Origin of the sequence: Paraburkholderia sp. GAS38 (genome assembly GCF_050434965.1) — a bacterium.
GTDB lineage: Bacteria > Pseudomonadota > Gammaproteobacteria > Burkholderiales > Burkholderiaceae > Paraburkholderia > Paraburkholderia phenazinium_A.
The window spans coordinates 113,690-171,360 of record NZ_JBNDJO010000009.1 but is presented as its reverse complement, the minus strand read 5'-3'; the positions used below and the strand labels follow the sequence as shown (position 1 = coordinate 171,360).

At 63.9% G+C, this 57,671-nt stretch carries 42 protein-coding genes (1 of these 42 cut by a window edge); 17 read left to right on the top strand and 25 right to left on the bottom strand.

Annotated features, from left to right (window positions below; all coding sequences use genetic code 11):
* Nucleotides 1-28 precede the first annotated feature (28 nt).
* The 8 genes from P3T42_RS21695 to P3T42_RS21660 form a co-directional block, all read right to left on the bottom strand.
* On the bottom strand, nucleotides 29-1,171 hold the full coding sequence (locus P3T42_RS21695; protein ID WP_074301556.1) for a glycosyltransferase family 4 protein: 1,143 nt from the start codon (nucleotides 1,169-1,171) through the stop codon (nucleotides 29-31).
* Between the two features lie 4 nt (nucleotides 1,172-1,175).
* Nucleotides 1,176-2,132, bottom strand: coding sequence for a GDP-L-fucose synthase family protein (locus tag P3T42_RS21690; protein ID WP_074297872.1), 957 nt, complete (start codon nucleotides 2,130-2,132; stop codon nucleotides 1,176-1,178).
* Nucleotides 2,133-2,137: 5 nt separating this feature from the next.
* Nucleotides 2,138-3,256: a GDP-mannose 4,6-dehydratase gene (gene gmd, locus P3T42_RS21685; protein ID WP_074297870.1), complete on the bottom strand. Its 1,119-nt coding sequence runs from the start codon at nucleotides 3,254-3,256 to the stop codon at nucleotides 2,138-2,140.
* A 120-nt stretch (nucleotides 3,257-3,376) separates the two neighbouring features.
* Nucleotides 3,377-5,605: a polysaccharide biosynthesis tyrosine autokinase gene (locus P3T42_RS21680; RefSeq protein WP_074297868.1), complete on the bottom strand. Its 2,229-nt coding sequence runs from the start codon at nucleotides 5,603-5,605 to the stop codon at nucleotides 3,377-3,379.
* Nucleotides 5,606-5,722: 117 nt separating this feature from the next.
* Nucleotides 5,723-6,835, bottom strand: a complete 1,113-nt coding sequence (locus tag P3T42_RS21675; RefSeq protein WP_429307199.1) for a polysaccharide biosynthesis/export family protein — start codon at nucleotides 6,833-6,835, stop codon at nucleotides 5,723-5,725.
* A gap of 79 nt (nucleotides 6,836-6,914) precedes the next feature.
* Nucleotides 6,915-8,315: an undecaprenyl-phosphate glucose phosphotransferase gene (locus P3T42_RS21670; RefSeq protein ID WP_074297864.1), complete on the bottom strand. Its 1,401-nt coding sequence runs from the start codon at nucleotides 8,313-8,315 to the stop codon at nucleotides 6,915-6,917.
* Between the two features lie 51 nt (nucleotides 8,316-8,366).
* Entirely contained in the window at nucleotides 8,367-9,911 is a 1,545-nt protein-coding gene (locus P3T42_RS21665) for a mannose-1-phosphate guanylyltransferase/mannose-6-phosphate isomerase (protein ID WP_429307198.1), read from the bottom strand.
* Between the two features lie 66 nt (nucleotides 9,912-9,977).
* Nucleotides 9,978-10,976 carry a GlxA family transcriptional regulator gene (locus P3T42_RS21660; protein ID WP_074297862.1) on the bottom strand — a complete coding sequence of 333 codons (999 nt, stop codon included), beginning with the start codon at nucleotides 10,974-10,976 and terminating at the stop codon, nucleotides 9,978-9,980.
* A gap of 1,195 nt (nucleotides 10,977-12,171) precedes the next feature.
* Between P3T42_RS21660 and P3T42_RS21655 the strand changes: the two genes are divergently transcribed.
* The 3 genes from P3T42_RS21655 (at nucleotide 12,172) to P3T42_RS21645 (ending at nucleotide 15,597) form a co-directional block, all read left to right on the top strand.
* Nucleotides 12,172-14,763, top strand: a complete 2,592-nt coding sequence (locus tag P3T42_RS21655) for a hypothetical protein (RefSeq protein ID WP_429307197.1) — start codon at nucleotides 12,172-12,174, stop codon at nucleotides 14,761-14,763.
* Nucleotides 14,764-14,999: 236 nt separating this feature from the next.
* Nucleotides 15,000-15,140 (top strand): hypothetical protein, encoded by a 141-nt coding sequence (locus P3T42_RS21650; RefSeq protein ID WP_171991676.1) that lies wholly within the window; start codon nucleotides 15,000-15,002, stop codon nucleotides 15,138-15,140.
* A gap of 4 nt (nucleotides 15,141-15,144) precedes the next feature.
* Nucleotides 15,145-15,597: a GDP-mannose mannosyl hydrolase gene (locus P3T42_RS21645; protein ID WP_074297856.1), complete on the top strand. Its 453-nt coding sequence runs from the start codon at nucleotides 15,145-15,147 to the stop codon at nucleotides 15,595-15,597.
* Between the two features lie 17 nt (nucleotides 15,598-15,614).
* Here P3T42_RS21645 and galU read toward each other — a convergent pair whose 3' ends face one another.
* Nucleotides 15,615-16,508, bottom strand: coding sequence for a UTP--glucose-1-phosphate uridylyltransferase GalU (gene galU, locus P3T42_RS21640; protein WP_074297854.1), 894 nt, complete (start codon nucleotides 16,506-16,508; stop codon nucleotides 15,615-15,617).
* A gap of 273 nt (nucleotides 16,509-16,781) precedes the next feature.
* Here galU and P3T42_RS21635 point away from each other — a divergent pair, with 273 nt between their 5' ends.
* From P3T42_RS21635 to P3T42_RS21605, 7 genes are all read left to right on the top strand, one after another.
* Entirely contained in the window at nucleotides 16,782-17,150 is a 369-nt protein-coding gene (locus P3T42_RS21635) for a hypothetical protein (protein ID WP_074301554.1), read from the top strand.
* Nucleotides 17,151-17,585: 435 nt separating this feature from the next.
* Nucleotides 17,586-18,509, top strand: a complete 924-nt coding sequence (locus P3T42_RS21630) for a LysR family transcriptional regulator (protein ID WP_429307196.1) — start codon at nucleotides 17,586-17,588, stop codon at nucleotides 18,507-18,509.
* Nucleotides 18,510-18,537: 28 nt separating this feature from the next.
* Nucleotides 18,538-19,212 carry a response regulator transcription factor gene (locus tag P3T42_RS21625; RefSeq protein ID WP_074297851.1) on the top strand — a complete coding sequence of 225 codons (675 nt, stop codon included), beginning with the start codon at nucleotides 18,538-18,540 and terminating at the stop codon, nucleotides 19,210-19,212.
* A gap of 308 nt (nucleotides 19,213-19,520) precedes the next feature.
* Entirely contained in the window at nucleotides 19,521-22,772 is a 3,252-nt protein-coding gene (locus P3T42_RS21620) for an efflux RND transporter permease subunit (RefSeq protein ID WP_429307195.1), read from the top strand.
* A complete protein-coding gene (locus P3T42_RS21615; RefSeq protein ID WP_074297847.1) occupies nucleotides 22,762-23,979 on the top strand; it encodes an efflux RND transporter periplasmic adaptor subunit in 1,218 nt (405 codons plus the stop codon). Before P3T42_RS21620 ends, P3T42_RS21615 begins: the two co-directional genes overlap by 11 nt.
* Nucleotides 23,972-25,477 carry an efflux transporter outer membrane subunit gene (locus P3T42_RS21610; protein WP_429307194.1) on the top strand — a complete coding sequence of 502 codons (1,506 nt, stop codon included), beginning with the start codon at nucleotides 23,972-23,974 and terminating at the stop codon, nucleotides 25,475-25,477. The genes P3T42_RS21615 and P3T42_RS21610 overlap by 8 nt, the downstream gene beginning before the upstream one ends.
* Nucleotides 25,478-25,656: 179 nt before the next feature.
* Complete coding sequence (locus P3T42_RS21605; protein WP_429307193.1) at nucleotides 25,657-25,929, top strand: DUF4148 domain-containing protein; 273 nt, start codon at nucleotides 25,657-25,659, stop codon at nucleotides 25,927-25,929.
* Between the two features lie 156 nt (nucleotides 25,930-26,085).
* On the opposite strand, the gene P3T42_RS21600 is transcribed toward P3T42_RS21605, so the two are convergent.
* The 3 genes from P3T42_RS21600 to P3T42_RS21590 form a co-directional block, all read right to left on the bottom strand.
* Nucleotides 26,086-26,787, bottom strand: a complete 702-nt coding sequence (locus tag P3T42_RS21600; RefSeq protein ID WP_429307192.1) for a response regulator transcription factor — start codon at nucleotides 26,785-26,787, stop codon at nucleotides 26,086-26,088.
* Between the two features lie 62 nt (nucleotides 26,788-26,849).
* On the bottom strand, nucleotides 26,850-28,145 hold the full coding sequence (locus tag P3T42_RS21595) for a sensor histidine kinase (RefSeq protein ID WP_083640707.1): 1,296 nt from the start codon (nucleotides 28,143-28,145) through the stop codon (nucleotides 26,850-26,852).
* A 115-nt stretch (nucleotides 28,146-28,260) separates the two neighbouring features.
* Nucleotides 28,261-28,938: a response regulator transcription factor gene (locus P3T42_RS21590; protein ID WP_074301553.1), complete on the bottom strand. Its 678-nt coding sequence runs from the start codon at nucleotides 28,936-28,938 to the stop codon at nucleotides 28,261-28,263.
* Nucleotides 28,939-29,342: 404 nt separating this feature from the next.
* Between P3T42_RS21590 and P3T42_RS21585 the strand changes: the two genes are divergently transcribed.
* The 6 genes from P3T42_RS21585 (at nucleotide 29,343) to P3T42_RS21560 (ending at nucleotide 34,456) form a co-directional block, all read left to right on the top strand.
* The gene (locus tag P3T42_RS21585) at nucleotides 29,343-29,660 is read left to right on the top strand and encodes a DUF4148 domain-containing protein (protein ID WP_074297837.1); all 318 of its coding nucleotides are present in this window, start codon (nucleotides 29,343-29,345) and stop codon (nucleotides 29,658-29,660) included.
* 958 nt (nucleotides 29,661-30,618) lie between these two features.
* Nucleotides 30,619-31,320 (top strand): energy transducer TonB, encoded by a 702-nt coding sequence (locus P3T42_RS21580; protein ID WP_074297835.1) that lies wholly within the window; start codon nucleotides 30,619-30,621, stop codon nucleotides 31,318-31,320.
* A 75-nt stretch (nucleotides 31,321-31,395) separates the two neighbouring features.
* Nucleotides 31,396-32,319, top strand: a complete 924-nt coding sequence (locus P3T42_RS21575) for a MotA/TolQ/ExbB proton channel family protein (protein ID WP_074297833.1) — start codon at nucleotides 31,396-31,398, stop codon at nucleotides 32,317-32,319.
* Between the two features lie 3 nt (nucleotides 32,320-32,322).
* Nucleotides 32,323-32,748: an ExbD/TolR family protein gene (locus P3T42_RS21570; RefSeq protein ID WP_074297831.1), complete on the top strand. Its 426-nt coding sequence runs from the start codon at nucleotides 32,323-32,325 to the stop codon at nucleotides 32,746-32,748.
* Between the two features lie 63 nt (nucleotides 32,749-32,811).
* Nucleotides 32,812-33,240: an ExbD/TolR family protein gene (locus P3T42_RS21565; protein ID WP_074297830.1), complete on the top strand. Its 429-nt coding sequence runs from the start codon at nucleotides 32,812-32,814 to the stop codon at nucleotides 33,238-33,240.
* 16 nt (nucleotides 33,241-33,256) lie between these two features.
* Nucleotides 33,257-34,456, top strand: a complete 1,200-nt coding sequence (locus tag P3T42_RS21560; protein WP_074297828.1) for a tetratricopeptide repeat protein — start codon at nucleotides 33,257-33,259, stop codon at nucleotides 34,454-34,456.
* Between the two features lie 162 nt (nucleotides 34,457-34,618).
* Here the strand turns inward: P3T42_RS21560 and P3T42_RS21555 are convergent, their stop codons facing one another.
* On the bottom strand, nucleotides 34,619-36,073 hold the full coding sequence (locus P3T42_RS21555) for a lysozyme inhibitor LprI family protein (RefSeq protein WP_429307191.1): 1,455 nt from the start codon (nucleotides 36,071-36,073) through the stop codon (nucleotides 34,619-34,621).
* Nucleotides 36,074-36,232: 159 nt separating this feature from the next.
* Here P3T42_RS21555 and P3T42_RS21550 point away from each other — a divergent pair, with 159 nt between their 5' ends.
* The gene (locus tag P3T42_RS21550; RefSeq protein WP_429307190.1) at nucleotides 36,233-36,481 is read left to right on the top strand and encodes a hypothetical protein; all 249 of its coding nucleotides are present in this window, start codon (nucleotides 36,233-36,235) and stop codon (nucleotides 36,479-36,481) included.
* An 84-nt stretch (nucleotides 36,482-36,565) separates the two neighbouring features.
* Here P3T42_RS21550 and P3T42_RS21545 read toward each other — a convergent pair whose 3' ends face one another.
* From P3T42_RS21545 to uvrA, 12 genes are all read right to left on the bottom strand, one after another.
* Complete coding sequence (locus tag P3T42_RS21545) at nucleotides 36,566-39,790, bottom strand: multidrug efflux RND transporter permease subunit (protein ID WP_429307189.1); 3,225 nt, start codon at nucleotides 39,788-39,790, stop codon at nucleotides 36,566-36,568.
* Between the two features lie 12 nt (nucleotides 39,791-39,802).
* Nucleotides 39,803-40,357, bottom strand: a complete 555-nt coding sequence (locus P3T42_RS21540) for a GNAT family N-acetyltransferase (RefSeq protein ID WP_074297802.1) — start codon at nucleotides 40,355-40,357, stop codon at nucleotides 39,803-39,805.
* Nucleotides 40,332-40,904, bottom strand: a complete 573-nt coding sequence (locus P3T42_RS21535; protein WP_074297801.1) for a GNAT family N-acetyltransferase — start codon at nucleotides 40,902-40,904, stop codon at nucleotides 40,332-40,334. The genes P3T42_RS21540 and P3T42_RS21535 overlap by 26 nt, the downstream gene beginning before the upstream one ends.
* Before the next feature lie 4 nt (nucleotides 40,905-40,908).
* Nucleotides 40,909-42,270, bottom strand: a complete 1,362-nt coding sequence (locus P3T42_RS21530) for a TldD/PmbA family protein (RefSeq protein WP_429307271.1) — start codon at nucleotides 42,268-42,270, stop codon at nucleotides 40,909-40,911.
* A complete protein-coding gene (locus tag P3T42_RS21525; protein WP_429307188.1) occupies nucleotides 42,270-43,706 on the bottom strand; it encodes a TldD/PmbA family protein in 1,437 nt (478 codons plus the stop codon). Before P3T42_RS21525 ends, P3T42_RS21530 begins: the two co-directional genes overlap by 1 nt.
* The gene (locus P3T42_RS21520; protein WP_074297796.1) at nucleotides 43,703-45,346 is read right to left on the bottom strand and encodes an ABC transporter ATP-binding protein; all 1,644 of its coding nucleotides are present in this window, start codon (nucleotides 45,344-45,346) and stop codon (nucleotides 43,703-43,705) included. The genes P3T42_RS21525 and P3T42_RS21520 overlap by 4 nt, the downstream gene beginning before the upstream one ends.
* Nucleotides 45,346-46,458, bottom strand: a complete 1,113-nt coding sequence (locus P3T42_RS21515) for an ABC transporter permease (protein ID WP_074297794.1) — start codon at nucleotides 46,456-46,458, stop codon at nucleotides 45,346-45,348. Before P3T42_RS21515 ends, P3T42_RS21520 begins: the two co-directional genes overlap by 1 nt.
* Nucleotides 46,412-47,464, bottom strand: coding sequence for a microcin C ABC transporter permease YejB (locus tag P3T42_RS21510; RefSeq protein WP_074297791.1), 1,053 nt, complete (start codon nucleotides 47,462-47,464; stop codon nucleotides 46,412-46,414). The genes P3T42_RS21515 and P3T42_RS21510 overlap by 47 nt, the downstream gene beginning before the upstream one ends.
* A gap of 8 nt (nucleotides 47,465-47,472) precedes the next feature.
* Nucleotides 47,473-49,413: an extracellular solute-binding protein gene (locus P3T42_RS21505; RefSeq protein WP_429307270.1), complete on the bottom strand. Its 1,941-nt coding sequence runs from the start codon at nucleotides 49,411-49,413 to the stop codon at nucleotides 47,473-47,475.
* Between the two features lie 329 nt (nucleotides 49,414-49,742).
* Nucleotides 49,743-52,487 (bottom strand): TonB-dependent receptor, encoded by a 2,745-nt coding sequence (locus P3T42_RS21500; protein WP_074297789.1) that lies wholly within the window; start codon nucleotides 52,485-52,487, stop codon nucleotides 49,743-49,745.
* 378 nt (nucleotides 52,488-52,865) lie between these two features.
* On the bottom strand, nucleotides 52,866-53,441 hold the full coding sequence (locus P3T42_RS21495) for a helix-turn-helix domain-containing protein (protein WP_074297787.1): 576 nt from the start codon (nucleotides 53,439-53,441) through the stop codon (nucleotides 52,866-52,868).
* A gap of 508 nt (nucleotides 53,442-53,949) precedes the next feature.
* Nucleotides 53,950-57,671 carry the 3' portion of an excinuclease ABC subunit UvrA gene (gene uvrA / locus P3T42_RS21490; RefSeq protein WP_429307187.1) on the bottom strand. It continues 2,233 nt past the right edge of the window, so only the last 3,722 of its 5,955 coding nucleotides appear in the window; its start codon lies beyond the right edge, outside the window; it ends in the stop codon at nucleotides 53,950-53,952.

The window sequence follows — 57,671 nt, the reverse complement described above, 5'->3', positions numbered from 1 at the left end:
GCTCAACTGCGGTACGACACCTGCCTGTCTAGCGGGTCAGCATGGTGGCGCAGCCCCGTGCAATGTTGGCGGCCGCGCTCGGCGGATCGAAGCGCTGGATGACCTTCATGCATTGCGTCGCGGTCTCGCCTGCATCGGCGAAGGCTTCGAGCGCCCTCAGCATGGAACGGCGCAGCGACGCAACGTCGCCCGACCTGAACGCATAACCGGTGACGCCGTCGATCACGAGTTCCGGCACGCAACCGCAGTTGTCGCTGACGACCGCGGGGCAACCGTGGTTCAGCGCCTCGTTCACGACCAGCCCCCACGGTTCGCTGAGGCTCGGCAACACGAGGCAGGCGGCGGCGAAATACTCGCGCGAGAGGGCTTCGTCCTGCAGGCTGCCGAGGAAGCACACCCCATCCCTCAAGCGGGCTTCGGTCACCTTCTGTTGCAACGGATCGGCGAGCGGCCCGGTGCCGACGATGCGCAGTTTCGCCGCCGGTATCTGTTGCTTCACGTCCGCGAACGCTTCGAGCAACGCGTCGATGCCCTTTTCCTGCGACAGGCGGCCGACGAACAGAAACACCGGACGCTCGCCAGCCCGCGCGGCGACGCGGTCGGCGACCGCACGCTCGGGCACGAACGACCACGGCAGCGCCGCCGCCTGGCAAGGTACGAAGATGCGTTCGCGCTTGGCGCCGAGCGACATCAGGTACTCGCGGCTGCGCTCGCCGAAGCCGAAATAGCCGTCGCACAGCGAGAAAAACACCCGCTTCGGAACCGAGGTCAGCATGCGGCGCGGACGATCGCGCCCGGTCGAATCGCAGAACACGGCGCGCCGCTTGCCTGTGACGATGCAGGCGAGCAGCATGGCCCAATACTCCGGCCGGTGATAGCCGGGCAGCACGACGAGGTCAGCGCGGGTCTTCAGGACTTCGAGCGTGAGGCGCCACATCATGCGCCAGTGCGGCACATCCTCGTAGCAGCCGTCGAACAGCTTGCGCATCGGATAGCGGTGGTAGGAATAATCCACATCGGAGAAACCGATACGAAACGTTTCGGTATCCGAAATCTGTACGATAGAATATTTGATCGAGCTCGCCGCCGAGATCGAGTACAGGGCCGAAAACACCACGCCCTTGTGACGCGACCAGACTACGTTATGGAAAATCGTCACGGAATTCGCCACCATATCAGACCGTCCCTTCGGAGAGCATGCTTGCGCCGAAGCGTTCGACAAAGTCCAGATAGGTGGCTTCGATCCCTTCCATCAGACCGATGCGGGCCCGCCAGCCGAGGCGTGCGAGGCGCGAGACGTCGAGCAGCTTGCGCGGCGTGCCGTCCGGCTTCGAGGTGTCGAACACGATCTCGCCGTGAAAGCCCACCGCTTGCGCCACTCGCTGCGCCAGCTCGCGAATCGACAGGTCTTCGCCCACGCCGACGTTCAGGAGACCATCGGGAACGCCTTGCTCCAGCACGAACGCGGTGGCCGCGGCGAGGTCGTCGACATGCAGGAACTCGCGCCGCGGCGTGCCGGTGCCCCACACCGTCAGCGTCGCGTCGCCGCGCAGCTTGGCCTCATGGGCCTTGCGGATCAGGGCCGGTAGCACATGGCTGTTGTGCAGGTCGTAGTTGTCGTTCGGGCCATAGAGGTTGGTCGGCATCAAGGCGATGTACTTCGTGCCGTACTGGCGGTTATAGGCCTCGCACAGCTTCAGGCCGGCGATCTTGGCAATCGCGTACGGCTCGTTGGTGGACTCGAGCGCCGAACTCAGCAGATACGCTTCTTCGATAGGCTGCGCACACGCCTTGGGGTAAATGCACGACGAGCCGAAGAACACCAGTTGCGTCACGCCCGCCTGATACGCGGCATGGATCACATTGGTTTCGATCGCCAGGTTCTGATAGATGAAGTCGGCCGGCTGCGTCGAATTGGCGAGAATGCCGCCCACTCGCGCGGCCGCCAGCAACACCACGTCCACCGCTTCGGCGGCGAAGAAACGGCGCACCGCCGCCTGATCGAGCAGGTCGAGCTCGGCGTGGGTCCTCGTCAGGATTGCGCTGTAGCCGTCGGTTCGCAGACGGCGTACGAGGGCCGAGCCGACCATGCCGCGATGGCCTGCCACGAAAATGCGCGCGCTCTTGTCCATAGCCGTTACTCGTGATGTTCAAGGGCCTTGAAGCCGGCCAGCGTGACGAGCGCGTCGCGGCGCGCAATCTGGAAGTCCGAGCGCACCATTTCCTTGACGAGCGTCTGGAACGACGTCGACGGTCGCCAGCCCAGTCGTGCATGCGCCTTGGACGGATCGCCCAGCAGCGTTTGCACTTCGGTCGGCCGGAAGTAGCGCGGATCGACCCGCACGATCACGTCGCCCGGCGACAGGCGCGTCTCCTTGCCTTCCACCTTGTCGACCACCCCCACCTCGTCGACGCCTTCGCCCTCGAAGCGCACCGTCACGCCCAGTTCGCCCGCGGCTGCCTGGATGAACTCGCGCACGCTGTACTGCTGCCCGGTGGCGATCACGAAATCTTCCGGCGTGTCCTGTTGCAGCATCATCCATTGCATCTCGACGTAATCGCGCGCGTGACCCCAGTCGCGCAGCGCGGACAGATTGCCGAGGTACATGTCGTCCTGCAGCCCTACCGCAATGCGGGCAATGGCGCGCGTGATCTTGCGCGTCACGAAGGTCTCGCCGCGCACCGGCGATTCGTGGTTGAAGAGAATCCCGTTGCACGCATACATGCCGTACGCTTCGCGATAATTGACGGTGATCCAGTACGCGTACAGCTTTGCCACCGCATACGGGCTGCGCGGATAGAACGGCGTGGTTTCCTTCTGCGGCACTTCCTGCACGAGTCCGTAGAGCTCGGAGGTCGAGGCCTGATAGAAGCGGGTTTTCTTCTCGAGTCCGAGAATACGCATCGCCTCGAGAATCCGCAGCGTGCCGAGGCCGTCCGCATTCGCGGTGTATTCGGGCTCCTCGAACGACACGGCCACGTGGCTCTGCGCGGCGAGGTTGTAGATCTCGTCGGGCTGCACGCGCTGGATGATGCGCACGATACTGGAGGAATCGGTCAGATCCCCGTGATGCAGGAAGAAATGCCGGTCGGCCACGTGCGGATCGCAACACAGATGATCGATCCGATCGGTGTTGAACAGCGAGGTGCGCCGTTTGATGCCGTGCACGTCGTAGCCCTTGGACAGCAGCAAGTCCGCCAGGTATGAGCCGTCCTGCCCTGTTATGCCGGTGATCAAAGCAACCTTCCGATTCATTGTGTTCCCCTCGTCAAGCGTTTGACTGCAGTGCCGTGCGTCCGACGGTCCACCGGACGCACTTGAAAAAGCGGGAAAAAGCGAACCTCGGTTCATGCAGCGCGAGCCGCGCGGGCGGCGTCAGTCCGCGCGGCTCTCGTATCCGTAGTAGCCGGTGTAGCCGCCCAGGTTGAGCTTCGGCGGCGGCACGTCGGTCAGCAGCACGCCGTGCAGCGCCACCCCTGCATTGAGCAGGCGCTTGAGCGCCTCGGAGATTTCCATGGCCGGGTGCCGTCCATGCCGCACCACCATCAGCGTGGTGCCCGCATGCTTGCCGATCAGCGCGGCATCGGTCACCGCCAGCACCGGCGGCGTATCGACGATCACGAGGTCATAGACTTTGGCGAAGTGTTCGAGCAAGGTGCGAAAGCGCTCGCTCATCAGCAGTTCCGACGGATTGCCGGGCAAGCCGCCCTTGGTGAGCACGTCGAGTCCCGGCAAGACGTCGCGCAGCACGCACTCCTGGATCTCCGCGCCGTTCAGCACATCGGCAAGACCCGGGGTATGCGGCAGTCCGAAATGCTTGTGGATGTCGCCGCGCCGCATGTCGCCGTCGATCAGCAGCACGCGCTTATGCGCCGACGCCACCAGCGCCGACAGATTCACCGACATGAACGACTTGCCCGCATCGGGCCGCGACCCCGTCAGCATCACCACGTTGTTGCGGGCCGAGGTGAGCGCGTACTGCAGCGTGGTGCGCAGGCTGCGCACCCCTTCGACCGCGACGTCGTCCGGCGCCTGAGCCGCGAGCACATGCACGCCGGCCCGCCGCAAACCCACATTGCGTTGCACGCGCAGTTGCAGGCTGCTGCGCGGCACCACCGCGCAGACCGGCACGCCGAGCAACGCTTCGATCTCCGTCGTTTTCTGCACGCCGCCGTAGAGCGTGCGGCGCGTGAACGCGGCGCAGATTCCCAGCACCAGACCGAGTCCGCCAGCGATGCCGATGATCAGGGCTCGTTGCGGACGCACATGGTCGTCGGCGGGTTCCGCATAATCGACCACGCGCACGCTGCCCACCTGCCCCGCCTTGATGATGCGCAACTGCTGCGCGCTGTTGAGCAGGTTCGTATACAGCTCGGTATCGACGCGCACGTCGCGCAACAGACGCAGCGCGGTCTGCTCGGTATCGGGCAGGGTCGACACGTTATGCGTCAGTTGACCCTGCACGCTTTGCAGCGCGGCGATCTGCGCATCGAGTGCCGCGACCGCCGGATGGGCCGCGGTAAACCGCGTCGCCATTTCGGCGCGTTGTTGCTGCAGGTCCACCAGCTTGGTCTTGTTCTCGACGATCTGCTGCAGCAGCAGGCGGCTTTCCTCGCTCAGGTCGACCGTGCCCTGGCGGTTACGGAAGGTGTTGTAGCGCTGTTCAGCCTGATCGAGCTCCGAGCGCAACTGCGGCAACTGCTGGTCGAGAAACGCGAGCGTATGCTCGGCCTCGGCGGACTTGCGGTCGATGTCCTGCTGGACGTACTGCCGTGCAATGCTATTGACGATGGCCGCCGTCAACTCGCTATTGGCGCCCTCGAGGGTCACCGCGATGATGCCCGACTGCACACTGGTCTCCACCACATTGAGCGCTTTCTGCAGCTTGTTGACCGTATCCAACGTCGACGCGCGCTTCAGATCGAACTGCGTGCCGGGGCGCGCCGTTAGCTGATCGACCTGCAGACGCACCGGCCCGTGAGTCGTGACGCCCACCGCCATCTGCCCCACGCGCGCCCGCAACACTTCGGCGCCGGCCTCATCGGTCACGACATAGGAGTCGTCCGGCTGCACGGTCAGGACAAACGGCTTGCCATACATCTCCTTGGGCGTATCGAACAGCGTCACGGCGATCTGCTCGCCGCCCCATCCATACTGAGGCATGTCGAACAGCGGCGCGGCAAGACCATCGGCGCCGCGCAAACGGGCCAGCAGCGGACCGATCACCGGCAGCATGCGCGGCGCCGCCGCGATGTCCAGATGCAGCTTGCGCACTGTCTCGTCGATCACGAGGCGCGAACGGATCAGTTCGATCTGCGCCGAGGTCACCGCCTTCGTGTCGAAGATCGATGCCATGGTTGTCAACGGATCCTTGTTGCCGTTGGCATTGCCCTCGGCCCCGGCGGTGTCTTCCACCTGGATCATCGCGTCGGCCTTGTACACCGGCGTCTGCACGAACGCCACCGTGGCGCCGATCAGCAGCGCCACCACCGTGACCGTGAGAATCATGCGCCAATGCTGCGCCACGACGGACAGGTAATCCGACAGATGCAGTTCGTCCGCACTCTGGATATCGACGTAACGATTTTCGAAATTGGTAGCCATGGTGTCTCGAGTCCTGCACAACGATTGCGTTGGGTTGGGTCGGCGCGCCGCGCCGGGTCCCGATCTGTCAAGCGCCTGTCCTGCCGGCACCGCCCGCACTGCTTGCCCCGCTCACACTCACTTCGCCACGACCGCTCCCGTCACGCCTGCATTGACCAGCGGCAACAGCAGATCCAGCACCCGGCTAAAGCGCACGAGGCCACTGGCGTCGACGTACACCACGTCCTTCGGCTTCAGGTCGAACTGGTTCGCGAGCAGCATGGCCACCGGGGAGCGCGCATCGAGGTGATAGATCTGCGGCTTGCCGTTCGGCTCGCCGCGAATCACATAGAGCTCCTTCGGATCGGACGTGCCCGGATTCACGCTGCCGGCCTGCGAGATCGCCTCGCCCAGCGTCAGCTTGCCGTCCTTCATCGGCGTCACCGTGGCCGGCTTGCCCACTTCGCCCATCACATAGACGGCGTATTCGTCGCGGCCCTCAATGCGCAGCAGGTCGCCGTTCTGCAGGATCACCCGCGACGGGTTCTCGCCGTTCTTGAGCATCTGCGCGACATTGATCTCGTACGTCTTGTCGTCGCGCACGATCACGACGTGGCTCTGATCGGCATTCGGGCTGAAGCCGCCGGCGCGGTTGATCGCTTCGGTGAGGGTCATCGGAATGTCGTTGATGGACTGCGCGCCCGGCGAGCGCACTTCGCCGTCGATGTAAATCTGCTCGGCGCGGAACGACGCGACGCGCACGGTCACTTGCGGCTTGACCATCACCTTGCTGAGATCGGCGACCACCTTGCGCTGCACCTGTTCGGCGCTGTCGCCCGCCACGTGCAGCGATCCGACATACGGAAACTGCAGGTTGCCCTCGTGGTCGACGATGAAGCCCGCGGCCGCATCCGACGGCCGGTTCGGCGCATTCGGCTGACCCACCGCGGCAGCCAGTTCCGGGTGATCCCAGACCGTAATCTGCAACACGTCTCCTGGGCCGATCTTGTACGGACCGGGCTGGCCATACAGGGGCGCGGCGCCGCTTGCGCCCGGCTGTGCCTGCATCGTGCGTTGCTGCTGCACCGATGCCAGCGTGATGTCGGTGATCGGGATCTGCTCCTCACCGGTGGCCTTGCCATCGTCAGTATTACTGACGGGTAGCGTAGGCGGCTGGATCATGCGCATGCCCGGCGCGATCGAACAGGCCGACAGCATCGCCACCGTCACCATCATGCCGAGCACCCGCATACGATGCGCCGTTGAGTGCGCGACGCCAACCCTATACGTTGCCGCTTTTATTTGACACATGTTTGTCTCCCTCACCGCGTCAATAAGCATTGTTATTCACCAGGCCCTTGACGATTGTTGCTGCGATGATGCGCATGTCCAATCCGAAGGACCAGTTACCGAGGTAGTACAGGTCATGCTCAACACGCCGCTCCATTTTTTCGATCCGGTCGGTCTCACCGCGGAAGCCGTTGATCTGCGCCCAACCGGTGATGCCCGGTTTGATCCGGTAGCGCTGGATGTAGCCGGCCACCACCTTCTGATACAGATCGTCATGCTCGAGGGCGTGCGGGCGCGGTCCGACGACCGACATATCGCCGCGTAGCACGTTGAAAAACTGCGGCAGCTCGTCGAGACTGGTGCGGCGCAGAAACGCGCCGACTCGCGTGATGCGCGCATCGTGACGGGTTGCCTGGCTGAGCGCGCCCGCCTTCTCGATATGCGGGCGCATCGAACGAAACTTGTAGATGGTGAAGACGCGGCCGTCGGCGCCCTTGCGCTTCTGCTTGAACAGCACCGGCCCGCGCGAGGACAGCTTGATCGCAATTGCGATCGCCACCAGCAGCGGCGCGAGGGACAGCAGCGCCACCGCTGCAAACAGGCGGTCGAACATTTCCTTTTGCAACTGCGAGGTCTGCGAGAGCGGCGAAGCCACCAGGTTGATCGCCGGCACGCCGAGCAGATCGATCATGGTGCTCTCGAACATCGCGACGCTGCGCAGATCGGGCATGAAGCGAATATTGACGAGGTCGTCGCGCAGTTCTTTCACGCACGCGTGGATGGTGTGCTCTTCGGAGAGCGGCAACGCCAGCCACAACTCGTGCACGTCCTGCGCACGGATGTAGTCGGCGAAGGCATGCAGGTCGTCGAAGGCCGGCACGGCAGGCATCACACCGTTGATGACGCCGCTTAGCGGCGGCCCGTCATGCGCCACGTCCAGCACCGCCGCCGTGCGAAAACCCGCCGCCGTGCAGCCGTCGATCTTGCGGACCAGTTGCGCCGCATGGGCGCCGCGCCCCACCACCGCCACCTGGCGCAGATTCATCCCGGCATGCCGCACGCGGGCCAGCACGCGATGCACCAGCACGCGCGAAACGATCATCAGCGCGCCCGTGGTGCCGGTCCAGTAGGCGAACCACAGACGCGACACGAAGTCGCTGCGGTGCAAGGTGAACATCAGAACCAGCGCACAGGTCTGCACGGTCAGCCAGGCGAGCGACACCTGGCCGATCAGGCCCATCTTCGAGCGGCCGCGCCATGACTGATAGACGCCGAAGGCCGGGAACAACGCGAGGGCGAACGCCGCCGAGAACGCGACGAAGGCGTAATAGATATTGCGCTGACCGATGTCGTCAAAGCGGATCTGGGACGCGATAGCCGCGCCCGAAACGACCAGCACGACGTCCACGAGACGCGCGGCCAATGCTTCCGGCTTGATCATTTTTCTCTCCCCACCACCTGCATTGAAACGGTTTTGCCACCTACGCCAAACTCAATTGCAGCGGCCGTACGTATCGTCGAACCGCACGATATCGTCCTCGCCGAGATACGATCCCGATTGGACTTCGATGATCTCGAGGGGCACCTTGCCGGGGTTTTCGAGCCGGTGCCGCACCCCTAAGGGAATGAAGGTCGATTCGTTTTCGCTCAGAAGAAAGCGCTCCTCGCCGCGCGTGACCATCGCGGTGCCGCGCACGACGACCCAGTGCTCGGCGCGATGGTGGTGCAGTTGCAAGGAAAGCCGGCAACCGGGATCGACCACGATGCGCTTCACCTGAAAGCGGTCGCCGTGGTCGATCGAGTCGTAAAAGCCCCACGGGCGGCGCACCTTGCGGTGCTCATCCGCTTCGGGCGAATGCTGTGCCTTGATGCGCGCCACCAGTCCCTTGACGTCCTGCACGTGCGCACGGTCGGCGACCAGCACGGCGTCGGCCGTCTCGACGACCACGATATTGCTGGTGCCCACGCAGGCCACGAGGCGCCCTTCCGAGTGCGCATACGAGGAGGTCGCGCCTTCGAACAGCACCCGGCCGCGGGCGACATTGCCGGCCGCGTCCTTGTCGAGCGCATCCCACACGGCATCCCATGAGCCCAGATCGGACCAGCCCGCTACCAGCGGCACGACGACGCCCTCGAACGGCTCGCCTGCGGGACCGGCGATGCCGAGCCGTTCCATCACCGCGTAGTCGATCGAATCGGACGGTGCGCGGCCGAAGGCCTCAGGCTGCGGCCGGAAGAACGGGCCATCGGCCTTGCCGTCCGCCACCGCTGCGCGGCAGGCCTCGGCCATCGCCGGCTGCAGACGTTCGACGAGCGCGAGCCACACTGACGCGCGCACCACGAAGATGCCGCTATTCCACCAGTACGCACCGGAGGCCACGTACTGCGCCGCCAGCTCGAGCGCGGGCTTTTCGACGAAGCGGTCGATGCGATAAGCGCCCTCGTCGATTTCAGCGCCGAGCCGGATATAGCCGAACGCGGTATCGGGCCGCGTCGGCGGCACGCCCAGCGTCGCCATCGCGCCGCGTTGCGCATGCACTGCGGCACGTGCAACAGCTTGCTGAAAGGCGGTCGTGTCGAGCATCGCGTGATCGGCCGGCATCGCCACCAGGATGGCGTCTTCGCCGTCCAGCACCGCCAGTGCCGCAGCGAGCGTCAATGCAGGTGCCGTGTCGCGACGCGCCGGTTCGACCACGAGGTGGGCCGTCACGCCGCTTTCGCGTAACTGCTCGGCCGTGACGAAACGGTGTTCGTCGCCGCATACGATGATCGGTGCGGGCCGCACCGTCCATTGCACGGGAAAGCCTTCCATGCGCCGGACCGTGTCCTGCAACAGCGAATGCGTGCCGATGACGTCGATCAACTGCTTGGGGTAATGCTCGCGCGACAGCGGCCAAAGCCGGGTTCCCGAGCCGCCGGCGAGAATCACAGGGGCAATGCTCAGACAAGCGGCCGGCGCAACAGCCTGTGCCAGCCTGTCGGCGCCGTCGCCGGTACTGCCGTCCTGCTCGGCTTCATCCCGGTACGCATTTACCATTTTTAGTACTCCTATTACTAATAGGACGTTCTTTTACCTGCAGGGTCGATACACGGTTTGAGAGCGTTATTCGTGAGACGAGGTACGGCTGCGTGCGCGATATTCCGTCGGTGAGAGCGCCATGCGTTTGCGGAAAATCTTGGCCAGCCGGTCGCCGTTACCGGTGCCGCTGCGCCGTGCAATCTTGTCTACGGGCAGTTCGGTTTCCGTGAGGAAATTGCAGGCAATGCGCAGGCGAACCTGCAGCAGGTAATCCGATGGTGTCACGTGCATCTCGTGCTTGAAGCGGCGCAGGAAATTGCGCTCGCTCATGGCCGCCACGTGCGCCGCGTCGGCCACCGACACCGGACGATCGCAATTGGCCTCCATCCAGCGGGCCGCCGCGCGGATCTTCTCGCCGACGCTCATGGTGCCGCCCTCGGCCAGCCGCGGCATCAGCGCCGCGCCCATGCCCGGCATCACCCTGTCGGCGACGCCGCGCGCCACATCGAGACCGAGGTCGCGCTTGATGAGCATCAAGGCGCTCTTGCTCGAGTCGTGACGGTCGTTGACCTCGCCTGGCGAGCTGTCGTGTGCGACGTGGGTCAGATACGGACTGGTGGGGCGAATGTCGTCGTGTTCGGCGAGACCCGCGGCCGCGAGAACCAGACGGCCTTCGGCGATGGGTTCGATGGTTCGGGTTCGCGAGCGCACCGAGCGCAGCCAGCCAAGCAGACGCTCGTCGCGTGCCGCTGCGTTGGCACCGTATCCGCCCGCCACGAACAGCACATCGAAACCGATGCTATAGCGTGCATCGACGCCATCCGTCCACATCCGCGCCGACGACGAACTGGCTACGCTGCCGCCTTCCATCGAGAGAAACTGTACTTCGTAAGGGGGGTCGTCGCCGCCGTGAGCGGTGGCGATTTCGTTGGCCGTGTGGAACATCTCGGCGACGATGCCTGCGCCCAGCAGACCGAATCGATCGAACAGCAGGATGCCGACGCGGCGAGCTGCACAACGCACGTTCACGTTGGGTGTGTGCAGCCAGGTAATCCTCGCAGTATCAACGGACATATGCGGCATGATCTTCCCCTACCATGTCATACGTTGTGGGCCGAGTCTTCTGATTTTCTCGCTTTTTAATATCATTGCACCGCATCATATCCACGCCGAAAAACGCCGTTGATGACAGTGACCGAAATGCGCGCGATGTTGGCGGATTGCGTCGCTATATATAAATTCGCAAATTGGCAATTTGATGCGAATGTACAACAGCTTGGCTTATCGCGACATTGACCCGTTTCATACGTGATAACGCCCCGGAATAGCGGGTGCGGCAAACATATGATGAATCAACGGTCGACTGGACGAGCGCAAACCGGTACGACAGGCGAAATCGCCGGGAGACGGCGATGTTGCGCTGCGCGGGACAGGAGTCCTGTGGAGGAATCCTCGTACGATGGCCTGATCTGAAACTTTTTGATGCATCGCAACAAGCACGTGCCGTACCAGTCTTGATGGCATTGGGATTGCGCGAGGCGGCCCGGTTCGCCACCGGCTCGAACGTTAAAAAACGTTTCAAACATGATATTCGCGAGAGCGACCGGGACGGCTGAAGATGACACCGTGAAGCACAGCGGGATTATTTATTTTCTAGAAATCTTCCAAATGCTGTATTTACAACCCACTAGCGAATTTGTATCAAAACCATACAGAAAAATCAGCTTCAAAAAATGTTTCAGTATTGAAACAGAAGACTGTTTTAAAGCATCCGATCTATTCGTCATGCCGCATTTTCAGCATGCGGCTCATATGCGTCCTCTTATGTCCGCGCAGCATCGTCCGGGGCGGTTTCGGCCAGCATCCGCAATTGCAGGAAGATAGTTCGGACTTCGTATTATCTATGGTGAATCGAATTTACCGCTTCGCGCCGGCAAACCTCGTACGATCGCACCATTGCATGATTTGTCAGCCGGGGGGTCCGGCTTGCACGACGCGCGACCTCGAGTGCTCTCATGACCTGGGCTTTGTCGTGGCGAGCCAGGTAGGCATCGACTATGCTTGGCGTTGACGTCGTGTGCGGCGTCCGCCGGCACGCCGACGATGTGGGGGACACGCTGCACCACATTGACGCAACGGCAAAGCAGGCGCACGGTCCGTGGCGTGGCGTCGCGCACAGGACGGGGCTTCACTGCGCACGCGTGAATGATGTGAATATTGCCTGCGCTATCTTCACAGCGCCGGCCTGATGCTGTCTTCCATGATTATTCCAGGCATCATGAGACACCCACCGGCTTCGGAGCTTGACGCTGCAAAACCGGTGCTCCGTCGCCGGCGCACGGGATTGCCGCTGGCGAAGGCCGTGCTTCGTGTGCTGGTGATGCTCACCCTCGCCGCCTGCAGCCAGCGCGACGGCGCCGCCACTGCGCCCGCAAGCGCGTCCGCGAACGCAGCGGCGAATGCAGCGGCGAACGCAGGCGCAGACCGTGCCCCGCAAGCCGCCGCGGCTGCACCGGCGACATCGAATCAGGTTGCAGGCGCAACGACCACCACCCTCTGCGCAACCGAACGCGACGTCTGTCACTTCACAGGCACGCAGCAGGTTCGCTACGGCACGCCAAGCCGTTACGTGATGCTGACGCTCAACGGCGGCACGCCCTGCGATAACACGGTGTTCGGCGACCCCGCACCCGGCGCGCTCAAGAGCTGCTGGATCGTCCATCCCACTCTGTCGAGCGCGGCGCCGGCGGCCCCGCCTCCCGCGGACCGGCCGAGTGCGCGCGCACCCGAAACGCCGCCCGGGGCCGCCACCGCCATACACCGCCCCGCCATCACGTGGACCGCGTGTGCCGGCGAGCGCGGTATGTGCGCGTTCTCCGGCAAGCACGACGTCAAGTACGGCAGCGATACGCAATACGTGATCCTGACCTTTACCGGCGGCACGCCGTGCAACAACACCGTGTTCGGCGACCCCGCGCCCGGCACGCAGAAGCGCTGCTGGTACGACAGCGGCATGGCACCCGCGCCCAGCGCGCCGTCGATCATCGCCACGCCCGGTATGAGTACGCTGACGTGCAGCGCGCCGTCCGAACCCGCCAATGCGACACCGACCGGCGCCGCGATCGAAGCCGACACGCCCGGCAGCGACGGCACACGGATCTTCCCGAACGGCCAGCCGTTCGCCCTGACGCTCACCACCCGCGCGCGCCAGGCCGATACGCTCGACTGGCAGATCGTCGACGCGTGGGCCAACGTGCGCGCCTCCGGACAGTTCAACGTGGCGAGCGGCCCGCAGGTCGTCTCGCTGAGCTGCGTGTCGACCCTCGCCGGTTACTTCGCGATCTCCGCCAGCTTGAGTTCGGCCGGCACGGGACTGCCCACGCGCGGCACGCGGCCGGCCGGCATGGCGACCTTCGGCGTGCTGCCCGAACTGTCCGGCGTGCTGAGCGCGCCCAGCTATGCGCGCGAGGACCTGCACCGTTTCGGCGGCCAGGGCGCGGCCTATGTCACGCCGGGCCAGAGTTGCTGTTCAGGCGACGGCTACCGCCCGCTCTATCCCGTCCTCGGACTGCGCTGGACCAACGACAACCGCAACTGGTACCAGTTGGAACCGAACGGTCCCAACACCTTCAATGCAAACACGTATCCGCTGGCGCCGTTTTTCAAGGCCGGCGATCTGATGCGGCTGATCCAGCTCGACGGCATTCCGGCATGGGCGAGCCCCACGCACGTCGCCACGCACAGCTATGTGCCGGTTTCGCTGCCTGCGTACCAGAGCTTCATGAACCGGGTCGGCCAGGAATCGAACCAGGTGCGCACGCAACGATTCCCGCGGCAATCGCGCAACTACTATCAGGTGACCTGGGAGCCGGATTACAACAGCGGCCTGCCGTGGCGCGACACGGACGCCAACCTGGTGGCGCTGTATCAGGCCACCTGGGAGGGCATCCACGCGACCGATCCCGACGCGGTGATCATGGGCACCACCAACGCCTCGGTCGGCACCAATACCGCCTGGCTGCAACGGCTCGCGCCGCTCGGCATCGGGCGCTATCTCGACGGCGTCTCGATTCACGGCTACTACGACATCGGCAGCTCGCCCTCGCATCCACCCGAGCGGCTCGTCGGCGCCAGCGATCCGGCACAGGCGGCGCAAGCGCTGCCGGCGATGATGCGCGCGCTACGCCAGCAGATCGCCACTACGCTCAAACCCGGCGCGCGGCTGTTCGTCACCGAAACCGGCATCAGCTACGATCTCGGCGCGCAATACGGCCCCAACTATCCGGCGCCGAACGTGCTGTTCGCGCAGGGCGCGGTGGTTGCGCGCACGCACCTGATCCTGCTCGGCGAAGGCGCCGACGTGACGTTTCTGTTCTACGCGACGGACTTTCCACACCAGATCGGCTTTGGACTGTTCTTCGATCTCGCCGATCCACAAGGCGGCTTCGGGCCGTCGGCGATCAGCCCCAAGCCCGCGGCAATGGCCACCGCCGCCATGACACGCATCGTCGACGGCACCAATACGCTCGGGCCGCTCAACGGCCTGCCGCCCGGCGTCTATGCGTATGCGTTCCAGCAACTGAACGGCGGCGCGGTGATCACGGCGCTGTGGACCCACAACAATGCGGTCTGGGACGCCAGCAAGGGTTTCAGTTCGACCTACCAGGTACCTTATAACCTGCAGGTCGATGCACCGGGCAGCTCCGGCCAGGTGACGGTGCTCGACATGATGGGCAACCCGTCGAGCCTCGCCTACCGCAACGGCATCGCGGCGCTCACGCTCAGCGAAACGCCTATCTATGTGATCTCGACCAACGCCGCGCTCGCGCGGGCCAACGTCACGACGCCCGCCGGCTACGTCGCACAGTAGGTTTGTCCTGATGTGCAGAGAGTTCGGCGCATTTGGCAGGGATGCCGGACCCGGCGCGGTGGAACCAGGCGCTAGACTGAAAGCACCGCGGCATTGTGGACACGAACTGACCGTTGACTCGCCGTCAACGGACCAGCCGTTGGCCCCTGGCCTCCTGGCCGCGCGAATGCCACCCGCCATCGGCGGCCCCACCCTTCCATTTGCAGTACCGTACGACCCCTGCTTGCGGAGACGTCATGCATGACTTGCCATGGTACTGGCTCTTGCTTGGCGGAATGCTCGGCTCGCTCGTCATGCTGCTGTTGATCGCGGCGGGACTGGCGTGGCTGCTATGGGGCGTATCGTCCCGAATTGCACGCGTAGAGCGAGATGAATGAGACCATGCTTGCCCGACCTGAATTTCTCGACGTCGTCCGCCTCACCCCGCTCATCTCGATCGACCTGATTGTGGTCGACGATCGCGGCCGCGTGCTGCTCGGGCGCCGCGTCAATCGTCCGGCGCGCGGCACGTGGTTCGTGCCCGGTGGGCGGATCCGCAAGGACGAGTCGTTGAACGGCGCGTTCAGCCGCGTCGTGCGCGAGGAACTTGGGCTGGAAAATATCTCGCAGAATACGGCGTGCTTTCGCGGCGTGTTCGAACATCACTACGACGACAATTTCGCCGGCGCTGCCGATATCTCGACGCACTACGTCGTGCTCGGCTATATGCTGCTGTTGCGCGACGCGGCGCCGATCGGCCGCTTCGAGCAGCACAGCGACTATGTCTGGATGGCGCCGTCGGAACTGCTGGCGTGCGCCGACGTGCATGAGAACACCAAGGCGTATTTCCGCTGAGACACAGCCGCATCCACTCAGACGGTCATCTCCGGATAATCCGCTGCGAGCTTCGCATGCAGATAAGCCTCGAAGCCCGCCTTCACCTCGGGATGCCTGAGCGCAAACTCCACCGTCGCCTTCAGATAGCCGATCTTGGTGCCGCAATCGAAACGCCGGCCGTGGTACCGGTAGGCGAGCACCTGTTCGTCGGCGAGCAGCGACTGGATCGCATCGGTCAACTGGATCTCGCCGCCGGCACCCGGCCGCGTCTTGCGCAACTGATCGAAGATGCCGGGCGTCAACACGTAACGCCCCACCACACCGAGATTCGACGGCGCCTGCGCCGGTTCCGGCTTCTCGACCACGCCCGAGATGCGGAAGATCCGCTCGTCCCAGGCCTTGCCTTCTATCACGCCATGGGAGCGCGTATCCTGCGCTTCGATCTCTTCCACGCCGAGCACCGAGCAGTGGTAATGGTCGAACACGTCGATCATCTGCGCGAGAACCGGCGGATGGCCGTCGATCAGATCGTCCGCGAGTATCACGGCAAACGCCTCGTCGCCGATCAGCTTCTCCGCGCATAGCACCGCATGACCGAGCCCACGCGGCTCCGCTTGCCGCACGTAGAAGCAATCGACGTGGCTCGGCTTGATGCCGCGCACCAGGTCGAGCAGGTCCTGCTTGCCGCGTGCGATCAGTTCGGCTTCGATCTCGTACGACTTGTCGAAATGATCCTCAATGGCGCGCTTGCCGCGGCCCGTGACGAAGACCAGTTCCGTCATGCCTGCGGCGATCGCCTCCTCGACGGCATATTGAATCAGGGGCTTGTCGACCACCGGCAGCATCTCTTTGGGACTCGCCTTGGTGGCCGGCAGGAAGTGCGTTCCGAGTCCGCCAACGGGAAAGACTGCCTTGTGTACGTTGCGCATATTTTTGCCCCTTGCCAGTTTCACTCGCGTTCCACCTGATTCCTGCCGGGGTGCGAGCCTCGGTCATCCCGCCAGATGACTTCGAGCCTATTCGTCAGACCTCGAAGCCGTCTGCCAACAGTTCGCCCTTTCCCGCCGGATCGCCGCAAGGATCGGGCTGCCGCGCTCATTAAATAAAGTTTCATCAAACGATTGCTCTCTTTCAGCCTGCGCCCCGTACAGTCGCTCCATAATTTCCCCATCGTGATAGGTATGAGGAGTCAGGACATGGCGATGACCATCGAGATGATGAACGAGTACGGCACCCATTCAGTGCGGGTCGCCGTGGACGACGCGTCGGTTTTGCTGGAGGCGCATGAAATCGATGCCGTGATCGAGCGCCTGAGTCTGATCCGCGCGGCGATGCGCCCCGAAGTGCCGAAGGAGCCCTCACGCACGCACCAGTATGTGATCGAGATGGACCCGTGCTGGCACACCGAAAAGCATCCGCTCTATGACGGCGCGGTGCTATTCATGCGGCATACGGGTCTGGGCTGGGCGGGATTCGCACTGCCCACGCCGAGTCTCGCCAAGTTGAACGAAGCATTGTCGCAGCATCTGCAAACGCTGGAACTGGAAGAAGCGCACGCGTTGATGAATTAGTCTGCACGGTGGGCCTGCGCGCCCGAACGATTCACGCGGTATCGCGCAATGGACTCTTTCGCGATTCGCGATTTGCGCATCGTTGGCGTGAATGGTCAATCGTGAGTCGCCACGCCGATGCCGCACGTTGTTCCGTTTTGCGCAGCAATGTCTTTCAGAGTTTGCCCCCACCGCTCGCACGCGACACCCTATACTGGGTTGTCCGCATCACTGCGGTCTTTTTCAAGATCTCCTTAGCAGCGCGGCTCCGGCCGCGCTCTTTTTTTGCCTGTCGCTTTTGCAAGCCGGCTCGCGCACTGCGCCGCCGAGGCGCGCAATGTATCCGCGCAGTTCACGAACATTGCACAAAATTAAAAAAGACTTAATCAAGCTGGCTGTTCCGATTTACCCGCGAACGCCCATGATGCATGCATTGTCCTTTCCTCGTGACAGATCATGAACCAGCTCCAAGCGATGCGTGTCTTCACACGCGTAGTCGATCTCGCCAGTTTCAATCTCGCCGCGCGACAACTGGGCATGTCGGCTGCCGCCGTCACGCGCAGTGTCAGCATGCTCGAAGCACACCTGAACATGCGCCTGCTCAACCGCACGACGCGCAGCCTGTCGCTCACCGAAGTCGGCAAAGAGTATCTGGACGGCTGCCGCACGATCATCGAGAAGCTCGATGAAATGGAATCGAACCTCGTGCAGACCACGCGCGATCCACGCGGCACGCTGCGTATCGCCACGCCGATGACCTTCGCCACTTCCGGACTCGGTACCTTGCTCGCGTCGTATCGGACGCTGCACCCGCGGGTGGATTTCGACGTCACCACTTACGACACGCATATCGACATGGTCGAAGGCGGCTTCGACGTGTGCTTCTCCGACGACCGGCGTCTCGCCAGTTCGACGCTGGTAAGCCGCACGCTCACCAGCATGGAGGAAGTCACGGTGGCTTCGCCCGCCTATCTGGCGCGCCACGGCACGCCACGCGACCCGGCCGGCCTGAATCGCCACGGTCTCCTGACGGTATCGGACGGCACCTCGCGCACCTGGGAATTCGCGGACACCAATGGCGTGTACCGCGTCAACACCGGCAGCGCCTTGACGGCCACCAGCAGCGCCATGGTGCGGGTGGCCGCGCTCAACCATATGGGCATCGCGCTGCTGCCGCTGCCTTCCGTCAGCGAAGATCTCACGCAGGGCCGGCTCGTGCCGGTGCTCGAAGACTACGAGGTCAACGGTGGTCCGCGTCAGGTGTCGATCCTCTATTCCGGCCGCAACTATCTTTCGATGAAGGTGCGCAGCTTCATCGACTATGCAGTGAGCCAGTACCGCGCCCCGGACAAGCCGGTCGCGCTGCGGGTGGTGGCTTGATGGACCAGCATAAAGGCAATCGCGAACCATGCCTAAGATATTGACGATCGAAGACGACGAACTGATCGCCGACGACATCGTGCGCACCCTGACTTCAAGCGGCTTCTCTGTGGACGTGGCGCGCACCGGCCGCGAAGGCATGGCCAAGGTGATGGCGGGCGAATACGACGTCGTCACGCTGGACCGCATGCTGCCCGATCTCGACGGCCTGACCATCGTCGCCACCATGCGCGGTGTCGGCATGGAAACCCCGGTGCTGGTGATGAGCGCGATGTCCGATGTGGATCATCGCATTCAGGGACTGCGCGCCGGCGGCGACGACTATCTGACCAAGCCGTTCTCGCCAGACGAGATGTTTGCGCGCGTCGAAGTGCTGCTGCGCCGCCGTCCACGCAATGCGAAAGCCGAGACCCTGCTGCGCACCGGCGCGCTGGAACTCGACCTCGTGCGGCGCCGGGTAACGCACGGCAAGCGCGAACTCGAACTGCAGCCCACCGAATTCCGCGTGCTCGAATTCATGATGCGTCACGCGGGCCAGGTGCTGACACGCACGATGATTTTCGAAGCGGTCTGGGGCTGCCGGTTCGATCCGGGCACCAACCTCATCGACGTGCATGTGGGACGTCTGCGCAAGAAAGTGGACGTGCCCGGCGAACGACCGCTGATCCGCACCATTCGCGGCTCGGGCTATCTGTTCGGCTGACACGTCGGCGTCACGTCTATCGTTCCCCCTCCGGGCAAGCGCCCGTGCTCCATGCAGCACGGGCGCTTGCGGCGCTGGAGCCGGCGTTCCTGCATGTCCACGTCTCGCGGCAAGGTGCTGCGCCGCCGCCGCGGCGACGGGGTGACCGTTATGCCGGACACCTAAAACTTGTTTCATTTTTTTAGGCACCGCCTGTTAGGGCCTGCTCTCCAGAATACCGTCATCGGGTAATCCACCATTCGTACTTGCCCTAAACGACTGACGCACGCGGAGCATTGCGCGTATGTATCTAAACGGAGCAGCTTTCGATGTTAAAAATTGTCCGGCTAGCCTTAACGCGGCCTTACACGTTCATCGTGCTTGCGTTGCTGATCCTCGTGATCGGCCCGCTGTCCGCACTGCGCACGCCGACCGATATCTTCCCCGATATCCGCATCCCCGTGATCAGCGTCGTGTGGAACTACGCGGGCCTGCAACCGGACGACATGGCCGGACGCATCGTCACCTACTATGAGCGTACGCTCGGCACCACCGTCAACGACGTCCAGCACATCGAATCGCAATCGTTCCGCGGTTACGGCATCGTCAAGATCTTCTTTCAGCCGAGCGTCGACATTCGCACCGCGACCGCCCAGGTCACCTCGGTTTCGCAAACGGTGTTGAAACAGATGCCGCCGGGCACGACGCCGCCGCAGATCCTGAACTACAGCGCGTCGACCGTGCCGGTGCTGCAACTGGCGCTGACGAGCAATACGCTCGACGAACAGAAGCTCGCCGACTACGCGACCAACTTCATTCGCCCGCAACTGCTGAGCGTGCCCGGCGTGGCGATTCCGACCGCGTACGGCGGCAAGACCCGCGAAGTACAGATCGACCTCGACCCGCAGGCGCTGCAGGAGAAGAAGCTCTCGGCCCAGGACGTAGCGAACGCGCTCGCGCAGCAGAACCAGATCATTCCGGCCGGCACGCAGAAAATCGGCCGCTTCGAATACAACATCAAGCTGAATAACAGTCCGCTCGCGCTGCAGGAACTGAACGCGCTGCCGATCAAGACGGTGGACGGCGCAACCATCTACATTCGCGACGTCGCCCACGTACGCGACGGCTATCCGCCGCAGACCAACATCGTGCGCGTCGACGGCCACCGTGCGGTGCTGATGAGCATCCTGAAGAACGGTTCGGCTTCGACGCTCGACATCATCGCGGGCGTCAAGGCCAAACTGCCGCTCATCGAAGAGACGCTGCCGCCCGGCCTCAAGCTCGTCACGATGGGCGACCAGTCGACCTTCGTGAAGGGCGCCGTCAGCGGCGTCGCGCGCGAAGGCGTCATCGCCGCCGCCCTGACCTCGTTGATGATCCTGCTGTTCCTCGGTAGCTGGCGCTCCACGCTGATCATCGCGGCGTCGATTCCGCTCGCCGTGCTGGCCGCCATCGCCGGTCTCTCGGCGATGGGCGAAACGCTCAACGTGATGACGCTCGGCGGTCTCGCGCTCGCGGTGGGGATTCTGGTCGACGACGCCACCGTGACGATCGAAAACATCAACTGGCACCTCGAGCAAGGCAAGGACGTCCGAACGGCGATCATGGACGGCGCGGCGCAGATCGTCGGCCCTGCATTCGTCTCGCTGCTGTGTATCTGTATCGTGTTCGTGCCGATGCTGCTGCTGAACGGCATCGCCCGCTACCTGTTCGTGCCGATGGCCGAAGCGGTGATCTTCGCGATGGTCGCCTCGTTCGTGCTGTCGCGTACGTTCGTGCCGATGCTCGCGCAATACCTGCTGCGCCCGCACGCCTCCGGCGGTCATGCCTCCGGCGAACTGGCAGCCGTGATGGACTCGCACAGCGGCCCGCACCACGCACCCCCTTCACGCAATCCGCTGGTGCGCTTTCAGCGCGGCTTCGAGCATCGCTTCGAACGGGTGCGCGGCGTCTACCGCATCGTGCTCGGCCTCGCGCTCACGAACCGCAAGCGTTTCGTGGTCGGCTTTCTGATCGTGGTGGGCGCCTCGTTCCTGCTCGCGCCGTGGCTCGGCCGCAATTTCTTTCCGAGCATCGATTCGGGCGAAATCACCCTGCACGTGCGCGCGCCGATCGGCACGCGCATCGAAGACACGGCCGACGAGTTCGATCACATCGAAAACGCCGTGCGCCGTCTGATCCCGCCGGATCAACTCGCCAGCATCATCGACAATATCGGCCTGCCCAACAGCGGTATCAACCTGACCTATAACAATAGCGGCACGACCGGTCCGGAAGACGGCGACATCATGATTTCGCTGAACGAAAATCATGCGCCGACCGCGGACTACGTGAAGAAGCTGCGCGAGCTGCTGCCGCAGGAATTTCCCGGCACCACCTTCTCGTTCCTGCCGGCCGATATCGTCAGCCAGATTCTGAATTTCGGTGCGCCCGCACCGATCGACCTGCAGGTGGCCGGCCCGAACCAGGACGGCAACCAGCGCTATGCCACCGAAGTGATGCGCAAGATGCGCCTGATTCCGGGCATTGCCGATACGCGCATCCAGCAGGACTCGACCTACCCGCAGTTCACGGTCTCGGTGGACCGTTCGCGCGCCGATCAACTGGGCATCACCGAGCAGGACGTCACCAACTCCGTGGTGGCGAGCCTCTCCGGCACGAGCCAGGTGTCGCCGACGTACTGGCTGAATCCCAACAACGGGGTGTCGTATCCGATCGTGGCGCAAACGCCGCAATACCGCATGGAGTCGCTTTCGGCGCTGACCAATCTGCCCATCACCGGCAAGGACGGCCAGTCGCAGATCCTGGGCGGCATCGCCAGCATCGAGCGCGGCGTCGGCGATGCGGTCGTCTCGCACTACAACATCGAGCCGCTCTACGACGTCTACGCGACGACGCAAGGCCGCGATCTCGGCGCGGTGGCCTCGGACATCCAGCAGATCCTGCATGCCACCGCCAAGGACGTGCCGAAGGGTTCGGTGGTCACCTTGCGCGGCCAGGTGCAGACCATGAACAGCGCGTTCCTCGGACTCTCGCTCGGTCTCGTCGGCGCGATCGTGCTGATCTACATGCTGATCGTCGTGAACTTCCACTCGTGGGCCGACGCGTTCGTGATCGTCACCGCCTTGCCCGCGGCGCTCGCCGGCATCGTCTGGATGCTGTTCACCAGCCATACGCCGCTCTCGGTGCCGGCGTTGACCGGGGCGATTCTCTGCATGGGCGTCGCGACCGCCAACAGCATTCTGGTGGTGAGCTTCGCCCGCGAGCGTCTCGCGGCGACCGGCAACGCGCTGGTCGCCGCAATGGAAGCCGGCTTCACGCGCTTCCGTCCGGTGTTGATGACCGCGCTCGCCATGATCATCGGCATGGCGCCGATGGCGCTCGGCCTCGGCGACGGCGGCGAACAGAACGCGCCGCTCGGCCGGGCCGTGATCGGCGGCCTGATCTGCGCCACCTTCGCCACGCTGCTGTTCGTCCCGGTTGTGTTTAGCCTCGTGCACCGCCGCGATGCGGCGAAGCATCCTCCTGCCAAAGATAAAGATCACCCTACTTCCGACACCGGAGTCGTCCATGTCCACTGATATCGAAATCAATTCGCCGAAGCGGTTGCGTCATCTGAAGCTGGTCGGCATCGTGGTGCTGCTCGCCGCCGCAGGGGTCGTGACGACCGGCATCTTCACCCGCGTGCACGCCAAACAGGAAATGACCACCTGGTCCGCCGAGCAGGCCATTCCGACCGTGGCCGCTTACACGCCGAGCCGCCAGGGCGCCACCCAATCGCTGATCCTGCCGGGCCATTTATCGGCCTTCGTCGACGCGCCGATCTATGCACGGGTGCCCGGTTATCTACATGCCTGGTATGCGGATATCGGCACGCATGTGAAGGCCGGACAACTGCTCGGCGTGATCGACACGCCCGATCTCGACCAGCAGTTGCTGCAGGCCAAAGCCGATCTGGACAATGCGCAGGCGAACGAAAAGCTGGCGGCGTCCACCGCCAAACGCTGGACCGAGATGCTCAAGCAGGATTCGGTCTCGCAGCAGGACACCGATGAAAAGACCAGCGATCTCACCGCCAAGCTGGCCAGCGTCGCGGCGGCCCAGGCAAACGTGAACCGCCTCGAAGCGCTGGAGTCGTTCAAGCGCATCACCGCGCCGTTCGACGGCATCGTGACCGCGCGCAAGACCGACATCGGCGACCTGATCGACGCGGGCGGCGGCGACGGTCATGAACTCTTCACGGTGTCCGACGCGCGTCAGTTGCGAGTCTATGTGAGCGTGCCGCAAAGCGACGCCGCCGCCATCAAGCCGGGCATGACCGCGACGCTGACCGTGCCCGAACGTCCCGGCATGAAGTTCGACGCGAAGCTGGTCGACACCGACGATTCGATCACGCCGTCCTCGGGCACCCTGCTCGTGCAGCTGGCGGTCGACAATCAGAACGGCCTGCTGATTCCGGGCGAATACACCGAAGTGCACTTCGCCATGCCGACCGATCCGCACTCGCTGCTGATCCCGGCCAGCTCGCTGATTTTCCGGCAAAGCGGTTTGCAGGTGGCGGTGGTCGGCAAGGACAATCACGCGATCCTCAAGCCCGTCACGATCGCCACCGATCTGGGCACCCAGGTCGAGATCGGTTCGGGCCTCGACGCCGGCGACCGCGTGATCGACAACCCGCCCGATTCGATCGCCACGGGCGACGCAGTGCGGGTTGCTGCCACCCACGCGTCCAACGCGCCCGCCACCTCGCTCGCCGACCGTCGCGACGCGGAGCGCGCTCATGGTTGAGTTCACGTTCAAGCGCAGCCTCTGTGTCGCGCTGGCGGTCAGCGCGCTGTTCAGCGGCTGCTCGTTTGCGCCGACCTATCAGGTGCCGCCTACGGCGATCCCGACGGCCTTCAAGGAGGGCGGCGCGTGGCAACTGGCGAAGCCCGCCGATCAGGTGCCGCGCGACGCATGGTGGCAGGTGTATCACGACCCGGTGCTCGACAGGCTCGAGGTGCAGGTGGCCGCGGCCAATCCCGACGTGGCCGCGGCCGTCGCACGGCATGACGAGGCCGTCGACTATCTGGCGCAGGCGCGCTCGGGCCTGTTCCCGACCATCGGCGCGGGCGCCAATGTGTCGACCAACCGGCAATCGGACAACCGGCCGTTGCGCGGCACGGATCAACCGTCGGTGTATGGATCGAACACCGTCGACGTCGGCATCGACTACGACCTCGATCTGTGGGGCAAGGTGCGCAACGAAGTCAGCGCGGGCCGCGCGGCCGCCCAGGCCGCCGACGCCGATCTCGCCTCGGTACGTCTGAGCCTGCAGGCGAGTCTCGCCGACGCCTATTTCAATCTGCGCGGACTCGATGAGCAGCAGCAGCTTCTCGCGGACACGATCAGCACCTACGAGCGTGCCTTGAAGCTGACCATGAGCCGGCACGCCGGCGGCATTGCTTCGGACCTCGATGTATCGCGCGCGCAGACCCAGCTCGCTTCGGCGCGCGCCGCCGCCGAGGACGTCAAGGCCAGCCGCGCGTTGTATGAGCATGCCATCGCGTCGCTCACCGGCGTGCCGGCCTCGTCGTTCTCGCTGGCACCGTCGATCGGACTGGCCTATCTGCCGTCGCTTCCCACCGGCGTGCCGGCCGCGCTGCTGCAGCGGCGGCCCGACATCGCGGCGGCCGAACGGCGCGTGGCGGAAGCGAACGCGAAGATCGGCGTCGCCAAGGCGGCGTTCTTCCCGGATGTCTCGCTCGGACTCGACGGCGGCTTCCAGAGCGATACGCTGTCGCCATGGATCATGGCGCCCAATGAAATCTGGTCGATCGGTCCGAGTCTCGTGATGACGCTGTTCGACGGCGGACGCCGCGAAGCCATCACCCAGGAAGCACGCGCCACGCTGGCGGAGAACGGCGCCAAATACAAGGCCACCGTATTGCTGGCGTTCCAGCAGGTCGAAGACAATCTGGCGCAACTGCATCATCTGGGTGACGAAGCCACGCAGGAAAACGAAGCGCTCACCGACGCGCAGCGCACCCTGAATCTCTCGATGTCGCGCTATCGCGACGGGGTGGTCAGTTATCTGGACGTGGTGACCGCGCAGACCACCGAGCTCAATACGCAGATCCTCGCGTTAAACGTGAATACGCGGCGTCTGCTGGCTTCGGTGGGGTTGATCGAGGCGTTGGGTGGCGGATGGTCGGCCGATCAGTCTGCGGTGGCCGCAGCGCCTGCGAAGCCGGTGCAGGCGCAGGCCCAGCCGGTTGCGGTGAGCAAGCTGGCGGATGCCGGTTGAGCGTGCGCTCGACGCGAGGGCGCGCAGCGCCTTCGCAGTATGAATTTCTTTTCACCTTCACACCGTCAATCCGCTATACCGCGTTGACTATCCTGTTCATCAACCAGACAGCGAATCGCTTGCGGCCTGGGCTGACCAACCCGAAACAAGACAACCTGAATATAGTAAGGAGAACCAACATGAAGACTCTCATGATCGCTATCGCATTCGTCGGCGCCACGGCTACCGCTTCGGCTTTCGCACAGTCCGCTCCGGCGGCGGCCCAGCAACCGGTGGCAGCCACCCAGGTCGCGTCGAACGCGACCCCGTCGGTCGGCCAGGCCGGCCAATGGGTCCCGCCGACGGCCGAAGCCAACGGCGCCAAGACGCGCGCGCAGGTCTACCAGGAACTGGTGCAATCCGAAAAGGACGGCGAGCTCAACTACCTCAACTCGACGATCTACTCGCACTAAAACCGGCACGGCATGGGAATGCCCCGCTTCTGCCAGCCTCGTTGCGCTTCGCCAATGTAAAGAGCGCGCTCCCCGGATGGGTGAGCGCGCCCGTTTCATTATTCTCCGCGCCTCTTCGAGGCGCCATGCCAGACGCTAAGGACCAGGAACCAGGCGCTAGGACGATCCCGTCGCAATCTGATAGCCGTAACGGCTGACCGTCTCAATGTGGACGCCCGGCAGATGCTGCGCGAGTTTGCGCCGCAGGCGCGAGACCACCAGATTGACGCTCGACGGATCGACGTCGTCCTTTTCCGGCCACGCATAGCGAATCAGTTGCTCGCGCGGCACGGGCGCGTTCAACTGGCGCAGCAGGCACTCGAGCAGGAGGTATTCGCGCCGCGTAACCACCAGCCGGTGCTCGCCGTCCACCAGTTCGCGCGTGAGCGGATTGAGCGCCAGCGTGGTGCTCGCGGCGGCCGCGCTCGCCGGTTGATCGTGCGCGGCGCGCGAGACCGCCGTGCGCCGCAGCGCCTGCATCCGTTCATGCATTTCGATGAACGAATACGGTTGCCCGAAACAGGCGTCGGCGCCGGCACGCAGTGCGCGGGTGCGATCCTGCGCACCGGACTGGCCCAGCACGACGATCAGCGCGGCGCCCGCGCCGGCCTCGACAAACTGCGGCAGCGCCGCCAGCAAGCCCGCATACGACGGCGGGTCGAGCGACATCACGACAATCGTATCGAACGCCTCCTGAGTCGCGAGAAACGCGCCGTCGCGCAGGTCCTCCGCGCGCTGCAGGCTGTGGGCACTCTCCTGCAAGGCCTTATACAGCCATGACGATTCGGGATGCGGTGCGGCGACGAACAGGATGCGCATTCAGCCACCTGTCAAAGCGGGATGGGAAAGGAAACCGGACACGCGAGGGCGAGCGGAACCGGTCATGCCAATGTCCTCGACCAACATTCGATACTCACGCGTGCGCCGGGTTCCGCGTTACCGATGCGCATCGTGAAGTCATGCACGCGGATCACCGCCGAGACGATGCTGAGACCGAGGCCCGAACCGGCCAGGTGACGCGTGCGCTCGCCGCGGTAGAAGCGTTGCAGCACGGCGTCGCGCTCATCCAGCGGGATGCCCGGGCCGTTGTCGACGATCTCCACCAGCGGCCCCGCAGGCGTCCGGCTCAGCACCATGCGCACCGCCCCGCCTGCGGGCGTGAACTTGAAGGCATTGTCGAGCAGGTTGCTGAACGCTTCGAACAGGAGCGCCCGGTCGCCGTGAATGGCTTGCACGCTCTCGGCTTCGACCGCAAAGCTGAGCGAGCGAAGCTCGGCGAGCGGCTCGTACAGTTCGGCGACCTCTTCGACCAGCGCCTGCAGTTCCACCTCGGCAAAGCCGCCGCGCCGCTGCAGGGTGCCGATCTCGGAGATGCGCAGCATGGCGCGAAAGCGGTCGAGCAACGCGTCGGTCTCGCCGCGGGCGCGTTCCACCAGCGTCGTCAGGGCTCCGTCTTCGAGCGCGTCCGAGCGCTCGGCGATGTGTCCCAGCAAGGTGCGCACATGCGCGAGCGGCGTGCGCAGATCGTGGGCGATGCCGTCGCAGGCGCCCTTCACTTCGTTCATCAGGCGTTCGACTTCCGCCAGCATGTGATTGACCAGATGCGCCAGCATGTCGATTTCATCGCGGCCGCCAATCGGCAAACGCTGGCCGAGATCGCCCTGGGCGATGCGCAGGGTCACGCGGCGGATCGCCTTCAGGCGGCGCATCTGCCGCACGCTGAGAGCGAGGCCGCCCACCACGCCCGCCACGAGGCAAAGCACGCCGCCGCCGATCAAGGCGTTGATGATGGTCTCGCGAATCCGCAGGATGTGCGTGAGGTCGCGCGCCAGCACGAGCGTTTCGCCGTCGTGGCGGCGCTCGGCCATCGCCCGCACCACCGGGGCCGGCTCGCCGCCCGTGACCTGCAAGGTGTGGTGGAGTGTCATGCCGTGCCGGTCGGCCTGCAGATCGGGGGGCAGCTTGAGCACGTCGCCGGCGATCAGCTGGCCGTCGGCGGAGAACAACCCGTAGTAGTTAGCATGCATCCGCTCGTGCTCGAGCCGGCGATGAATGGCAGCGGCCAGTTCGCCATGCGGCATCGAGTCGAAATAGATGAGCTGCCATTCCATCACGACGTCGGTTTCGCGCTCCATGTCGCCCGTCACCGCGCAGCCGATAAACGCCAGCAGCGACATCACCGAAAGGGAGAAGATGACGGCATAGACCGCAATCAGGCGAAAGGTCGTGGAATGCCAGCGGCGCCCCAGTGCGGATTGCGCGGGGAAAGAGTGGTCCGTCAAGATAGTCTGCTCACGCGAGGATATAACCCGAGCCCCGCACGGTCTGGATCATCTGTTTGACGCCCGGTGGATCGATCTTCTTGCGCAGGCGGCCCATGTGCACGTCGATCAGGTTGGTGCCCGGATCGAAGTGGTAGCCCCACACCGCTTCGAACAGCATGGTGCGGGTAATGGTCTGGCCGGCGTGGCGCATCATGAATTCGAGCACGCGGTATTCGGTGGGCAGCAGCACGATCTCTTCGCCGTCGCGCTGAACCTTGCGCGAAATCAGGTCGAGTTCGAGGGGCCCGACGCGCAGCGTCGTTTCGAACGGCGTGGTCGGAGTTTGACTGCGGCGCAACAGGACTTCGAGGCGCGCGGTCATCTCTTCGGGGTCGAAGGGTTTGGTCAGGTAGTCGTCGCCGCCGGCCCGCAAGCCGCGCACGCGCTCGTCCACGTCGCCCAGCGCGCTCAGCATCAGAACCGGCGTCTGGATGCCGATGCTGCGCATGGTGGTCAGGATGGTCAGCCCGTCGACGCCCGGCAGCATGCGGTCGAGCGTGATCACGTCGTACTCGTCGCTCATGGCGCGCGCCATGCCGTCGCGGCCGTTCGCCACCCAGTCCACGGTAAAGCCGCGGCTCTTCAGCTCACCGACAATTTCGTTGGCGGTGATCTCGTCATCTTCGATGGTCAGCACTCGCGACATGATGATTTCACGCGCAGCGGCAAACTCGGCCAACTTGAGCGGCGTGCGCGACGGGTTATCGGTAGAAGGACATGATGCCATATTCGGCTAGCGGGTTGAATTCGAGTCGGACGGCACGCAAAGCGCCGTGGCGTAGGGGTGGCAGCGATGTGCACAGGCTACGCGCGCGCAAGTAACCGTCACGCATCGGTTTCATTAAAAAACATTTAAGTTCGCGAAGGGCGCCAGCACCGGCGGGGGTGAGCGGGCGACGCCCGGTTTGGCGGCCTGCGCGGCCGCGGCCTGGAGATGAAGGATCTTTCATGGTTGCGAGGGCGAAACGGTATCGCCCATCCACTAGCCTGTTTGCATGCAACGGCCCCTTGCCGCTGCCCTTGACCACCTGATCCATGGAGGATGCAAACATGAAACTCGCCACCCGTACCGTCTTGATGACCCTTCTGCTCGCAGGCAGCGCGTCTGCCATGGCTGCGCCGGGACTCACGCCGAAGCAGTGCAACTCGTATCCGTTCACGCACACGAAGGGCGAGGTCACGCACAAGCAACTGATGCGCGAACTCGGAGAACTGGAAGCCGTGGGTTATGACCCGACCGCCAACGAAAACATCTACCCCGCCGACATCCAGGCGGCCGAACAGAAACTGCAGGCTGAATATCGCGCCGACTGCATGCCGGCCGCATCCGCGACGAATGCGCAGGGCGTCGCCAATCCGGCCAGCTAATTGTCAATCGGGCGCCAATCGAGCGTCGCTCGGACGCCCATCGTGCAACGTGAATCGGGCAAACACCCGCCCTGAAAAATTCTTCATGTTGGCGGCAGAGATTTTCATCTCTGCCGCGCCCCTCTCGAAGCGCATTCATCGCGCTTGCGACGCCACTGCGACTCTCATAGTGCGCAAGCGCCGCCCTCGCCACGCGCGAACCGCGCAACACCAACTACACCCGCTTCATCTGCGCCGCCTGCTCGGGCCGCAGTACGTTTTTTTCCTCGTGCAGTCAACCGCTCGCCTGCTTTAGAATCGACCCGCGCAGCGCCTATTCTTAATGCTGTTTTCCAGCGTGCCGTAAATCAGTATTAACGCGAGCCTTCACAACCTTACAACATCATTCGGCATATCGTTGAGCGCAAACGGATTTTCTGGCCGGATCGTCCGTGATTGTAAGCAAACTGGCGCAACAGCCCGCTCACGATTAGAGCGCACCCTCTAAACACAGTATGCCCCTATCAAAAAAAGTTTGACGCGCGATTTTGAACTGATATCGTTCCGTCGCAGGAATCACAGCCAAGTAGCGCTGGCCTGTGAAAAACGTGTGACGTTCGAGCTTCTTTTCGTTCGTCGCAGCCTGTGCCAAACCGAAGGGGATGTATCAAATACCGTCTATTAGTACTTCTACGCAGATAGATTACTGGCTGTTTCCGCTCATCCCCGCGGACCGCTCAGAATCTGTCCGAAGCGGGCACACGCCTTGCACACAGACGGCGTGATGCCGTCGCACCCGGGATAGGAAGCGAAGGCTGAGGCCTTGGAGCCCGGGGCGAGTGGTACGGCGACACCCCATCTGGAGTCCAAAAGAATGTTGCGCGCCCGCATTGGGGCTGAAGTAAACAATGTTTCGACGTAGCAAGAACGCTGCAGTCACGGAAATGGGCGGTTCACGCCGGGAGGAACGAAGGTGGTTATGAAAGTTGAAGGGCAGTTTCCGGCGGGCACGTCCCCGGTTCAGAGAACTGGGCGCCCGCGCGAGTTCGGGAAAAAGCAGCAGAACCCCGTGCGCCGCTTTGGCGGTATTGCCGCCGTTCTTCTCCTCCACGTGGTGCTGATTTATGCACTGCTCAACGGCCTCGCCACCAAGGTGGTGCAGGTCATTCAACATCCGATTGAAACCAAGATCATCGAGCCGGTGAAGCCGCCTCCTCCGCCGCCGTTGCCTGTCGTGCAACTGCCGCCGCCGAAGTTCGCACCGCCGCCGCCGCCGTTCGTGCCGCCGCCGGAAGTGAACGTGCCGACGCCGCCGCAGCCCACCATTACGCACCAGGCCGCACCGGTCGTGGCCCAGCCCGCGCCGCCGCCTGCCCCGCCCGCACCGGTCGCACCGTCCAAGCCGGTGAGCGCTCAGGTTGACGTGGCATGCCCGAACTCCGATCAGGTCCGCTCATCCGTGGTCTATCCGAAGGAAGCTCAGGAAAACAACGTCACGGGTGACGTACTCATCGAATTCGTAGTCGATCCGCAGGGCCATATTACGGATGAGCATGTCGCGAAGTCGTCGGAAGACTCTTCACTCGATCGCGCGGCGTTCAATGCTGTAAAGAAGTTTAGTTGCGTTTCCCAAGGCCAACCTGTCCGTGTCCAGGTTCCGTTCTCGTTTAACCTGAACTGAACCCACGAACCGAGCGGTACCGGTAGCGATTTATTAGTCACGTTGTACAAGTTCAACGCATGAACTGGAGCAGACATGAAGAAGCGTTCTCTCGCCGCAGTGGCGGCAAGCATGGTGTTCGCCGTAACCACGGCGACGACCTTTGTCGCACCGCAAATTGCCTACGCGCAAGCTAGCGACGCAACCGTAGCAGCAGCATCGGCAACCGACGCCGCACCGACGGCTGCACCCGCAGCAGCGCCCGCGGACCAGGCTGTGCCGCCGCCGGCACCGGCCACCTCCGAAACCGTCAACAACCCGTACGGCCTCGGCGCCCTGTGGAAAAACGGCGACTTCGTTGCCCGCTTCGTGCTGATCCTGCTGGTGATCATGTCGATGGGTAGCTGGTACATCATGATCACGAAGTTCTTCGAGCAATACCGCGCCAACCGTCGCGCCAAGAGCGCCGACGAACAGCTGTGGACCGCTCCGTCGCTCGCCGAAGGCGCGAAGCTGCTCGACGAATCGTCGCCGTTCCGCTTCATCGCCGAAACCGCGATCGAAGCCGGCGAACACCACGACGAAGCGCTGCTCGAAGCCGTCGACCGCAACACCTGGATCGACGTGTCGGTCGAGCGCGCCATCACCAACGTGTCGAACCGCCTGCAGGACGGCCTCGCCTTCCTCGGTACGGTCGGCTCCACGGCGCCGTTCGTCGGCCTGTTCGGTACGGTCTGGGGTATTTATCACGCACTGACGGCCATCGGTATCGCCGGGCAGGCATCGATCGACAAGGTTGCAGGTCCGGTCGGTGAAGCGCTGATCATGACGGCAATCGGTCTGGCCGTCGCGGTTCCGGCTGTGCTCGGCTACAACTTCCTGGTTCGCCGCAACAAGTCGGTGATGGAACGTGTCCGTGCCTTCGGCGCACAACTGCACACCGTCCTGCTGGCCGGCAGCCGTCGCTCGAAGCGCGGCGTCGCAGGTCAGAAGGCTACGCTGGTCGAACAAGCGGGGTAAGTCATGGCTATGAGCGTTGGGCAAGATGGGGATGACGACGAAGTCATCTCCAACATCAACACCACGCCGCTAGTCGATGTGATGCTGGTTTTGCTGATCATCTTCCTGATCACGATTCCTGTTGTTACGCACACGGTGCCGGTGAAGTTGCCGAATGAGGCAGTCCAGCCGCTGCAGACCACGCCCAAAAGTATCGTGATCGCGGTCAACCGCGATGGCGATTTCTTCTGGAACGAGAAGCATGTGGATGCAGCGACGCTGCTCACGCAGTTGAAGACCGTGTCTGTGATGCAACCGCAGCCGGAAGTCAACGTGCGCGGCGACCAGAACACGCGTTACGAGTTTATCGGCCGCGTGATCACCGCCTGCGAGCGTGCTGGCATCGCCAAGGTGTCGTTTATTACTGAGCCGCCGCCGCGCGGAGGTTAAGCGTTGCATGGGATCGGACCCGGCGCTCAAGCGCCCGGTCCGATCGACAGGAAGGAGCTGATTATGGGAATGAACGTATCTTCGGGCGGCGGTAGCGAACCGGATGTGATGGTCGACATCAACACCACGCCGCTGATCGACGTGATGCTGGTGCTGCTGATCATGCTGATCATCACGATTCCGATCCAGACGCACGCCATCAAGATGAACCTGCCGGTCGGCAACCCTCCCCCGCCGCTCGTGCAGCCGGAGGTGGTGCAGATCGATATCGACTTCGACGGCACGATGATGTGGAACGGCACGGTGATCCCGGACCAGGCCACGCTCAACTCCAAGCTGTCTCAGGTTGCTGCTGAGCCGGTGCAGGCTGAGATCCATCTGCTGCCGAACAAGCTGGTGCCGTACAAGGACGTCGCTGCCGTGCTGGCTGCGGCGCAACGTGTCGGCGCCACCAAGATCGGTTTGATCGGCAACGAGCAGTACATGCAATAAGGAAGTGGGAGAGCTAATGATCCATCAACGGTTCAAGCGTGCCGTGATCGCGGCCGCTTTCGGGGGGCTGTCTGCCCTCGTCGTGCTGCCGGGCGCACATGCCGCCGACACGCTGCGCCCCGAAGTGGCCAAGCCGCTCAACGCGGCGCAGGATTCGTACCGGGCTCACAAGTACCAGGACGCGCTGGCGAAGATCGCCCAGGCGGACGCCGTGCCGAACAAGACGCCGTATGAAAGCTATATGGTCGAAGAGATGCGCGGTGCGGCTGCCGCCGCGGCCGGCGATTCCGGCACCGCGGCCAAGGCCTACGAAACGCTGCTGGCATCGGGCAAGCTGACGGGCGCGGACGAACAGCGCACCACGGCGGCGCTCGCCGGCATCTACTTTCAGGAAAAGAGCTATCCGCAGGCTATCAGGACTGCGCAGCGCTACCTGAAGGCAGGCGGCACGGACCCGGACATGCGCGTCCTGCTGATCCAGTCGTACTACCTGTCGGGCGACTGCGCAAACGTGGTGAGCCTGCTCAAGCCTACCGTGGATGCACAGGCGCGCGCCGGTCATGCACCGGACGAGTCGCAACTGCAGTTGCTGGGTACGTGCGCACAGAAGTCCAACGATTCGGCCACCTATCGCGGTGCGCTCGAAAAGCTGGTGGCGTTCCACCCGAAGCAGTCGTACTGGGATGACCTGTTCTCGGCGATTCGCAGCAAGCCGGGTTACTCGTCGGGTCTGGATATCGACACCTATCGTCTGCGCCGTGCTACCGGTTCGCTGACGACGGCTGACGACTACATGCAGATGACGCAGCTGGCGATCGTTGCGGGCACAACGGCTGAAGGCAAGCAGGTGATCGATCAGGGCTTCTCGTCCGGCGTGCTGGGTCACGACGCCGGTGCGGATCGCGAGAAGCGTCTGCAGGCGCTGGCGGCCAAGCGTGCGACCAGCACGGTGGACAGCAACGGTGTGCCGATTCCGCCGTTCGATGCGGCCTTCAATCAGGTGTTCGCGGGTCAGGCGCAGCAGGGTCTGGCGACGATGGAAGCCTTGATTGCCAAGGGCGGCCTCGAACATCCGGACCAGGCGCAACTGCATCTGGGCGAAGCGTATTTCATCGCCGGACAGAAGGCCAAGGCGATTCAGGCGTTCAAGGCGGTCAAGGGCGACGATGGATCGGCTGACCTTGCCCGTTTGTGGATTCTGGTAGCGTCGAAGTAAATTGTTGTGAATGAGGCGGCGCCTGCCGCCTCATTAAGCGTTCTCAATAAGCGTTCTCAACGCCCTCCGTATTTCCGCTCCCCCTGCCCTGCCCTGCCCCTGTCAAAGACGCTGCGCCTGACCGGTAGCGGCATGGATGCATTCGGCGTCACGCAAGCGTGACTAGCCGTTGTCCGCCTCAACCTTCCCAACCGATGTATCGACGCCGCTTGTAGTCCGCACGCCATGCATCGTAAAGGTGCGGGTGTTCTCGACGTCACCCGGCTTGCGCATCCAGAGCTGCGCCTCGACGCCGTCTGCGGAATAGCGGCCGAACCAGTCGACCACGCGCCCCAGATAGCATTGATGCCCCAGCCACACCGGGACGTCGCCGACGATATCGTAGCTGTAGTGACCCGGACCGTAGCTCTCATACTCGAGACGCTCGTCGCCGGTGACGTTGGGCGGAACCGGACAAAGCGGCTTCGTCGCGTCCCCACTGCCCTTGACCGGCTCCGCGTTCAACTGAGCCACTGCGTGCGTCAACGCCGCGTACAGCGGGTCGTCGAGCGTCGTCACCGTGCCTTTGTCCTCGTTCTTCTGGACCTTCGGCAGCAACAGGTTGTAGCGGTAGTGAACCGTCAGCTTTGGCACCGCGCCGACGATCGTCAACGGCCTGAGCAGATAGACATCGTCCTGGCCGTACGAGCCGTTGCGATACGCCGCGTAGACGCGTCCGCGCAAGCTGATCCAGACAGCGTCCTGATTCGCGCCCCGGTCGCTTTGCGAGTACAACGCCGTCTGGCCGTCGGCGAGATCGGCGGCGGCATCGGTGGCGGCCGTGTCGGCATCGCTTGCCTGCGCATTCGCGTCGATACGCTGATTGGCGGGCAAGTACGCGCCTACGAATTTGCCGCCTTTACGGCGCAGGACGCTCGTGAGGGTGAACAGACCGGTCCCGCCGCTGTACGAGTCGATCACCAGATCGCGCTGCGGGTTGCCGTCGATATGGAGCAGCGTATAGGACGCGGTGCCGTTCTCGCCGCCTCCGTCGATCCGCGAGGCGAGCAAGGCGTTCCACTCGTCGGCCGTCACGCCGGCCGGCCGCACAGTGGGAAAATGCGCACCGTCGTCGCTCGCGCTATCCCCGACATTCGAGAACGTCGTCTGCCCCGTCTTGATCGCCAGACCGGCGAGGACCTTCTCGAGCGGAAACTGCGGATCGGTCTTGCGCATCGCCTCGACGGCGGCGCGCAAATCCTGCAGCGCCTGCAGGTCCACGCTATCCGGCTTGTATGCGTCCACCTCGCGCAACTGGTTTTGCAACGCACCGAGGCGCTCCTGATACTTGTCCTTGAGGCAGTCCGTCTGGGCGCCGCATTGATCGCGAAGTTTCAGCCAGGCGAGTTGCGCCTCGCGAATCGACGCGCGCTGCTGCGACTGCGCGCCGATCAGTCTGCCGTACGCCGCCGACAGTCTGAGGTCGAGGCGTTGCAGGTCGGGATGGGCGCAGATTGCGGTCTGCGTGTCGCCTTCGGCGCGGCTGCAGTCCAGGCCCGCCGCCCAGGCATGCGGCGCTGCGGTCAATAGCATGAGCGATGCAAGGCAAGGCAGACCCTTGCGGCTAGTGCGTGTCACGATGGCGTTCCTTTGGCGTGTTGTTCTCCGAGGTAGGCAAGTTTAGCCAACCGCGCCGCGCCATGTGATGCGCACCTGGCCGAACAGCGGGACACCGGGCATCATCCGGTCTCCCAGGCGGATATCGCCGCGGCGCTCGGCGAGTCGCCCTCGACGGGCTTGCCTGACCTGTTTCGCGCGGTACACCGCGACGCCATCAGCGAACTGGTGAGCCGTGTGGTGCGCGACGGCCATCCACTCAAGGAAGCCGTCGCCGAATTCAGCCTGCCGCCGCAAGACGCAGAGCGGCTCACGGAGATCGTCAAAGGCGACATTGCGCGGCTCGGCGAGCACAACTTCGCTCGCTACCGTTTGACGCTCAGAGAACTGACGCGTTGGGTCGAAGCAGGCCGGCCGCTAAGCGAATAGCGCGCGCGCTGCCTGCCGGCCTACTGACACGCGGGCCAACCGCACCGCCGCGCATCGATCGCCCGTTTGCGGCTCGCCTGTGCCTCACTTGCTACTGGTCTCCTGCCGCTCCCGCTCCCGATCCGCGCGCGCAGGCCGCGCCGGATCCGGCTTGCGTTCATCCGTCGCGGCATGCTCGGGCCCGGCCGGACGCCGGCGCCGCCGTTCCGTGAGCGACGCCACCGCGTGAAACGCCACGGGCGCGAACACCAGCCCGAGCAAGGTCGCCGCCAGCACCCCGCCGAACACGCCAGTGCCGATCGACTGGCGGCTCTCGGCCCCCGCCCCGCTCGACATCACCAGCGGCGCCACGCCCAGCAGAAACGCCGCCGAGGTCATCACGATCGGCCTGAAGCGCGCGCCCGCGGCGTCGATTACCGCGCGTGTCAACGGCAAGCCGCGCGCGTGCAGATCGCGGGCAAACTGCACGATCAGAATTGCGTTCTTCGCCGACAGGCCGATCACCGTGATCATCCCCACCTTGAAGTACACGTCGTTCGGCATACCGCGCATCAGCACCGCCGACACCGCGCCGATCACCCCAAGCGGCACCACCATCAGCACAGCGAACGGAATGGTCCAGCTCTCGTACAGCGCGGCCAGCGCCATGAACACCGCCAGCAACGACAAACCGATCAGGAGCGGCGTCTGCTTCTCCGCCACGGTTTCCTCGCGCGCGGCATCCACCCAGTCGTAGGCGACGCCCACCGGCAACGACGCGGCCAGCCGCTCCATCTCGGCCATCGCCGCGCCCGAACTGTAGCCGCGCGCCGCGCGGCCGCTCACGTCCAGCGACGGATAACCGTTGTAACGCGACAGCGCCACCGGCCCAACAGTCCACTTGCGCGTCGCGATGGCCGACAGCGGCACCATGTTGCCCTGCGCGTTCTCCACGGAGAGCGCCATCAGGTCGTCGTCGGTCATGCGCGTCGAGGCGTCGCCTTCCACCACCACGCGCCGCATGCGCCCGACATCCGGAAAATCGTCCACATACGTCGAGCCGAAGGTGCTGCCCAGCAGATCGGACAGCTTGTCGAACGACACGCCCAGCGCATAGGCCTTGGCCCGGTCGATCGTCAGTTCGACACGCGGCGCGTCGGGCAGGTCTTCGGAGTGCACGTCCACCAGCGCCGGATCCGTCTTGGCCTTCGCGAACAACGCTTCGCGCGCGGCCTTCAGGCCATCGAGCCCCACCCCGCCGCGATCTTCGAGCCGGAACACAAAGCCGTCCGAGTGCCCCACGCCCGGCACCGAGGGCGGCAACTGGGCGTCCACGGAGCCGTCGAGAATGCTCGAAAACTCGTCGTTCAACTTGTCCTGCAACTCCATTGCACTGAGCTTGCGGTCGTCCCAGTCCTTCAGTTCGACGAAGGCCATGCCGACGTTCTGACCGGTGCCCTGGAAGCTCCAGCCGATCAGGCTCGTCACGTGCGCAATTTCGGGGTGGCGATGCAGGATCGCTTCGACCCGCTTGATCACCGACAGCGTGCGCGCCTGGGTCGAGCCGGCCGGCAACTGGATCATCACCTGCAATTGGCCCTGATCCTCGGTCGGCAGAAAGCCGCCGGGCATCTGCCAGTAGAGCAAGCCGCAGATGCCGACCAGCACCGCATACACGGCCAGCACCCGGCCGATCCGCTGCACGGTGCGGGTAGTGAGCCAGCGGTAACCGCGCGACGCGCCGTCGAAGCCATCGGCGAATTTCGACGCGGCACGCGCGAAGAAGCCGCGCAAGCCACGGCGCGCCTCGCGCTGATGCGGCGTGGTACCGGTCGGCTTCAGCAGGTTGGCGCACAGCGCCGGCGTAAGCGAGAGCGCCATGAACGACGACACCAGCATCGAGGCGATCATCGCCACCGAGAACTGCCGGTAGATGCCGCCCACGCTGCCCGGGAAAAACGCCATCGGCACGAACACCGCGGTCAGCACGGCGGTGACGCCCACGATCGCGCTGCCGATCTGCGACATCGCCTTGCGGGTCGCCTCGCGCGGCGGCAAGCCCTCTTCTTCCATCACGCGGTGCACGCTCTCGACCACCACGATCGCGTCGTCGACCAGAATGCCGATTGCCAGCACGAGGCCGAACATCGTGAACACGTTGATCGACAGGCCGAACGCCCACATTGCGAGGAAGGCGCCCATCAGCGTGACCGGAATCACCACCGTCGGCACCAGCGTATAACGCAGGTCGCGCAGGAACAGCCACATCACGAAGAACACCAGCACCACGGCTTCGATCAGCGTGTACACGACCTCGCGAATCGCGATCTGCACGAAATGCGCGCTGTCGAAAGGAATCTCGATCTGCACGCCGGGCGGCATGCTCTTCGCCAGCTCGGCGAGGCGCGCGCGAATCGCGTTCGACGTTTCCAGCGCATTGCCGCGCGGCCCTAGCTGAATCCCGACGGTGGCCGACGCGCGGCCGTTCAGGCGCGACCAGAACGAGTAGTCGTCGCGACCGAGTTCGACGCGCGCCACGTCGCGCAGGCGCACGGCCGAACCGTCCGGCTTCGCCTTCAGCACGATCTGGCCGAACTCCTCCGGCGAGATCAGTTGTCCCTTGACGGTGACCGACGCCACCATCTGCTGCCCCGGCACAAAGGGCGCGTCGCCCAGGGTGCCGGCCGTCACCGTGGCGTTCTGCGCGGTGATCGCGGCATTCACATCGCCGGCGGCCAGTCCATACTCGCGCAGCTTCATCGGATCGAGCCAGATCCGCAACGCCTGGTCCGAGTCCCACAGTTCCGCCGAGCCCACGCCGGGCGCGCGTTTCAGCTCGCGCATCACGTAGCGGTTCAGGTAGTTGCTGAGTTCGGTCGAATCGCGCGTGCCGTCGGTCGAGGTCAGCGCCACCAGCATCAGGAAGGTGTTCGACGCCTTGAAGACGCTGATGCCGTTCTGCACGACCTGCTGCGGCAGGCGCGGTTCGACCTGCTTCAGGCGGTTCTGCACGTCGACCATCGCGATGTCGGGATTGGTGGCCGGCGAAAAGGTCGCGTCGATTTCCAGGTTGCCCTGGCCGTCGCTGCTGGTTTCGTAGTACAGCATCCCGTCGGCGCCATCGAGACTCTCCTCGATGATGCTGCCCACGTCGCCGTCGACCACCTCGGTCGCGGCGCCCGGATAACTCGCCACGATCACGATGCGTGGCGGCGACAGGCGCGGGTATTGGGCAACCGGCAGTTGCGGAATGGCTAGCGCGCCCGCCACGATAATGGCGAACGCGACAATCCAGGCGAAGACCGGTCGGTCGATAAAAAATGAGGGCACTCAGGATTCCTGTCAGTGCGGCACGAAAGATGGCGCGTCAGCGAGGCGCGCCATGTGCAAAACATCGGCCAGCACGCCGTCGCGCATCGCATAGCCGCGCGAGCGCCCTTCTTCGACGAAACCGAAGCGGCGATACAGCGCAATGGCCGGCACGTTGTCGGCAAACACGGTCAGTTCGAGGCGGCGCAGGCCGAGCGCGCGGTCGGCGCAGTCGACGAGCGCGGCCAGCAGCGCGGCGCCCACACCACGCCGCAGGTAGGCGTCGTGCACCGACAACCCGAAACCCGCACTATGCGCGCGGCGCGGCCGCGCCACCACCATCTCGGCGTACCCGACCACGCGGCCATCCAGTTCCGCGCACAAGGCCAAGGCGCCCGCGGGCAAATTGGCGAACCATGACGCCATGGCTTCGGGCGTGCGATAGCCGATCGTCAGGGTGCCGTACCGCACACCCGGTTGATTCGTGATGTCGGCAATCGCTTCCACGTCCGATGCTTCGCATGCGCGCACGTTCACGTGCGATGTTGTCCCTGCTGCTCTCTCAAACCTCTCGCTGCTCGTGTTCATTATTCTGGTCCGTTGCGAATGGCATCGGCTCACGCAACCGTGCCATGAAGTAGCTATCGATCAGCACACCGTCGCGCAATGCCGCTGCGCGGTGCGTCGCTTCTACTTCGAAACCGTATTTCCTGTACAGCGCAAGGGCCGGCAGGTTGTCGGTGAACACATTGAGTTCGACGCGACGCAGGCCGAGCCAGTGATCGGCAAGATCGAGCATTTCCGCGATCAGCGCACTGCCGACCCCGCGGCCATGCCAAGCCTCGTGCACGCCGACCGCGATTTTTGCCGTATGGGCACGGCGCAGCGTGCCACGGATCATTTCTCCGAAGCCGATCAGTATATCGCCGGACACGGCCGCAATGGCCACCCCCGGCGAAGGGACTTTCGCAAGCCGCGTGCGGGTTTTTTCGAGGGTCGGATACGGCGCGCTCGGATTGCCATGCAACATCGCGGGCTGCAGCTCCAGGGCGTGGAGCTGCTCCGCGTCCGCTACGCCCAACGCGCGCAGCGTGAAGCGCTCAGATGGGGACGGTGGCGTGATGTTTTGACCCATCCCCTTACAGCGTCAGTTCGAACGAGCGCGCGAGGAGTCCCGGCAGATGCATGCCGCCGGTGGCGCGCTCGCCATAGGTGGAATCGCTCAGCAGCAGTTCGGGCTGGGCGCCGAGGCGCTCCAGTTGATCGCCGAGCAGCCGGTACATGCTGTCGTCGAAACGCATGGCCTCCACGGGCGCCACGATCTGCCCGCGTTCCACCCAGAAGGTCGCGAAGCGCGTCATGCCGGTCAGGCGGCAATTCATCCGGTCCGAGAAATTCACGTACCAGAGGTTGCCGATATAAAGACCCGTATCGAGCTGCGCCAGCACGTCGTCTTCGGCCAGGTCGCCGCCTTCCATCGACAGCGCGAGAGGTGCTTCGGAGTCCAGCGCACCGTTGGGCTGCAGACCGTACTCGCGGGCGCTGCGGGCATTCGTGAGGCGCTCCATGCTGCGGCCGTCCTGAATCAGCGGCACGCTCGCGCGCAGATAGCCGTCGTCGTTGAAACCCGGCGTGATGCCGAGGCTCAGGTCCTCGGTCAGCGTCACGCGCGGATCCAGCGCCACCTCGCCGGTATGCAGCTTGTACAGTTCGCTACGCGAGGTCGCCTGGGCACGCGCCGAGAAACCACCCCATGCGGTCACGCCCAGCAACTCTTCGAGCGCGGCAGGCGCCAGATACGAACGGTAACGTCCAGGCGACAGCGCACGCGGCGTAAGCGCGAGGATCGGCAAGCGCTGCGCGGCCTGCTCGACCTTGCGGGCGAAGGTGGCGTCGCTCCAGTGGTCGCCCGCGTAGCTGGTCTTGATGGCGCGGCCGCTCGGATCGTACAGCGACCAGCTGAAGTTGAAGTTGCTGACCTCGTACCAGCCGCGGCTGCCTTTGGTCGACGCAAAGCCGCGCACAATCGTGCCGCCCGCGTAAAACCCCACGAAATCGAGGCCCTTCGCACATTCGGCGACGGTGCGCACCAGCGCGTGCGGCTCCGGCACCTTGCCGGCGCGGCGCGTCGAGCGCTCCCATTGCGACGTGTCGAACAGCAGATGAGGATCGTCCTGCGCATCGCGCAATCCTTCGCGCAGGGTGACGAGCGCGCGGCTCACGTCCTGCAGGTCGGCGTCGGCATCGCCGCACACCGTCAGCGTCGAATAGGCCTGGCGCGCGCCGTCGATCAGGCGCAGCGTCAGCTTGCCTTGCGCGACGCTGCCGATCTGCCGCACCTTGGCCGCGTTGAAGCGGATGAAATCCGACTGCTCCGCGGAGAACGAGGTCAGCGTGATTTCGCCGCCTTGCTGCGCACGGTCGATCGCATCGGCCAGCAGCAGGAAGTGACGATGCCAGTCCACCGCGGCCGCGTCGTGCGGGATCAGGGAGTCGCTCATCATGCGCCTCCGAAGACGTCGATATTGCTGAACACGCAAGCGGGCGACGCATGGCCGACCCGAATCGCCTGGGCCGGTTCGCCCTTGCCGCACATCGGCGTGCCGAACAGCTGGCGGGTGCTCTCATTGCCGACCGCCGACAGGCTGCGCCAGAAATTCGCGGAAATGCCGCGATAGTTGGGCTGCTTGACGATCTCGGTGAGCTTGCCGTTCTCGATCAGTTGACCGAACTCGCAGCCGAACTGGAACTTGTTGCGATGGTCGTCGATCGACCACGACGTATTGCTGCGCATCAGAATTCCGTGCTCGATATTGGCGATCATCTGCTCGAGCGACTGGTCGCCCGGTTCGATGTTCAGATTGGCCATCCGGTCGATCGGCGGCCGGTTCCAGTTCGAAGCGCGCGAATTCGCCACGCCCGGCAGACCCGTGCGCTGCTGCGACAGCGCACCGCCGAGCGGCCGCTCGAGCACGCCGTCGCGGATCAAATAATGTTTCTGCGCCGCGCTGCCGTCGTCGTCGAAAGCGTAGGCCGCGGCCTCTTCGCGCAGGTCCGGATCGAACGTGACGTTCAGCAGGTTCGATCCGTACTGATAGCTGCCGAACATCTCCGGCTTCACGAAGCTCCAGCCGGCGTAATTGCGCTCGTCGCCGAGAATGCGGTCCAGCTCGAGCGGATGGCCGATCGATTCGTGGATCTGCAGCATCATCTGGTCGGGCATCAGCAGCAGATCGCGCTTGCCCGAGGGGCAATTCGGCGCGGCCAGCAATTGCAGCGCCTCGTGGGCGACACGCGCCCCCGCACCGTCGAAGCCGTAGCGCGCCAATACTTCGACACCACCCTGCGCGAGCGTGCCGTAGTGGCCGCCCAGGGTACGCACCTGGGTGTCGCCGTCGGCATGCGCGGCGACGCTCAACTGCGGCATCACGAAGCGGAAATGCTGGTCGATGCGCACACCGTCGCCGGTGATGTAAAGCTGATCGGTCTGCGTCACCTGCACGCTCGCCGTACGCTCGACGATGCGCGGGTCGATATTGGCGGCCGCGCATTCGTGCGCCAGCCGCTCGAGCCACTCGCGCCGGCTCGGCAACGCATGCTCCGCGTTCGGCGACACATAGCGGCCGCTCGTGGCCGGACGCGCGATCTCGCGATGATCGATCAGCGACAGCGCCCCACTCGCTTTGGCGCGGGCGGTGGCGATATCCAGCGCGGCCTGCAAACCGGCGGCCGACAGGTTGGCGCTCGCCGCATAACCGGCGCCCGCGCCCACGTAGGCGATCAGCATGGCGCCGCGGTCGCGCAGCGTATGCAACGGCTGGGCGACGTCGTCACGGACTTCGTGATCGTCGATGGTTTCGTCGACGATGCGCAGCGACCAGAAATCCGCGTCGCTCCTCAGCGTGCGGGCGGCTTGCGCCCACCGTTCGTCAATCATGCGATTTTCTCTTGGATGTCCGCCTGCGGCACCATCAGCGAAGACGCCAGCAGCGACTGGGTATAAGGATGCGACGGCGCATGCAGCACGTCCATCGTATTGCCCGCTTCGACAATGCGGCCCGATTTCATCACGATCACGCGATGCGCCATCGCCTTCATCACCGCGAGATCGTGGGTGATGAACAGGTAGCTTAGCTGGTACTTTTTCTGCAGATTGGTCAGCAGGTTCAGCACCTGCTTCTGGATCGACACGTCGAGCGCGCTGGTCGGCTCGTCGAGCACCAGCAGTTCGGGTTCGACCGCGAGCGCGCGGGCAATCGCAATCCGCTGACGCTGGCCGCCGGAGAATTCATGCGGATAGCGCAGCATCGATTCGACCGGCATGCCCACTTCTTCGAGCAAGGCCCCCACGCGATCGCGCCGCGTTTTGGCGTCGACATCGGGACGGTGCACGGCGAGGCCTTCGCCGATGATCTGTTCGACCGTCATGCGCGGCGACAGCGAGCCGAACGGGTCCTGAAACACCACCTGCATGCGCGAGTACAGCGCCCGCTTGGCCTTGGCGTTTTTCAGCGACGACAGCGCGAGGCCGTCAATGTCGATCGTCCCCGAAGCCGGATGCTGCAGGCCGAGTACCGTAGCCGCGAGCGTCGATTTGCCCGAGCCCGATTCGCCGACAATGCCGAGCGTCTCGCCGCGGCGCAAGCTCAGGTCCACGTCGTGCACCGCGCGGAAGGTCGACTTGCCGAACATCGAGCGCCAGCCTTTGCCCGACACGTGATAGTCGACGGCGAGCCCCTTGACGTCGAGAATCTGCCGCGCGCCCTCTTCCACCTCGTCGATGCAACGCTGCGGCTCGCTGTCGAGCAGACGCTTCGTATAGGGATGCTGCGGGTTCGAGAACAGCGCATGGGTGGTGTTGGTTTCCACCAGCACGCCCTTTTCCATCACCGCCACGCGCTGCGCAAAGCGCTTGACCAGATTCAGGTCGTGCGTGATCAGCAGCACGGCCATGCCGCGCTCGGCGGCTTCCTGTTCCTGCAATTCGATCAGCAGATCGACGATCTGCTGGCGCACCGTGACGTCGAGTGCGGTGGTCGGCTCATCGGCCAGCAGCAGACGCGGGCGGCAGGCGAGCGCCATGGCGATCATCGCGCGCTGGCGCTGGCCGCCGGACAACTGGTGCGGGAAGCTGTCGATGCGGCGCTCCGGCTCGGGAATGCCGGTGCGGCGCAGCAGTTCGATGCCGCGTTCGCGCGCCGCATTCGGGCGCATGCCTTCGTGCAGCCGCAGGCTTTCGGCGATCTGCTTGCCGACCGTGTACAGCGGGTTCAACGCCGTCATCGGCTCCTGGAAGACCATCGCGACATCCGCGCCGCGAATCCCGCGCATCTGCTGCTCGGTCTTCTGCAGCAGGTCTTCGCCGTCGAGCAGCATGCGGCCGCTCAGTTCCGCCTGCTCCACGAGACGCAGGATGGACAGCGCGGTGACGCTCTTGCCCGAGCCCGATTCGCCGACCAGCGCGACGCGTTCGCCGCGCCCGATCGACAGGCTCAGTTCCTGCACCGCGACTTTCTCGCCGAAGCGCACCGAGAAGCGGTCGATTTCCAGCAAAGGCTTGTTCACAGGCTTGTTCATTACTTGCCACCCCCAAATGCCGAGCCGCGCATGCGTGTGTCGAGCGCGTTGCGCAATGCGTCGCCCATGAAGGTCAGCAACAGCAGGGTGATCACCAGCGCCGAGAACGCCGAGATCGAAATCCACCATGCATCCAGGTTGTTCTTGCCTTCGGCCAGCAGCTCGCCGAGGCTCGGCGTCGGCGGCGGGACACCAAGGCCGAGGAAGTCGAGGCTGGTGAGCGACAGGATGGCCGCGCTCATGCGGAACGGCAGGAACGTGATCACCGGAGTCAGGCTGTTAGGCAACACGTGACGCCACATGATCTGCCAGTTCGACAGACCCATGGTGCGGGCGGCCTTCACGTAGTCGAGCGAACGGTTGCGCAGGAATTCGGCGCGCACGTAGTCCGACAGCACCAGCCAGCCGAACATCGACAGCAGGATGAAGAGCAGCCACAGCGTCGGCTCGAAGATCGACGCGAAGATGATCAGCAGATACAGGTCCGGCATCGAGCTCCAGATTTCGATCAGGCGCTGCCCGATCAGGTCGGTGCGCCCGCCGTAGAAGCCCTGCACGGCGCCGGTCAGCACGCCGATCGCCACCCCCGAGACGGTCAACGCAAACGCCATCAGCACCGACAGGCGGAAGCCGTACAGCAGGCGCGACAACACATCGCGGCCGAACTGGTCGGTGCCCAGCCAGTTGCTCGACGACGGCGGCGCCGGATACGGATGCGCCGCGAAATAGTCGATCGTGTCGTAGTGATAGTGATTCGGCGGATAGACCGCGAAGTTGCCGTTACCCTGGAAACGCGAACGGATATACGGGTCCAGGTAGTTGGTGCCGGCCGGGAAATCGCCGCCGAACACCGTCTCCGGATAGTCCTTCACGATCGGAAAGTAGTAATGGCCGTCGTAGCGCACGATCAGCGGCCGGTCGTTGGCAAGCACTTCGCCGAACAGGCTGATCACGAACAGCGTTGCGAAAATCACCAGGCTCCAGTAACCGAGGCGCTGGCTCTTGAAACGCAGCCACGTGCGACGCCACGGCGACACCGACGCGACGAGCGTGACCGCCGCCGGATCAGCGGCCCAGGCGGTTGAATTGGATGCGGGGGTCGACGAGGACATAGCAGACGTCAGCAATAAGTTTGGTTACAAGACCGATCAGCGTGAACAGGAAGAGCGAACCGAGGACGACCGGGTAATCGCGGCGGATCACGGAGTCGTACGACAGTTGGCCCATACCGTCGAGCGAGAACAGGGTTTCGATCAGCAGGTTGCCGTTCAGGAAGGCGCCCACGAAAGCGGCGGGCAGACCTGTCAGCAGCGGAATCGCAGCGTTGCGCAGCACGTGCTTCCACAGCACGTCGCGCTCCGGCGCCCCTTTGGCTCTAGCGGTCAGCACGTATTGCCGGCCAATCTCCTCGAGGAAGGTGTTTTTGGTCAGGATCGTGACCACGGCGAAGTTCCCCACCACCGACGCCGTGACCGGCAGCACGATGTGCCACAGGTAATCGAGCGCCTTGCCGACGAGGCTCAGGTCCTGGAAGTTATCCGAAGTCAGGCCGCGCATCGGGAACACCTGCCAGAAGGTGCCGCCGCCGAACAGCATCAGCAGCAGCACGCCCAGCACGAAGCCCGGAATGGCGTAGCCGGCCAGCACCAGCACGCTGGTCACGGTGTCGAAGCGGGAGCCGTTGCGCACTGCTTTCGCAATGCCCAACGGCACCGATATCACATAGGTCAGCAGCACCGTCCATAAGCCGAGTGTGATGGAGACCGGCAGCTTGGACTTGATCACCTCCCACACGCTGTCGTGCTGATAGTAGGACTGCCCGAGATTGAAGGTCGCGTAGTTCTTCATCATCAGGAAGTAGCGCGTGAGCGGCGGCTTGTCGAAGCCGAACTGCTTCTTGATCTGTTCGAGCTGCTGAGGATCGACACCCTGGCTGCCGTGATAGCCGCCACCGCCCGCCCCCGCCTCTCCGCCACGGCTTTTGCCGTGGCGGAGTTGCGTCATCACCTGTTCGACCGGCCCACCCGGCACGAACTGCGTGACGACAAAGGTCAGGGTCACGACGCCGATCAGGGTCGGCACCATCAACAACAGACGTCTAAGAATGTAAGCAAGCATGGTGAACCTCAGTTTGCTGCGGACGGCGCGGAAACCGGCGTGGCTGCACTGAGTGCGGCCTGCGGTTTCTTGTACCAGTAGTCAATGATCCAGTCCTCGGCCTGATACGTGGTCGGGATAACCTTCGGATAGGCAAGTGTCGTCTTGTAACCGATGCGCGTGTTCGGCGCGTAGTACTCGGGCACGAGGTAGTACTCGTTGATGAGAATGCGGTCGAGCGCGCGCGTGGCCGCTTCCAGATCGTCAAGCGTATTGGCTGCCAGCGCCGCGCGGACCATCGCATCAACCGCCTTCGACTTGATCCCCGGATAGTTCTCCGAACCGATCTGCGAGGCTGCCGCGCTGCCGAACCGGCGCTCCAGCTCCGCACCCGGAATCGTCACCGGGTTGTAGATATAGGTGGTCATGTCGTACTCGAAGTTGTCGAGCCGCTTCTGGTACAACGCGCTGTCGATCTCGCGCATGTGCGCCTGGATGCCGAGCATGCCGAGCGCCTGCATGTAGGGCAGCAGCAGCCGGTCCATGCCGGGCTGGTCGTCGATGATCTCGATGTTCATCGGCGTGCCGTTGGCGTCGCGCAGCGCGCCGTCGCGATAGTGCCAGCCGGCTTGCGCCAGCAGGTCGCGAGCCTGACGCAGGTTGCTGCGCAGCGAGTTCGGCGGCAGCGTGTTGGGCTGCATCGTCATCGGTCCGAACACTTCAGCCGGCAAGCTCGCCTTGAACGGATCGAGCAAGGCCAGTTCCTTCGGTCCCGGCATGCCCTTCGCGCCGAACGGGCTGGCGTCGAAATAGCTGTTGGTGCGCACGTACTGGCCGTAGAACATCATCCGGTTCATCCAGTCGTAGTCGAACGCCAGCGTGAGCGCGTGACGGACTCGCACGTCCTGGAACATCGGCTTGCGCAGGTTGATCAGGAGGCCCTGCATCTGGGCCGGGCCGTCCGGCACGTTGACCTGCTTGAGCAGGCCGTTGTCGAAGTTCTTGCCGACGTATTTGCGGGCCCATTGCGTCGCGCTGTACTCGACCTTGACGTCCGCGTCACCGGCCTTGAAGGCCTCGAGCTGCGTGTACTGGTCCACGTAGAGCTTGAAACGGATGCGCTCGAAGCGGTACATGCCGCGCCGCGTCGGCAGGTTCGCCGCCCAATAGTCGGGATTGCGAACGTATTCGATGTCCTTGTCGTTCTTGCGCTGGGCGATCAGGTAAGGACCGCTCGCAATCGGCGCCGCGGTCGAAATCTGATCGAACGGCGGACGCTTGCCGTCGGCCGTCATGCCCCACTTCGGCGAGAACACCGGAAGATCGCCGGCGATCAGGGGCGCGTCGCGCTCCGGATGCAAGAAGTCGAAGCGAATGGTCGACTTGTTGAGCACGGTCGCGCTCTTGATGATCGCGAACTGCGAGTTCAGGAGCGGCGAGGCCTGCGGGCTTTTCAGCGTATCGAGCGAGTACTTGACGTCGTCAGCCGTAATCGGGTCGCCGTTCGAAAAGCGTGCGGCCGGATTGATGTGGAAGGTCGCCGAAGTCTGATCCGGCGCCACTTCGACATCGTCCGCGATCAACGCGTACTCGGAGGCGAGTTCGTCCCAGCTGCGCTGCATCAGCGTATCGAACATCAGGTTGGCGATGTCCGGGGCGGGCGCGCCGCGTACCAGGAACGGATTGAGCGAGTCGTAGCTCTGCAGTTCGTCGTGGTTCTCGAAGCTCAGATAGCCGTTGGCCGGCGCGTCCGGATCCGCGTAGTCGAAATGCGTGAAATTGGCGGGATATTTGGGCTGATCGTATTGGGCGATCGCAGAGGCGGCATGGGCCGGCGTGACAGCCAGACTCAATGCGCCAAGCAGTGCGGCAGCGAAAGCCGGCGCGGCGCGCGTGGCGGCTTGCCGTGTCGCCGATGCGCAAGAGATCGTCCATGCAGCGCGCGGCAACCGAAACTTCACAAGTCTCATCATCAGTATGCGTAGGTCGCGCGCCGGCTTATGGCCAACGCACGGTTCGTCGGATCGACCAGGGCGACGCAACCGCCATCGTCAAGGTCACTTAAGGCGTCGCATGGCGCCTTGGGTTATGGGTTAGCGTCGTACGCGGGGCCTGCACGAAACGACCCCGGCGCCGACAACAATCCCTGCGTTCTTCTCGCGCTGGCCGGGTCGGCGATACGGCAATGCTGGCCGCGGCGACGTACGGAGAAGTTCACAGTGTGCTACTTAAAAAAAAGAGTCGCTCCGGCGGCACAAAGAATGCCGGAGCGACCAATCGTCAACAGGCTTACAACTTGTTAGAACTTATACGTTGCACCGATCTGAGCGTAACGGCCGATGTACGAATACAGCGAGACGTCATAGCCCGTGTTGTCGATGGTGTTGAACCAGTACGGGTCATACGGCGGCGCACGGTTGAAAATGTTGTCGATGCCGGCATACAGCGTCCAGTGCTTGAAGCCCGTGTACTGAGCATACAGGTTGAACTGGCTATACGACGGAACCGACGACTCGATGCCGGGGCCCGACACCAGATCCTGTTCGTACGGACCCGTGTATTGCCACGTCAGCGTGGCATTCCACTGGTGGTAGTTCCAGTTCAGGCTCGTATTGCCCTTCCAGCGCGGGAACGAAGCACCGAAGGTTTCGGCCATCGCGCTGTTGTTACCGGCAGCGTTGGTCTGACCGTCAGCCAGGCCCGGCGTCTTGAAGCTCAGCACATACGCCCAGTCAGCCGAAACCGTGAAGGTACCGAGCGGCGTCGGCAGCGACTGGCGCAGCGTGGCTTCGAAACCATCCGTGTTCAGGTACGACTCGTTGACGTACTGCGTGTTCACGAAGTTGATCAGGTTCGTGCTCGGGTCACGCACCACCACGTTCGGGTTGTTCTGATCGATCAAGCCCTGCAGCGGTTCGACACCGATCACGTTCGTGATGTCGATCTTGTACCAGTCGAAGCCGATGTCGGTCGTACGGGTCGGCGACAGTTCGAAGCCGATGTTGTAGTTCTTCGTACGTTCCGGCTGGAGGTTCGGATTGCCTGCCGTCGATTCCAGGAAGTAGTTGCCTGCCTGGCCGTACTGCGGCGATGCCGGATCCTGGTCGACCGCGTTCTGCACGCCGAAGCTCGTTGCCTTACCGTCTTCGATCAGCGTCGGTGCGCGGAAGCCGCGGTTGAACGACGCGTACGTCGTAAAGGCCTGAACCGGCTGATAGCGCAACGCAAAGCGCGGCGAGAACGCACCGCCGAAGTCGCTATAGTGGTCATAGCGGCTCGACTGGCTGAACGTCAGGTTCTTGATGATAGGAATGTCGATCTGGTAATAGACCGCGGCGACATTACGCTGACCTTCCACCGTCTGGTACGGCGGCGTAATGAAGTCGCCGGTCGCATAGCCGGCTGCCGTGTCGATCGATTCGCTCTGGTGCTGGAACTGCGCACCGAAGCCGATACCGACATCGCCGCCCGGCAGCGTGAACAGGTTCGGCGTGGAGATCGTCGCATCGATCGTGTCGAGCTTCGAAATAGCCTGGTTGTTCAGCGTGCCGAACACGCCATTCAGACCGTTCGGCGTAGCCGACGGGTTAGCGAAATCGTAGCCGCCTGCGAGCAACTGGTTATAGCCCGCTGCCGACACTTCGTTCGAATACGAGTTCGACACTTCGCTCTGCGAATGGCCGTACGACGCCGCCCAGTTCCAGTCACCCAGATGCGGTGTGCTGAAGTCGCCCTTCAAGCCGGTCGACAGACGGTAGAAGTTCGCCGTGGTCGTAACGTTTTGCGGGTTGTTGACGAACGGATAGTTGATCGGCGTCGCGACCCCGGGGTTCGGGTTGTACGGATTGTTCGCCGCGATCACGTTGGTCGTATTCAGCGACTGCGGTGCGCCGAGAGCCGGGTTGTACACCTGCGGCACGCCAGCCCAGCCAATTGCGCCTACGCCCGTCGTACCGTACAGCGTCGTCTGGTTGTAGCTTTCCCACACGTCGGCGAAGGCCTGGATGTGGTCGTTGATCTTGAAGTCGCCGTGAATCTTGATGTTGGAGCGATCCGACTCAGGGGCGAGCGACTCTTCATCCGTGATGTTGTGCTGGCAGACCGTGCCGCCCAGCGAGCCGAACGTGCTGGCCGACGCACTTGCCGGGACCACGCGGCTGTTGGAAGCGCCGCAGCCAATCGCCGTAGCGGTATTGGTAGCCGGGTTCACCCAGTAAGACGCAGGCGAGTACGCGTTGTATTGCGACGTCGTATCGCGCTGGCCGAGCATGATGCCGCTCTGGTGGAACGTGCTGGCCGCTGCCGTGATGTTGTAGCCGTCTTCGGTCAGGTTACCGAAGCCGCCGAGGATGCTGAAGTTGCCCGTGCCATTGCCGCCATGCTGCGCGCCGCCGATGTTGCCGTCGAGCTGCAGGCCCTGGAAATCGTGCTTGGTAATGATGTTCACGACGCCGGCGATAGCGTCCGAACCGTACTGCGACACAGCGCCGGTCTTGACGATTTCGATCCGGTCGATCATGTTCGTCGGCAGCGTGTTCAGGTCGAAGAACGTGTCGGTGCCGTTCACTGCGAATGCAAAGGGCGCAGCGCGCTGACCGTCGATCAGCACCAGCGTGTACTTCTCGCTCAGGCCGCGCAATGCGATGCCTGCGCCGCCAGGTGCGAAGCTGTCCGGATTGGCGTCGCTCCAGCTACTCGCGGAGTTGGCCGAAGTCTGGCGCAGATAGTCCGATACGGAAGTTGCACCGCTCTGCTGGATGTCTTTCTGCGAGATCACCTGAACCGAATTGAAGCCCGTCTTGTCCGCCTGACGGATCAGCGAACCCGTCACTTCGAAGGTCTTCAACTGCTTGACGTTCTTGTTGCTGGCCGCCGCGCCCGAAGCAGGAGCCGGAGCGGCCGCCGCTGCAGTACCCGAGGCCGCGGCTGCAGGAGCTGCCGCCGGCTGGCTTTGCGCAAACGCCGGAACGGCGAATGCAGTCGTCAATGCGAGTTCGGCCCAGATTATTCTTCTGATGGCCAACGCCAATGCCCGTTGTTTCATTTTTCCCCTTCTCACTCGTCAGTAAGGCCACACCTGTTGTGCGAAGAGAGGTCTTGTGAACCCCTCTACTCGAATTGCGGCGACGTTGCGCCGCTTTCGCCAAAGTTGCCCCGCGGTCATATCACTCCACCAACCGATTAGCGTCTAAACCACTGCAGCGAGAAGACGGGGCACTCCGACTTATTTGATTTCGGACTACTAAAATCTTACTAATTTATTGTTTAATCTTTCAACTTCATTTCAGCAGCTTGATGAACACGAGTCATGACCGGACCGTTCACTACTCGACTCGTATTGCATATTCAAGCTACGGGTTAACCTGTAGGACTACTGATGGATATGTTTCGACCGATCCATCTCGAACACAAGGCACTGCGACTAAAACAATCTTGGTGTTCCGACCCAGACCAGCACCGTCTCTTCCCCTGCGGTGTTAGCCCATGCATGCGGGACAGTCGACTCGTAATGCGCGGTGTCACCAGCCTGCAATATGAAGGTCGTACCTTCAAGTGTGAGAGCGATCTGGCCGCTCATCACGTACAAAAATTCTTCCCCTGCATGCGTCGTCACTTCCGACGGTTGCTGACCGGCCGGCATCCGCACCAGAATCGCTTCCAGCTTGCGATCCACCGACAGATTCGTCAGCCTGCCAAACAGGTTTGCCGAATCGGCAAAACCGAAAAACTTCAGGTCGTCGCCTCGACACACGGACTTGGCTTCAGTCGGCGTCTCAACGAAGTACTGCACCGTTACCCCTAGCGCTTGCGCGATACCTACGAGCGACGTGATCGACGGCGTGGCCTGCCCGCGCTCCACTTGCGACAGGAACGGCTTGGAGATGCCTGCCGCCTTCGCCGTTTCATCGAGCGTGCGCTTGAGCCGTTGTCGCAACGCGCGAATCTTGCTGCCTATTGCGAGTGCGGCTGATGCCTTCTTATCGAGTGGCGGAACCATAGCAAGACAGAATCCAGTAGTCAAAATTTGTTTGATCTAAGCAAATTTAGTTTCGTTGAAAGCGCGACGTCAGCCGCGAAGTCGGTTGAAAAATTGGGTGAGCGCTCGCCCGCGGTGAAAACCGGATGAAGCCGGTTACCCAGGCGACGGACAAATTCATCCAGTGTCCCCGGAAGGTTGAATGCACAACTAAAGTGCGAGCGCATTCCCTTCCAGTCTGGAATCATTGAATTGACAATAGAAATCGGTGTGCACGGAGCCGGCAAACATCTCGCCGGCCCGGCGCGCGCGCTTTGATGCGCTTGATGAATCGGACGATATCAAGACAAAATCGTCCGTCAAACTTTTTTTGATAGGAACAGACAGTGTTTAGAGCATTTCCTCCAATTACGAGGTGAACTCCAGGCACCCAAGCGGCTGCAAACCGTATTTGAGAATGAACGGCACCCCCAGCCGCAAGCCGGGAAAACCCTCGTCGCAAATTTGCGACAGAGGACTCCCTCTCGCGTCAGCCGTGGGTGCCTTCGCCGGCCTCGACCGATAGCGCCGGCTGATGGGTCGGCTGACGGGCCGCACGCTCCAGCACCGGACGAAGCGCGGCGCCGGTATGGCTTTCGCGGACCCGCACCAGCCCTTCCGGATCCGTGGCCGCCACGATCGAGCCGCCGCCCACACCGCCCTCCGGACCGAGGTCGATAATCCAGTCGGCTTCGGCGATCACGTCGAGGTCATGCTCGATGACCACCACGCTGTGACCGCCGTCCGCGAGACGATGCAGCACGCGAATCAGCCGCGCCACGTCCGCCATATGCAGGCCGACCGTGGGCTCGTCGAGCACGTACAGCGTATGCGGCGCTTTCTGGCCGCGCCGCGTGACGTCGTCGCGTACCTTGCTCAACTCCGTGACGAGTTTGATGCGCTGTGCTTCGCCGCCCGAGAGCGTGGGCGACGGCTGCCCCAGGGTGAGATAGCCGAGGCCCACGTCCTTCATCAGTTGCAACGGATGCGCGATGCTGGTGATCGGCGCGAAGAACTCGACGGCCTCGTCGATCTCCATGGTCAGCACATCGCCGATATTCTTGCCGCGCCACGTGACCGCCAGCGTCTCCGGGTTGAAACGCTGGCCGTGACAGACGTCGCACCCGACCTTCACATCCGGCAGGAAGCTCATGCCGATCGTCCGCACGCCCTGGCCTTCGCAAGCCGGGCAGCGGCCCTCTCCGGTATTGAACGAGAAGCGCGAGGCCGTGTAACCCCGTGCGCGCGCCTCGAGGGTGCCGGCGAACAGCTTGCGGATGGCATCCCACACGCCTATATAAGTAGCCGGACACGAACGCGGGGTTTTGCCGATCGGCGTCTGGTCGACTTCGAGCACGCGGTCGATGCTTTCCCAGCCCGTGATCGCGTCGCAGCCCTGCCACGCGTGCGTCACGTTCAGTTGCGCGCGCGGCGCGCTGCGGGCCAGCACGCTCGAGCGGCGGTTAGCAGCCGGTTCGTCTTGTGCGGCCGCCTTGCGGGCACGGCGCGTGGCCGGCGACGACAGTACCGAGCGCCCCACCGCATCCAGCAGGTTCGCCATCAACACGTCGCGCGCGAGCGTGGACTTGCCCGAGCCGCTCACACCCGTCACCGCCACGAGACGCGACAGCGGCAGCCCGACGGTCACGTTGCGCAGGTTGTGGAGCTTGCCGCCGTGCACGGTCAGCCATTGTTCCGGGACCGCCGCGGCGCTTCGGGTCTTCGGCTTCACCGTGCGGCGCGGCTGCAACGGATGCACGATCGGGTTGGCGAGGAACTGCCCGGTCAACGAATCCGCTTGCGCCGAAAGATCCGCCACACTGCCCTGTGCCACCAGCATGCCGCCGCGCTTGCCCGCGCCCGGCCCGATGTCGATGATGTGATCGGCGCGCCGGATGGTGTCCTCGTCGTGCTCGACCACCACCAGCGTATTGCCCTTCTCGCCGAGCTTGCGCAGCGCGTTCAGCAGAATCTGGTTGTCGCGCGGATGCAGCCCGATAGTGGGTTCGTCGAGCACATAGCACACGCCTTGCAGATTGCTGCCCAGTTGCGCCGCCAGCCGGATGCGTTGCGCCTCGCCGCCCGACAGGCTCGGCGCCGCGCGATCGAGGCTCAGATAGCCGAGACCCACTTCCTCGAGGAACTGCAGGCGGCTGCCGATCTCGCTCACCACGTCGCGAGCGATCTCCGCGTCGCGGCCGGACAGTTCCAGCCCGTCGATCCAGCGGCGCGTGTCGCTTACCGTCCATTGCGCGACATCGACGATCGGCTGCGCATCGAACGTGACCGCGCGTGCGGTCGGATTCAGACGCGTGCCGTGGCAATCCGCGCACGGTTCGTCGACTACGCCTTCCGGCTCCTGCTCTTCCGACGGCAGGCTCTGTTCGCGGCCGCGGCCGTCTTCGGCGATCACGGTGTCGTCGTAGGCGGCGCGCTGTTCGCGCGTGAGCGCGAGGCCCGTGCCGACGCAGGTCGTGCACCAGCCGTGCTTGCTGTTGTACGAGAACATCCGCGGGTCCAGCTCCGGGTAGCTCGTGCCGCACACCGGACAGGCGCGTTTGGTGGACAGCACCTTGACCTCGCCGAGCTTCGCCGTGGCGCGGCCGCTCGTCAGCGCGTTCTGCAAGCCGTCCAGCGGCGCGAGCAGATGCATGACGCCCTTGCCGAGCTCGAGCGTCTCGTCGAGCAGGCGGCGCAACTCCGCCTCGTTATCCGCCGAGACCACGAGGTCCGCCACCGGCAGTTCGATGGTGTGTTCGCGGAAGCGGTCGAGCTTGGGCCACGGGTCGACCGGCAGGAACTCGCCGTCCACCCGCAGATGGGTATTGCCGCGCGCCTTCGCCCACTTGGCGAGATCGGTATAGACGCCCTTGCGGTTGACCACCAGCGGCGCCAGGAAGCCGACGTGCTCGCCCTTGTGGTCGCGCAGCAGTTGCGCCGCGATCGACTCGACGCTTTGCGCGCTCACCGGCGTGCCGTCGTGAATGCAGTGCTGCAGCCCGAGCTTGACGTACAGCAGGCGCAGGAAGTGCCAGACTTCCGAGGTCGTCGCCACGGTGCTCTTGCGACCGCCGCGCGAGAGGCGCTGCTCGATCGCCACGGTCGGCGGGATACCGTACACGGCATCCACTTCGGGACGCCCGGCCGGCTGCACGATCGACCGCGCATAGGCGTTCAGCGATTCGAGGTAGCGGCGCTGGCCTTCGTGGAACAGGATGTCGAACGCCAGCGTCGACTTGCCCGAACCGGACACGCCGGTAATGACGTTGAACTTGCCGTGCGGAATATCGACGTCGAGCGATTTCAGGTTGTGCTCGCGCGCATTGACGATGCGCACCACGTCCTCGCCTTCGACCGCGCGGCGCGCCCGCGCCGCCGTCAACGCCTTTTGCAGCGGCATGCCTTGCGATGCCGGCTCGGCCGCCGCGCTCATGGCCGCGTCGTACTGGAGCAAGGCCTGCCCCGTGTAGGACTCCGCGCAGGCCTTGACCTGCTCCGGCGTGCCCGCGCACAGCACCCGGCCGCCGCCGTCGCCGCCTTCCGGGCCGAGGTCGATCAACCAGTCCGCCGCGCGGATCACGTCGAGGTTGTGCTCGATCACGATCAGCGAATGGCCGCCCGCCAGCAGCTTGCCGAACGCCTGCATCAGCTTGGCGATGTCGTCGAAATGCAGACCCGTGGTGGGTTCGTCGAACATGAAGAGGCGTGCAGCCGGGGCCTGCTTCGCGCTGCGCGCCGTGCCGGCCTGGGCCGTCTCTGCGAGGAAGCCCGCCAGCTTCAGGCGCTGCGCTTCGCCGCCCGACAAGGTGGGCACCGGCTGGCCGAGCTTCACGTATTCGAGGCCCACGTCGACGATCGGCTTCAGCACGCGCAGGACTTCCGCATCCGCGGCGAAGAACTGGGTGGCTTCGCTGACCGTCACTTCGAGCACGTCGGCAATGCTCAGCGCGCGCGCCGGCGTGCCGCGTTCGATCTTCACCTCGAGCAGTTCAGCCCGGTAGCGACGGCCGTCGCAATCCGGGCAGCGCAAATAGACGTCGCTCAGGAACTGCATCTCGATGTGCTCGAAGCCCGAGCCGCCGCAGGTCGGGCAACGGCCATCGCCCGAATTGAAGCTGAACATGCCCGGACCGTAGCCGCGCTGTTGCGCGAGCGGCACCTTGGAAAACAGCTTGCGGATCTCGTCGAACGCGCCGACATAACTGGCCGGAT

Excerpts from the sequence above, each read along its gene's own strand:
- P3T42_RS21690 (WP_074297872.1), bottom strand. The coding sequence starts at position 2,132 with ATGGACAAGAGCGCGCGCATTTTCGTGGCAGGCCATCGCGGCATGGTC.
- gmd (WP_074297870.1), bottom strand. The coding sequence starts at position 3,256 with ATGAATCGGAAGGTTGCTTTGATCACCGGCATAACAGGGCAGGACGGC.
- P3T42_RS21680 (WP_074297868.1), bottom strand. The coding sequence starts at position 5,605 with ATGGCTACCAATTTCGAAAATCGTTACGTCGATATCCAGAGTGCGGAC.
- P3T42_RS21675 (WP_429307199.1), bottom strand. The coding sequence starts at position 6,835 with ATGCGGGTGCTCGGCATGATGGTGACGGTGGCGATGCTGTCGGCCTGT.
- P3T42_RS21670 (WP_074297864.1), bottom strand. The coding sequence starts at position 8,315 with ATGATCAAGCCGGAAGCATTGGCCGCGCGTCTCGTGGACGTCGTGCTG.
- P3T42_RS21665 (WP_429307198.1), bottom strand. The coding sequence starts at position 9,911 with ATGGTAAATGCGTACCGGGATGAAGCCGAGCAGGACGGCAGTACCGGC.
- P3T42_RS21660 (WP_074297862.1), bottom strand. The coding sequence starts at position 10,976 with ATGCCGCATATGTCCGTTGATACTGCGAGGATTACCTGGCTGCACACA.
- P3T42_RS21655 (WP_429307197.1), top strand. The coding sequence starts at position 12,172 with ATGAGACACCCACCGGCTTCGGAGCTTGACGCTGCAAAACCGGTGCTC.
- P3T42_RS21650 (WP_171991676.1), top strand. The coding sequence starts at position 15,000 with ATGCATGACTTGCCATGGTACTGGCTCTTGCTTGGCGGAATGCTCGGC.
- P3T42_RS21645 (WP_074297856.1), top strand. The coding sequence starts at position 15,145 with ATGCTTGCCCGACCTGAATTTCTCGACGTCGTCCGCCTCACCCCGCTC.
- galU (WP_074297854.1), bottom strand. The coding sequence starts at position 16,508 with ATGCGCAACGTACACAAGGCAGTCTTTCCCGTTGGCGGACTCGGAACG.
- P3T42_RS21635 (WP_074301554.1), top strand. The coding sequence starts at position 16,782 with ATGACCATCGAGATGATGAACGAGTACGGCACCCATTCAGTGCGGGTC.
- P3T42_RS21630 (WP_429307196.1), top strand. The coding sequence starts at position 17,586 with ATGAACCAGCTCCAAGCGATGCGTGTCTTCACACGCGTAGTCGATCTC.
- P3T42_RS21625 (WP_074297851.1), top strand. The coding sequence starts at position 18,538 with ATGCCTAAGATATTGACGATCGAAGACGACGAACTGATCGCCGACGAC.
- P3T42_RS21620 (WP_429307195.1), top strand. The coding sequence starts at position 19,521 with ATGTTAAAAATTGTCCGGCTAGCCTTAACGCGGCCTTACACGTTCATC.
- P3T42_RS21615 (WP_074297847.1), top strand. The coding sequence starts at position 22,762 with ATGTCCACTGATATCGAAATCAATTCGCCGAAGCGGTTGCGTCATCTG.
- P3T42_RS21610 (WP_429307194.1), top strand. The coding sequence starts at position 23,972 with ATGGTTGAGTTCACGTTCAAGCGCAGCCTCTGTGTCGCGCTGGCGGTC.
- P3T42_RS21605 (WP_429307193.1), top strand. The coding sequence starts at position 25,657 with ATGAAGACTCTCATGATCGCTATCGCATTCGTCGGCGCCACGGCTACC.
- P3T42_RS21600 (WP_429307192.1), bottom strand. The coding sequence starts at position 26,787 with ATGCGCATCCTGTTCGTCGCCGCACCGCATCCCGAATCGTCATGGCTG.
- P3T42_RS21595 (WP_083640707.1), bottom strand. The coding sequence starts at position 28,145 with ATGTCGCTGCTGGCGTTTATCGGCTGCGCGGTGACGGGCGACATGGAG.
- P3T42_RS21590 (WP_074301553.1), bottom strand. The coding sequence starts at position 28,938 with ATGTCGCGAGTGCTGACCATCGAAGATGACGAGATCACCGCCAACGAA.
- P3T42_RS21585 (WP_074297837.1), top strand. The coding sequence starts at position 29,343 with ATGAAACTCGCCACCCGTACCGTCTTGATGACCCTTCTGCTCGCAGGC.
- P3T42_RS21580 (WP_074297835.1), top strand. The coding sequence starts at position 30,619 with ATGAAAGTTGAAGGGCAGTTTCCGGCGGGCACGTCCCCGGTTCAGAGA.
- P3T42_RS21575 (WP_074297833.1), top strand. The coding sequence starts at position 31,396 with ATGAAGAAGCGTTCTCTCGCCGCAGTGGCGGCAAGCATGGTGTTCGCC.
- P3T42_RS21570 (WP_074297831.1), top strand. The coding sequence starts at position 32,323 with ATGGCTATGAGCGTTGGGCAAGATGGGGATGACGACGAAGTCATCTCC.
- P3T42_RS21565 (WP_074297830.1), top strand. The coding sequence starts at position 32,812 with ATGGGAATGAACGTATCTTCGGGCGGCGGTAGCGAACCGGATGTGATG.
- P3T42_RS21560 (WP_074297828.1), top strand. The coding sequence starts at position 33,257 with ATGATCCATCAACGGTTCAAGCGTGCCGTGATCGCGGCCGCTTTCGGG.
- P3T42_RS21540 (WP_074297802.1), bottom strand. The coding sequence starts at position 40,357 with ATGAACACGAGCAGCGAGAGGTTTGAGAGAGCAGCAGGGACAACATCG.
- P3T42_RS21535 (WP_074297801.1), bottom strand. The coding sequence starts at position 40,904 with ATGGGTCAAAACATCACGCCACCGTCCCCATCTGAGCGCTTCACGCTG.
- P3T42_RS21530 (WP_429307271.1), bottom strand. The coding sequence starts at position 42,270 with ATGAGCGACTCCCTGATCCCGCACGACGCGGCCGCGGTGGACTGGCAT.
- P3T42_RS21525 (WP_429307188.1), bottom strand. The coding sequence starts at position 43,706 with ATGATTGACGAACGGTGGGCGCAAGCCGCCCGCACGCTGAGGAGCGAC.
- P3T42_RS21520 (WP_074297796.1), bottom strand. The coding sequence starts at position 45,346 with ATGAACAAGCCTGTGAACAAGCCTTTGCTGGAAATCGACCGCTTCTCG.
- P3T42_RS21515 (WP_074297794.1), bottom strand. The coding sequence starts at position 46,458 with ATGTCCTCGTCGACCCCCGCATCCAATTCAACCGCCTGGGCCGCTGAT.
- P3T42_RS21510 (WP_074297791.1), bottom strand. The coding sequence starts at position 47,464 with ATGCTTGCTTACATTCTTAGACGTCTGTTGTTGATGGTGCCGACCCTG.
- P3T42_RS21505 (WP_429307270.1), bottom strand. The coding sequence starts at position 49,413 with ATGAGACTTGTGAAGTTTCGGTTGCCGCGCGCTGCATGGACGATCTCT.
- P3T42_RS21500 (WP_074297789.1), bottom strand. The coding sequence starts at position 52,487 with ATGAAACAACGGGCATTGGCGTTGGCCATCAGAAGAATAATCTGGGCC.
- P3T42_RS21495 (WP_074297787.1), bottom strand. The coding sequence starts at position 53,441 with ATGGTTCCGCCACTCGATAAGAAGGCATCAGCCGCACTCGCAATAGGC.